The following is a 57,671-nucleotide window of genomic DNA, read 5'->3' on the forward strand; positions in this document are numbered from 1 at the left end:
AATGTAAATTTACACCAACTCAACATCTAAATATTAAAATATAGCTATCAAAAAAGAGTCAACCTATATCAGTATAACACAAAAATGACGAAAAACATACTTTTATTATTCCTTTTAATTACAATCAAATCGTATTGTCAAAAAGTCAATATTTCGGAATTGAATGGAGATTGGATAAAATATAAGATTGAGATGAAAGACGGCAGTAGTTTAATTGACCGTTTCTTGACTGACTCTTCTTACGTTAATTACACTTTCAAAAAATTGGAAATGTGTACTAATGGAAATCCAACTCATAGAGTAAATGAGATTTGTTTTCCATTCTCATTAAATCAGAACTTTATCATAACATCTTCAACTTCTGGCTACGAAATAGAAAGAGTAAAAAATGACACACTGATTCTCTGTGAAAGAATAAACGGAATGGAAAACGATAAATTAAAGAGATTCTATTTTGTTAAACAACAAAAATTATTCAATGAAATTAAAGAGGAAAAAGGAGAAAGTAAAAATCAAGTTGCAAATGAATTTTATACACCAACTTTAAAGTCGAGTTTAATGCTTGAACTGAACAAAGCTTTTAAGAAAAAACACAGCAATTTTAAAACTAAAGGAATTATAAAAATAGATTTAAAAAATAAAAATATAAGTACTTCAATAAATTATACTAACACAAATGACTCAAGTAAAATTGAGAGAATTAAAAAAGTGATAAACAAATCATATAGACTTTGGAATTTAAGTAAATTCAAACACCTTGATACGCTAGAAATGCCATTCGTATTAAAAGACGAAAAAACAAAAACATTTCGTGGAATTTCAATGAAATTTTTTACCGATTCTTTCTATCAATTAGACCATTTTTATGGTGGAGACACAAGAGTAATTCAAAAAGCTGGAGATTATTTCAATAAAGGAATAAGGTCTTATCAAAATAAAGATTATGAGAGTTCTATTAAAAACTTTACTAAAAGTTATGAGTTAGACCCAAAAAACATAGATGCGCTTTATAACAGAGCTGCTATTTACTATGAAACTGGAAAACTGGAATTAGCCTGTAAAGATTGGAATGAATTATCAGAACTTGGACAGAAAAGAGGAATTGAATTATTAAAAAATAACTGTAAAAAAACTACCTACAACAATGGCTATAAGTAATTGCTTGTTCTCGCCTACTTCTGAAAATCCTCGCGGATTTTCAGTTAGGTGTGTACTTGCAAAAGTTAGTGCTAAACCACGCAACTACTCATAGCCGAGACCGTTGGCAACAATTAAACAGGACTATGAAAAAATCAACATTAACTAATCTAATTGTACTTTTACTGTGTTGTTTATCAACTCAATTAAAAGGTCAAGAATCTTGGATTGACACTTCTATTCATAGTGGATTAATTGAACTGAAAACTGATTACACTTTTAAAATTTTGGTTTCAAATGATTCAATTAAAACCACAACAGAGACTCTTAACAACCTTAACAAGGCTAAACTATATTTTGACAAAATTTTTCAGACTGATTTAAATTTTGTTGTCTTATTTATAGAAAATAGAGAGTGGAGTAAATACGCTTATTTTCCACCACCTGGTTTACCTCAAGCTGGAAAAGGAAATATAATACTTGGACTGGATAAATCAATAATTTCAATGGAAGTGGAAAAAATGATTTCCAAATTACCTGAACAATATCTGGCTTCATTAAAACTTGTTTATGGAGCAAATATTAATTTAGACCTATTTTATCGAGAGACCTTATCAATTCACGAATTAGCTCATCTTTATCATTTTAAAGAAGGAACTAAACCTCAAAGAAAATGGTTGCAAGAATTATTTGCGACATTGAGTATGTATTCTTTCATAAAAGAAAAATTGAATTCATCTTACCCGTTGATGAACACGTATCCTGAATTCGTAATACAATCTGGAGATAGAATGGTCGAATTTAAAACTCTCAATGATTTTGAAGAAAAATATGTCCAAAAGCTAACGCCTCAAAACTATGAATGGTTTCAAATGCAACTTTATCAAAACGCAAAATCAATATTAGATTCAAATAAAACTGATATTTTAATAAAACTTCGAGAGTTTTTAATAAATACAGACTTAAGTAAAACAAAAGTTCTTACTGACTCGGAATTATCAACTCGATTAGAAAAAGAAGTTGGAAAAGAAATAGCTGATATTTTAACTAACTGGAAATATAAATAACTGGTAACAACAAAGAACTGAATTAAAAAGCAAGCAATTCTAAGCTAATTTTGAAACAAAGTTTTCATCGTATGGTAATCCAGATTTTGCAATAGCAAAAGCTTGTTTAAGTAACTTGTTTGACACTGCTATTAAAGCTAATTTTTTGCTCTTCCCTTTGGCAACATTCGTTCATAAGTCTCTCTACAAGCCTTGTTATGTTTACAGGCCGAGAAGGCACATAAAAACAAAAGATTTCTTAACTTTTTGTTTCCTACTTTACTTATCCTGCTTCTACCTCTTACACTACTTCCAGACTCTCTAATTGTTGGGGTTATCCCTACATAGCTGCAAAGTTGTGATGCGTTTTCAAACTTCTTAAAACCATCAGTTACAACGATTAAAAACAAAGCGGTTTTTACGCCCATTCCAGGAATGCTCTTTAACAAGGTCAATTGCTGTTGCTGATCTTGTTTCACAAGTTCCAATAACCTTGATTCTATGCCTTTCACCTCTTTATCCAAATGTTTTAAATCTCGTTGCAATGACTTGTAAACATACTTTGATGGAACTCCCAATGCCATTTCTCCATGAAGCTTGTTCTTGGTCTGTGTACGTTTCTTTAAATAGTTGTCCAACAATCTAAAGAGTTGCAAGCATTCAGTTTGGACATCTGTCAAAGCACTATACATCGGCAATTCGTTCATCGTGCCATAGGCACAAATAGCTTTTGCATCACTCTTGTCTGTTTTTACCTTGCCCAGTTTCATCTGTATAAAACGTTTAACCGACAAGGGATTGACTACAGATACTGCTACATCGTTGTTATATAAAAACTGTGCTAACCTGTAATGATAATATCCTGTAGCTTCCATAACTACCAAGGCATCTTTTGGCAATAATTTCAATAAACCTTTAAACCCTTTTTCATCATTCTTTAATTGAAGGTGACCGGTAGTTTGGTAGTACACATCAAAGACATCCTTACTAATGTCAATACCATAAATTTTTATATCTTTATTCATAATAACTGTATTTGGAAAGAATAGTTTACTTTACTTTCAACAACTTAAAATCGAGATCTAGGTCTCACAGAACTGAACGAAATTTAGGTAGATAAAGAGAGGGATTATCAATGTTGTCGAAGTCTAACGCTTCACCGTATATCATAACCTTAATCCTCTCTTTGTTCTTTCTGATTTAGATTATAAATTTAATAAGAATCAAACTTAAGACGTATATCGCAAATTGCTTCGGTTTTCCCAAGCGGACAATCCTTCCGTCAACCAAATGTTTTAGCTTTTTACTATCTTAGTCCAAGTTCCAACGCAACTTGGACTGATATATAAAACCGTTGTGCGTAAGCTGTGAAAAATAACCCTCAAAAAATGAAATACAGTAAAGACGATATATTACAGATGCTGATTTCTCAATATCAATTTCAAATTGAATTTGACCCAGTTGTTGTTAAAGGAATGGATTTTGATTTCGAAAGCTCAATCTTTGAATGGATAGATGCTTGTGATTTGGTTGACCCAATAACATTGGCAAAAATCTACCACAAAGAATTTAGAATTGATAGACCACTTTCTGAATTAGAAAGTATTTTAAAAGACGAGAATAACAGAACTGTATCAGACTTTTGTGAATACATTTCTAAACACGCTAAAAGAGAAAATATTGAACCAATAAAATTATTGGGACAGAATTGCCAAACCGCATCAATATTCAGAACATTAAAACAAAATCTGACTGAAAAAGGAGCTGACACGACTGAATTAAAGCCAAGTTCTGAAATCAAACCATTTTTTCTAAAATATGGTAGTATTTTAATTGATGAAGTCAATAGAATTGCGCCAGGGACAATATCTGAATTTGAATATAAATCGCATAAATTTTCTCGGATTGGACGAAATATAATGTTCATCGGATTCTTTGCTATGATTGGAATATGGTGGGTTTGGAATTTTAATTGGTGGCTGATTTCACCAATAATTCTTGGAATTATAATATTCCAAACTGGAGACAGAAAACAACCAGAAAAATTAAATCTTGGTGGATTTCAAAACTTCCGAGAATTGATTTTTGGAATGGAGAATAAATTAAAAAAAGCCAGCACATAACAATGGTTATAAGTAACTGCTTGTTCTCGACTTCTTCTGAAAATCCGCGAAGATTTTGCTTGCGCCAGTTCGCTGCGCTCGTGTCAGTTTGGTGCGTACTGGCTAAGTTAAGTGCTGACCCACACAACTACTCATAGCCGAGACCGTTGGCAGTAATGTAACAAAACCACGAATCTATATGATAAACCGATTTTTACAAGCCAAACATTGGCAATTATTCATTTTAATGTTCGGACTTCCAATTATTTTTCAAATATTCATTATGACTTCAATGTTTGCTGATGTTGACGCGAATGGAAATCCAAACCCAGAAACATTTTTTAATTTCTTTAAATTGTTTCCTATAATTATGTTTTTATATACGGGCCTATTTTATGGATGGTTTTGGTCAATTGCTAATGGGTTACAGAAATTTATACCAGCTGAAAATCGTTTGAAATTGAAAAAATTTAGAATATTCTTCTTTATACCGCTGATTTATATACTATTCTTTGTTGTGATTATTGGAACCACTTTTTACGGTATTTCTACTGGAGATAATGCTGTTGGTGGAATTGTAGGAAAAATGCTTTTTGTTATTTTGCCTTTGCATTTATTTTCAATGTTTTGTATGTTCTATCAATTATACTTTACCTCAAAAACAATCAAAACTGCTGAATTGAAACGAAAAGTCACCTTTAGTGATCATATGGGAGAATTTTTTATGATTTGGTTTTTTCCAATTGGAATTTGGGTAATACAGCCAAAAATAAATCGAATAGTAAATGGAGAAAACACTACTGACAAGAATGTATAACTGCAATTGCGGCTTTGTGTCCTGCGGACACAACCGCGCAAGCATAAAAGTCAGGATTTTTAGCTATCTTAGTCCCAACTCGACCGCAACTTGGATCGATATACAAAACCGTTGTGCGTAATTTTACACCGTCCTAAAAACAGGCTACACAAAATGATAAAATTGATTAACCTAATACTCATGTTGACCTTAAACTTTTCCTGCGTTGAAAATAAATCAACAGAAGGAGAAACTAATAAATCGGAAATTGTGAGCACCTCAAAAACTGACACTCTTAAATTTACCTCAGGGATTCGCTCCATTTTTCAAGACAGCAAAGGAAACTATTGGTTTGGAAGTATTAAAGAAGGAGTTGCGGTTTACAATGGTGAAGCATTCAGCTACTTCACTACTAATGATGGGTTAACGGACAATCAAATCCTTTCCATTCAAGAAGACAAAGAAAGGATTATTTGGTTTAATACTCAACAAGGAGTAAGCAGTTATGATGGAGCAAAAATCAAAAATCACACCAAAACTGACTTAGAAAAGCCAAAAAATATTTTTCCAGATCAAGGTAATGAAGTATTCCAAAGCCAATGGATGAAATTAGATAATGACCTTTGGTTTGGAGCATGGATTAATGAGGGAGTTTATAGATTTGATGGGCAAAACTTAAATTATTTGGCATTTCCTCTTCATAAAGTCCTTAACCTTTATGATAATTTATTTGCGGTAACAAGTATATCAAAAGGAAAAAACAATATGATATGGTTTGGTACTTACGCTGGTGTTTTTGGCTATAATGGAAACGAATTTGAAATTATCAATGATGAAACTTTAAGTTTTGATAGGAATATCGCACCTCTTCATATAAGAAGTATTCTTGAAGACTCTAAGGGTAGACTTTGGATTGGGAACAATGGAATAGGTGTATTGCTAAAAGAAGGTGATTCAATTATTAATTTTTCTGAAAAAAAACAATTAATTCATCCTACAAGCGGAAGAAAAGGCGATAAATCAATGCCTGGTACTCTTGAACACGTCTTCACAATTGCAGAAGATAGTAAAGGAAATATATGGTTTGGAGACAGAGATGCAGGAATTTGGAAATATGATGGTGCAAAAATGACTAATTACACAAAGAAAGATGGACTAACAAATGATAATGCTTTATCCATTTTTGAAGATAATAATGGAAAATTGTGGTTTGGTATGGCAGACGGAAATGTATATCAGTTCAATGGAAAAACATTTGAAAAGCAGTTTTAAAATAAAATACGAACGCAGAACAATGTATGTGACGTAATGCTCCCTTAACGGTCGCACTACGCATATACTTACCGTTGTGCGTCATTTGAAAAAAATCGAAAATGAAAATTGAATCAACTTCAGCTAATGGAAATTTTGAAATTAAAAACAATGGAAAAAAACTATTGGAATTAATATATTCTAATTGGTTTGCCAGCAATGCCCAAACTTCCTTTAATTCTATTAATATAGAAATTAAACCCAAAAGCATTTGGCAAAACAAATTTGACATTTTAAAAAATGGAATTAACAAAGGAGATATTTCATTTAATTGGAAAGGAAATGTTATTATCAAATTGGAAAACGAAAATAAAGTTCAAAACCAATATTTACTCAAAGCTATTGGTTTTTGGAAACTTGGATTTGAACTAATTGACGAAAAGGAAAATAAAATTCTGTTTCTAAAACCAAATTTTAACTGGAAAAAAGTCAACTATAATTATGAAGTTGAACTTAACGACCAAGAAGAAAACAAAGAATTAATAGAATTATTAATATATTCAGGCTTTGGAGCAAATCTCTATATGACTATGATGATGGCGGGATAAAATGCTAATAAAAACTACACACAACAATGGCTATAAGTAATTGCTTGTTCTCGCCTACTTCTGAAAATCCTCGAGGATTTTCAGCTTGACCGCCCGGTAAGCGTTTGAGGTATGTTTTTTAATGGAAGTGTCAAATGTTGTAACAAAACCATAGGCAAAACCGTCGCCTATATATAAAGCCACTCCATGAACAGAATTTTAACATCCATCACGCTATTGTTTTTTATAAATTTCGGATTTGCCCAGAACGGAAAACTAATCTCGAAAAATTTAGTTGATATTGCTAACACAGCTATTTGGGATAGAATTACGCAAGACAACAAATTACAAGCTGATTTTGAGCATCTCAAAAAATTGAATTTTTATATTATTACCTATAAAAGTGACCACCAGGAAATTAGAGGCTTATTGGTCGAACCAAAAAAAGACGGAAAATATCCCGTTGTAATTTTCAATCGTGGCGGGAATAGGGATTTTGCTCCATTAACACTTGCCACTATGGTAATGTACACCTCCAAATTGGCAGAACAGGGCTATGTAATCATCGGTAGCAACTATCGAGAAAAAGATGAATTTGGAGGAGTAGAAATTAATGATGTGCTGAATTTAACAGAAACCGTCAAGGAAATTGAAAAAGCCGACCCGAATTGTATAGGAATGTTCGGTTGGTCAAGAGGCGGCATGATGACCTATTTGGCGTTACAAAAATCGGACAAGATCAAGACAGCTATTGTTGGAAATGGAGCCTCCGACTTGTTTGACACGGTCAAGTTTAGACCGATAATGGAAACTAATGTGTTTGCTCAATGTATTCCTGATTACTGGAACAATAAAGATTCAGAATTAAAAAAGAGGTCAGTTATTTATTGGGCAGACGAATTGGCTAAAAATAGTAGTCTTTTAATTTTGTGCGGAACAAACGATAAAAGAGTAAACCCAAAACAAGCGGATAAAATTGCAGAAAAACTATCTGAAATCAATTATGATTTTGAATTAAGAAAATATGAAACAGACCATTTCTTTTCAGGGTATAAAACAGAACTGAACGCACTGGTAATGGAATGGTTTGACAAACGATTAAAAAAATAAAAGCTGTGGACCTATAGCTACTTGTCCGTCTGGTAGGCGTTTGAAGTATTTTTTAATAGAAGAGCTACATGCTCTAATAAAATCATTCTTAAAAACCCTGTCCACCAACACAAAAAAGAAATCGTGACAAGACCAAAATCCTATTTGAAATGACCAAAATGGATTGCCCTTCGGAAGAAAACCTTATCCGGATGAAATTGGATGCGTGAATTTAGATTGAAAAAAGAGTGGTCTTTTTCTATTCAATGGTTTTCATTTTACGACCAATTTCCCCACCTCTATAGGTATTGGCTACAATCAGCACCATATACCTTCTAAAAACTCAAAAGTATTCCCTCAGGGAAAACCCTGAAATCGAATTTCCGTGATTGCCCCGAAACAAGCTTTTCTATAAGGGGCTAATTTTGTTCTCTAAACTTTAATAAAATACATAACACTTAGAGACGATGAATTTAAAACCGACATTTCTTGGCATTTTAATAAGTTTTGGGATTGCCTTTTCTGCCCAAGCACAAAAAGAGACCCATATTGGAGCAATGCTCGCTTACGGAAGCGAAATTGAAAACATCGGTATTGGGGTCAATGCCGAATTTCCAATGATGGAAAACCTGAGCATTTCCCCGTCCTTTATTTATTATTTCCCAAAAGAAGAATACGGCCTGAAAGTAAACTGGTTTGAAGTAAACGCCAATGCCAATTATTATTTTGTCAACCAAGAAAACATGGGGGTTTATGCCCTCGGAGGCTTAAATTACAGTAGTGTAAAAGTGTCTTATGACGATGCTTGGCTGGGTAACTATTCTGCTTCAGACGGACGCTTTGGGCTAAATCTTGGAGGTGGGGTCAACTTCAAAATTGGTGGAAAAATCACTCCTTTTGCCGAGCTTAAATATGTCATTATAGAAGAAGGGCAATTGGTGGCCGGTGCTGGAGTAAAATTCAGCCTATAATCTTTTATCTGCAAAAATTTAATATAAATCAAAAATCATAACAAAATGAAATTACCTATTAAACCCATAACATTTTTAAGCCTGTTTTTTTTCAGCTTCATTTTTTTGACTGCTTGTAGTACTGATGACGATAGTTTAGACGAACCTATTGAGGAAATACTACCTCCTATCGTCTTAGATTGCAGCTATTTTAGCGAAGACCGTGTATTGGAAAATGACCTAGAAAGACCTGTAGATTATATTGTTCCTTGCTGGGCCAACGTACAGGGAAGCTTGAAAATAGAACCCGGCGTAGTCATCGAATTTGAAAACCACGCAGGACTACGTATAAACCTCGAAAGCAATATTTTTGAAATAAAAGGAACGGCAACCGACCCTGTTATATTAACAGGAACTTCTAAACAGAAAGGTTACTGGCGGGGGATTTTCTTAACGGAAGCATACAACCTCAATAATATCATAGAACATACCGTGATAGAATATGCCGGTTCGCAAGACCTCACAGGTTCTTCTCCTGTGTACGAAGGTAGTTTGGCCATTAGAGGCGTTTCGAGCACAACCCCACAAGCCATAACCTTAAACCATGTAGAAATAAGCAATGGGGGTAGCCTTGGATTGGATTTTCACAGAATCGAAAAAAATGCCACGGTAACAACTTCCCACCTCACCATTACAGGAAATGAAGGTGTACCCGTAAAAGTTTCGGCAGAGATGGCCCATGTGTTTGACAATACCTCTTCGTATAGTGGAAATGATTTAGATTTTTTCAATATTACAACGGATCATTATGAAATAGAAGACCAAACTGTTACCTGGCAAAAGTTAGACGTACCTTATTTGGTAGATGGTCGGGTACACGGTAAGAAAAACGGTCATTTAACCATTGAAGCGGGAGTAGAAATGCAGTTTAAAGCCGGAGCATATTTACAATTTTCCCCTCTGATGCCCAGTGAAAGCACGAGTTTTAAAATTCAAGGAACAGCCTCAGAACCGGTACACTTAAAACCTTATAACGGTACGAATTGGGGTGGAATATATTGGGGCTATACAAACGAAATGAGCAGTATTGACTATGCGATTATTGAAAAAGCTAAAGGCGATTTTCCAGTAGGAAATATTGAAAACACTGGAGCAATATATTTGTGGGCAAATCCTCACTTAACAGTTACCAATACCATATTTAAAGATTTACAGAATTGTGCTTTCTATGAAGGAACAGGTTATGATTTTGAAAACCTCTCCATAACCAATATTACATATGAAAACGTAGGTGGAGAATTTTGTACTCCCTAATCTTCCAATTTAAAGTAAACGGCAAGCTTGTTTTATGAGTTAGTCAGTGGCTTGCCGTTTATTTTTTAATCCCTTTTGATAAATTTTAAAAACCATGCAGAATTTTAAACAAATACACATTTTTAGCCTATGGCTTTTAGCATCACTTGCGCTATTTTCTTGTAGTAAAGACGACGATGAAAATGAAACTCCTGGCACTACAGTAAACATTGAAGATGGCCGCATTGCCTTTGAGGTTTCAGGCTTTGAGAATACCTTTATGGAAGGTGATGTCGTTTATTACCTCAACAATCAGTACGATATTAAATACTTTCAAATAGCTGACAATGAAGCCATCACTCATAATGATGCAATGTGGCACATCACTTTTGAGCAGAACTCTAACAATGAGATAGCCTTGCCGGAACCTGGGGAGTACCCCATTGTTCAAGGTTTGACAGATACCTATGACCAAACCTCCTTTAACGCGACCATCTCAGCATGGACGAATGTCATGACAGAAACGGGAACCACATTTGGAGGGAATAACGGAGCGGTAACTGGTACACTTACCATAGTAAGCAATACAGACGAAATCGTAAAAGGCACTTTCAGTTTTGAAGCTTTTTCTTCTGAAGGTGAAAAAATAACCGTAACCAACGGTCAATTTGCGGCACCAAAAAACACTTGGTAAATTTTATTTAAACCTAAAAAAAATGAAAACAAACCTATTACATACCGTTCTACTGCTTATTACCTGCATTTGGTTAAGCAATCATAAGGTTTGTGCTCAACATATAGACAAAGAAGCCCTTATAGGTACTTGGGAAATAGAGGGCACGATGATGGGCGATAATGGAGAAGGTTGGGTCATGCCCCATCAACAATCTGCTCCCGATTGCGGAAAAGACCATAGTGTATTTTCTTCAGATGGAAACGCTAAAGAAGTAAAGTACACATCAACTTGTGAGCCTAAAGAGCAAATCCTTCAATGGGAATTAGAAGGCTCTAAATTGATCCTTTCAAAAGGAGAAAGAAGGATCACCTGGCATTTATTAAGTTTAGAGGACGGTCAACTAAAAGTTGGCATACAAATGCGACCAGATTCTGAACGGAAAATGTACGTAGCTTATAAAAAACAAAATTAATATTACCTAAAAACCTTATAACAATGAGACATATACAATTATTCCTGTTTGCCCTATCCGTAATGAGTTTAGGTGTTTTTTCTGCTTGCTCAGACGATGACACCAACGGGTCAGGTGCTATGATCGACGAAAACGAACACACTTATAACATCGAGATAGCCGGAGGTGAAACCTTTTCAGGGAGTGTTCCCAAAAATACAGGCGGTTTGTACTATCCAGTTTCCTATATTGAATACAACGAAGAGGTAGGCAGTAAAATATTAACAGGCTTGCTGCAAGACGCTGGAAAATTTCAATTTGGGATAGGTTTGGCGCTGGATAATAATAACAACCCCAGCATTCAAGGTAGTGGACCAGGATTAACATTCGGTGAGTGGGGTGTTGAAGATAAATATCGACCGGTAGGTAATATTAATATGGACCTAGAAAATTATCAAGAGCACAGCATTTCTTTATATGGAGAAGAAGCTACTGTGGCATCATATACCTTAAGCTTTAGCGGAAAGTTTAAATTAGGAGCCGAAGGCGATGAGGTAAACGTAACCGGAAAAATAGGGGTTGCCGCTCCCTAAAGAAAAATTATATCACATATTAAAACTTAATCAAGTGAAAAATAAAACAAACAGACCAGTAAAGACTTTAATTTGTACAGCATTAGCTATGATGGTAGCCCTAAGCATAAGTTGTTCGGCTGAAGATGGACAAGACGCTATGGATGGTGCGACTGAACCACAAGGACCCGCGGGAGAAGATGGCCAACACGGACAAGACGGCAATGCCAATGTGGTTGCTTCCGATTGGTTTCAAGTACAGTATGACGAAATGAGTGGTGCCAATCCACCCACTTGGGGAGTGATGAGTTTTCAAAACGATGATATTCCGGAGGTAGATTTAGAGGAATTTGTAGAGACTGGCGGCGCGCTCCTTGTCTATGCAAAATTGTATGAAGGGAGTGATGAAACTGATTACATGATTTTATCTACACCAACCACTTACGGAAACTTAACTTTTATCAGCGGTTTTCGTAATACAGCAAATGGGGTAACCCTGGCAATTCAAATCGAAAGCGCTGATGTGGCTTCTCTTGAAAACATTCCTAATTTAACTTTTAGGTATGTATTGGTTCCGGCAACTACCACACAAGCCTTCGGCCTTGATAGCGATAAGTTGCCCAAAACGTTTAACGAGGCTGTCACGCTTTATGGATTGGACCGATAAATAGCCTTTTGATTACCGAAAGATTATCAATTATAGATCAACTGTATCTGTTTAAAAAGAACTAACTTTATCATTCGTTATGATCATAAAATGAGTATGATGAAGATTTTGCTTGCAGACGACCACTTTTTGGTGTTAGAAGGATTGGAAGTTTTATTGTCCACTTTTGAATTTGTGGAAAAAACATACAGCGTATTGAATTATATGGAGCTGAAAAATAGTTTAGGTAAAGAAAACTTTGATGTTTTATTGCTCGATATTCATTTTGGCAAACACGATGGCAGGGAAATAATTGGAGCATTAAAACAGAGAGCCCCTCAGATGAAAATTATTGCCCTAACCAGTCATTCTGATTCGGCAACCATTAAATCATCTGTAAACGCTGGTTTTGACGGATATCTATTAAAAATTGACAGTAGAGAAGCTATAGAAAAAGCACTTAAGGCTGTAACCCATGGCGAGCACTATTTTAGTCCTAAAACACAGCAAACCTTTTTTGAAATGAACACCTCCAAAAACAATACCGCCTTAACGGAAAGGGAAAAACAGGTCCTGGAACTGATTGTAAAGGAAAAAACCACCAAAGAAATAGCCGAACAACTTTGTCTGGCAGAAAAAACAATAGAAACACACCGGGCAAATATTATGCTAAAACTAGATGTGAAAAACATTGCTGGAATGGTTAAAAAAGCTATTATGCAGGGTCTGGTTAGTGTTTAAAACAGAATTAAACCATGAGGAGAATAGTGTTAATTTTTTCGTTTGTCTTTTCATTTACCTTTGTTCATTCGCAGAATCGGGTAGAGAATGTTTCTGTAGGGCCAGCGTTTTTAAACTTAATAGACGAATTAGATAGTTGTATCACTTCCGAAGGATTAAATTGTATTGAAATAGCCGATAAAATCATTGAAAAAGGAAAGCGGGAGCGTGTTGATTTTATGGATTATCTATACGCTAAAAAAGCTTATTACTTTTTGACTCGAAATGAGTGGGATTCTGTCATAACCTATGGGAGATTAGCCCTTGAAAATCCGCATCCGGTAGAAGAAGAACGATCAGATATATGGACTTATGGCCATTTAGTTAATGCTTATTATTATAAGGGAGATTTAGATACTGCTATAGATTGTTGTCTTAAAATGGCAAAGATACTCGAAGACGGAGGCGATCCAATAGAACTAGGGCGTGTATATTCAAACATTGCCATTTTATTAGCACAATCCAATAACACGGAAAAACAAATAGAGTATTTGCAGAAATCGTTTAAGTTGTTAGAGGAAAATGAAGATAAGGGGTTTATTGCTACTGCTGCCAGTAACTTAGGACTTGCGTATTTACATAAAAAAGATACGATAAACACAAAAAAATGGTTAGAAACGTCTTTAGAGCTAGCAGAACTGTCAAATGATTTGGTAGCAAAAACACAATCAAATTACATTTTATCTACCATCGAAAAAGACTTAAATAAGTCTTTACAATATTCGGAACTATCCGTCAAATATGCTGACGAACTCAAAGACAAGACCAGTCAGTCTAACGCCTATTACATTCACGCAGATAATTTGTATAAACTCGGAAAATCAGATGAAGCTATATACTATGCCGAACGGGCCGTAAATCTTGCTCAGGAAATAGGTAATAAACCCTCTTTGCTCCAAGCTTACAAAACCGCAGCCGGAATTAATTATGAGTTTGGTAAAAAAGTAAAAGCGGCAGATTATTTTAACTCTTATGTGATTTTGAATGATTCTATTTCTTCGGCAGAAAAAGCAAGGGAAATTAACGAAATCAACACCAAATACGAAACCGAAAAGAAAGAGAAACAACTTGTCGAACAGGAATTGAAAATCCAGCAACAACGAGCCAACCTATTCTATGCCATTTTAGGGGGAGCATTATTTGTTGTTGTTTTTGGTGGAATCTTTATCTATACTCGAAAAGCACAAAAACTAAAACTAAAGCAATTACAACAAGAAAAAGAGAACGCTATTTTAAACTCCTTTATTTTGGGTGAAGAACGGGAGCGAAAACGTATCTCACAAGAATTACACGATGGTGTTGCGGCAATGATTGGTGCAGCTAAAATGAGCCTTGAGTCCATCCCGCACCTAGCACAAGAAAAACAGCAGGAACAACTTTCAAAAGTGCGAAGAATTTTAGAAAACACCCACGCCGATGTGCGGTATATTGCTCACAACCTTCTCCCAACCGTACTGGAAAAAGAAGGCTTGATAAAAGCGACCTCCCATTTTGCATTTGAAATAAATGAAACCAAACTGGTCAATATTTCCGTAACCGACAACAACAGTAATGCCCAAGAGCTTTCTCCTCAATTACAGCTGATGCTGTTTAGGGTCATTCAAGAGTTGGTCAATAATATCATCAAACACTCACAGGCACAAAAAGCGGAAATTATATTTAGTAACAGCCCAAATGGTTTGCAAATTGAAATCTCAGACGACGGTATAGGTTATGATGACACCGAGGGTACAGGAAATCAAGGCTTATACAGTATTACCAAGCGATTAAAATCTATAGGGGGTAACTTTAAAATAACTAAAGGGAAGTCCGGTGGTACACAAGCCAAAGTAGTGGTTACGGTATAGAAGTAAATAGAAAACTTGGGTTGAAGCTAGCTTAGCTTCTATTACTAATGGTTTTCGTCTTAGCTTGCAATGGGCTTAAGCTTCTTTTTAAAATCATGAGATACGAAAAGGAAGTTAAGAAAACCCTGGAGGATCTATATTAAATACAGCAAATCGTTTTCTTATATATCAAAAGAGAGAAGTTAAAGAGATGTTTTTGTACACTATAAACATTCATGCGGCTTTGTGAGCGAAGAGGCATTATACACAACCCTACTTCAACAAAAAAGACGAAAACTATTTAATTTTCGTCTTCAGGTTTACGGAATTCGAAGAGGTGCTTTTCTAAAAATTTCCGCTGCCTTTCCACCATTTTTTGTCTGAGTTGATCAATGGCCATAAAATCGTTTCCAAAATCACTTTCGAAAAAACGATCATTAAAAAAGCGCCTACTAAAGAGTGAATCTTGAGTGAAGCCTTCATACCCTTCATTTTCATATTCCGAAAAAAGCTTGAAGAAGGTAGATTTAAAATGTTGGATCAAACTATCGGTGTCTGTCGAAGATAGATCGTCGATCGTGTGGTGGGAAGACCAGGAATAAATACTGTCATACCTTATTAAATTTCCGTTTTCATCAAATTCCTTATCCACTTTCCATGTTCCTTTAGGTTGTTTCATGACTTTTCCCTTAGTTTCTTTTATCTCCAATGGTTTTTCATTTTTTTGTCCGTTGCAGCTGATGCTCAACAAACCAACCATACCTAATAAAACATACTTTTTCATCACTTTGGTTTTTAAGTTAAACTTCTCTTGGATGTAGGCAAAAATGTGTTGAAGAGTCCACCTGCTTCTATGGTTTTTATCAATTTATGCTGATGGAATATGTCATGTTTTCGCTTACCTCTTTTATACCAAACACATTCCAGGTAAGCATCATTATCCACCATACCAAATAGGAAGTCTTTCTTTGGAACATATTTAAGCACTTGCATTTTGGGAGCACTAGGCTTTCCTTTAACTTTTACCCAATCTCCCGCTTTAAATTTTCTTGACATAACTATAGGGTTTTAAAGAATTCAACGAGATGAGTAAGAGAATGCTGAAAACATCAGCATTCTCTTTGCTTTTTACACTAACATGTAGAGAAGCAATTATGAAATTTTAATGCTTCTGGCAGGTTTTTGTTTTGCTTCTTCTTTTTTTGGTAAAAGAAGGTTTAAGATACCATGATCATAACGGGCATTAATTTGATCATCATCTACACTTTCAGGCAGATTAAAGGTTCTTTTGAAAGAGGAATAACCAAATTCTCTACGAATATAATTTTCTTCTTTATGTTCAGTTTCTGCCTTGGCCTCTGTAGAAATAGAAAGGACTTGGTTGTCAAGGGTCACACAGAAGTCGGACTTCTTTAGACCTGGAACTGCCATTTCTACGATAAAGGCATCAGCTGTTTCTTTAATATTCACTTTAGGTAAGGTAATGCCCGTATTAAAGTTGGAGGCAAATACTGATGGTAAATCTCTGTTAAAGAGATCATCAAACCAATTAGACAATGATGGGAAGTTTTGATTTGAATTAGTGTTTACTAAACTTCCATTCTTAGGAACATTAACTAAATTGCTCATAACAATAAAATTTTAAATTAAACATTATTTCAAACTTGAAATCTTTCTCGATTTCGAGAGTTAAGGAACAAAAAAAATACCAAAAACGAATAACATATAGTTTATGATAATATTTCATTATCATGGGGTGTAATTTTGTCATAAATATGAATGATTGTCAGATTTAATCTAAATTAATTGTCATATTCTAATTAGTGCTATGGCAGTAATCTATAGCTCTAAATTTACAATATCAAGTAAACTAAACCTGTAGGGTTAATTCGATTAGTATTCTACGCTTGCTGCCGCACAAATCAGCTTTACGCTCTTATGTTTCCCTGATAATTCCGCTAAATGATTACATTACCTATTTCAGGATGACACCATTTTTATTTCCTAAAAAAGAAGGTATTATTTATATTTAGTCATTCAAAGAAAACAACCCTAAACACCACGAATGTTTCACAGACTTGTTGACTTTTTTCATAAGCAAATTCCTTTTGTCGCATCCTTCCAAAAGAAAGTATTAGTAGGTTTTATCATAGGTGCCGTTTTAGCTTTTGTAATCCTGTTTTTGGAACCTTTTAACACCAACGAATACGAAGCAAATCATAGAACGCTCCTGCTTTTAGGTTTTGGAGCGGTTTGGTTTTTGGTTTACCTAGTTTACAGTAGCCTGGAAAACATATGGTACGCCAAAACCAATAAAGTTTGGAAAGTCGCTGATGAGGTGATCTCCTTATTGGTGTTTTTGCTCATCTCAGGAACGGTGATTTACCTTTACAATGCTAAAATCATCAATGGGTTGGATTATTCCATCACTGCCCATGGGCAGTATTATAAAAATATTGTCAGCGTATTTATCCCTATATTTTCTCCTTTGCTCTTCTACCTGCGAAATCAGTGGGGTGAGCGTCTTGTGCCCATTTGTAGTAGTGCCGCCGTGATTACAGGGGCCAATAAAAACGAGGTCCTTCAACTAGAGAAAAAAGACTTGCTCTATATCAAGGCGGTTCAAAATTATATTGAAATATACTTTTTGGATAGCGATAAAAACAGTGCCACAAAGACATTCAGGCAAACACTTACCGGAGCACAACAGCAATTACCTTTTCTAAAAAAATGCCACCGGTCTTTTTTGGTAAATGAGCAGCAGATCAAAGCGGTTCAAGGAAATTCCCAAAAGGCAAAAATTATATTTGAGCATTCGCAAGAAGAAATACCCCTTTCCAAAACCTACTACAAAAAATTTTAAAAAGCATCTGATTTTTCCATCAACTTATCATATTTCTTTTATGAGTTATCGGTTGGTCAAAAAAGCAGGTCGTTTCATCACTTTTTGTTGTTCCTATTGGCATAGCTGCTTTTCTTTGGTCAATCAATGATCATCAAGCTTGTACAACTTTCAAGAAAGAAGTACACTTTATTCCTTAAAACAAATTAACCATGCGAAAGAAATATTACCTTCCTTTGATACTGGCCTTTATTTTTACCACCATTGCGACAGGGCAAGAAAAGTGGCTCATCAAGCACCCGAATGCTTTTGAATATTACCTTACGACCGATATACAAAACGGAAAAATCATTGGTCAGACCCGAAACAATGCTTTAAAGGATATCGTGGGTAGCTTTAAATTTCTGATGGCCAAAATGGCAACGACAGTCAAATACCCAGAAATTATTCATTTTGAAGGTTCTCTCTCCGGCAATACCTTTCAAGGGAATTTACAGATGGTTTTTAACCAAACCCCTTTTCAAGGGGAAATAAAAAGCGATTCCATCGTGATTAGTATTCCGCAGGAAAATGGTACAATGACTACCATCTCTGGAATTAAGGTCGAAAGGATCAAGCCTATGAGGAACTATAAAAAGACCTTCGAGAAAATTTTTGAACTGACCGAAGCGCACCTATACCATCAAGCATTTTTACAAACCAAGGACTGGAAGAAGTTTAAAAATAAAATGATAGCCTTGAGTGATAAAATAAACGACGATTTAGAATTGCAAATTGCGCTGGCTGCCTTTGCACGGGATTTTCCTTTTACCCATTATTACATACATAAGACAAGCGAAAACACACAGCAAGCGGCGACTTCAGATTTTGCCACCCTCAAAAAGATAGACAATCATACGGGAATGCTCAACATAAAAGGTTTTTACGGAACAAAAAAAGAGATGGATAGTTTGATTAACCTCATAGCACAAGAAAATTTTAAAAATCTAATCATTGATTTGCGCAATAACCCAGGAGGGCATTTAGAGGCTGCTTTTCCTTTAGCGGAATACCTCATCGATCAACCCATCGTGGCAGGGGTATTTCCGAATAAAAACTGGTACGCTGCATTTAATCGGGTGCCTACCCAAACGGATTATTCAAAATTTACGGAGTTCACAGGAGGAACTTTAGAGGAATGGTATAAAAAAGCGGCAGAAAATTATGGGGCATACTATAAAGTGATTCCTTCTAAAAGACACTTTACGGGAAAGGTTTATATTTTGACCAATACCCATACAGCAAGTACCTGCGAACCCTTGGTTTTTGGGCTACAATATCACCGAGATGCTATTATAGTTGGGGAGCGTACGGCAGGCGCTATGCTTTCAGCCAAAGCTTTTGAAGTGGAAGCGGGTGTTTCCCTGATGATTCCGCTAAATGATTACATTACCTATTCAGGCAAGCGAATTGACAAAAGTGGTATCCAACCGGATATAGAAATTGAAAGTGATCAAGCAGCGGCCTATGTGCTAAAACAACTAAATATAAGGCATACCGAAGACTAGTAAAAAACTACGGCTGCTCATTTATACTTCCCCTACATAGACACTTACGGAAGCTCTTTTTTCTTCCGTACGGGCATAGCCCACCCAAAGATGTAAGTTTGAAAAATTAGCCCATTTTTGATGAAGCTTTAGAGTTCCTGTACCGTCTACCCGTCCAGCAACCTTGGGTATGAAATAAAATAGGTGGGCAGCCTCATGGTAAAGTACTGCAAATAAGGGATCGTTTGATTGGGCGAGCGCTTGCCCGAGTTGTGGTTCCCAAGTCAGTACTATGGTATCGGTCACTGGTCGTTGTGCAGTTACTTGTTCGGGTGGGCGAAGCTCCCCATAACTCATCAAACATTTAGCGTAGTCGATGGCATAAGCTTTTTCCATGGGTTTTAAGGCATGCCGTAGGTAATAGGATTTGATCTGGTGAAAAGCAAGGGAATTTTGCCGCAACGGGAAATAGGTTTTGGACAAAATATTTTGTAATGGCTTTAAAAAATGCATGACCACTTTCATCTTGTTCTGCTGTAGTTGCTGTAGTTGTGAAACTTTTTTGTGGGAAAAATTAGGAAGACTACTAAGGTAGATGCCATACTTAGTCTTTTTAAATACCAAACCACCTGCTTTTCCAGAAATCTCCCCTAAAGGACTTTTAATTAATCTTGCCATCATATCATGTTTTAAAGTGATGCGATAAAGCTATAGGGAAAATACGTAAACCAAGTAGGGTTTTTCCCTACCATAAGTAAGGATAAAGCATACCTGAACCGTTGCTTCTTCGATGCTAAGCCGTAGTTCCCCCGTAAACAGGGACTTTTTACGGGCTAGCATCGAACCAGTATCGCGTTAGCATCGGGTTAGCTATAGGGTTGGTAGGGCTAAGACTAAGCTCTTTCCTAAGGATGAATAAAGGGAGGGTAGTGACTAATACCTTATTGGTGAAGGATTATGGTTTGATTAATTTTTAGGAAGGAAGCCCATTATTGGTCATTGAAATATTCAACAAGCGTATCTGTATTTGAGTGAACCCGATTTTAAGATCATTCTTGTATAAATTAGTCATAGAAAATTCAAGAAAATGGGCTGAAGGGAGCGTGATTTAAAATCAATAGACAAACCCAGAAGGTAAAAAAGCAGATTTCTTATCATAAAGTAACAAGTGTTACAGAGAAAGCACAAATTTTAAATTAATTTAGGGGAAAATTGATGTTTTGAAAAAATCATACCTGTATAGTTTGCTGTTTTTGAAATGCCCACAGTGTAGGCATGGAAATTTATTGATGGCACATCCTTACAAACTCTCGTATACGAATAAAGTAAGAAAAAAATGTCCTAAGTGCTCTTTAAACTATCATATTGAACCCGCATTTTACACCGGGTCAATGTATGTGTCTTATGCCGTTGGTGTGGCTATTGCTGTGGTGATTTTTGTAATGAGTTACGCCATGGGTTTAGCTAAAAAACCGTTAACCCTATTTGTATATATTTTGCTAGGCTTATTTTTATTAATGCCTTATATTGGGGCAGTATCAAAATCTATATGGGCGCATTTTTTTTTAAAATATAAACCGGAAGTCGCCAAGCGAGTTGACCATGATTCCAGAACTTAAAGCACATTACGGAAGCTTTTTTGAGCCAGCGCTCCTAGAAGAGATCAATCAGGTAGGGACTTTTACAGAAGTTCCAGGAGGTAAAGATTTATTAAAACCGGGACAGTATATCCGGTCTATGCCCCTTCTACTTTCTGGAAGTATAAAAATTTTACGACCAGATGGTAATGGAGACGAATTGTTACTCTATCATCTTGAACGGGGCGATACTTGTGCAATGACCATGACGTGCTGTTTGGGCGATACCAAAAGTGAGATTCACGCCATAGCAGAAACACCTGCAAAACTCTTAATGATTCCTATCCATAAAATGGAAGAATGGTCCAGTAAATATAAAAGCTGGAGGAATTTTGTTTTTTCAAGTTACCATAGCCGCATGATGGAGTTACTGGAAAGCCTAGATAATATTGCCTTCAATAATATGGATGAGAGACTGGATAACTATATCCAAGAAAAGATAAAAATATTGAATAGCAAGCATATCTATACCACCCACAAAGAGATTTCTCAGGACTTACATACCAGTCGTGTGGTCATTTCCAGACTACTGAAGAGGATGGAGAACGATAAAAAAATTAAATTACACCGTAGTTTTATTGAAGTGCTGTAACATCGGTTACAAAAACTTAGGTGATAGACCAATACATTTGCCCCAAAGAAATTGACAGATGGATTTTTTTGAAATTTTAGGCTTCTTAGGGGCTTTGGTCATTGGTATTGTACTGGGTTTAATAGGTGGGGGTGGTTCTATTCTTACCGTGCCGGTCTTGGTTTATGCACTCGCTCTTAATCCAGTAATCTCAACGGCTTATTCTTTATTTGTTGTGGGTTCAACTGCTTTGGTGGGTGCCCTCAGAAATATGGCCAAAGGAATGGTTGATTTTAAAACGGCTATCGTTTTTGCCATTCCAGCATTTATTGCTGTTTATCTTACGCGTGCTTTTTTGATTCCGGCTATTCCCGAAGAATTATTTGAAATTGGGGGCTTAATGATTACCAAGGAGCTGGGAATCATGCTCTTTTTTGCGGTCATTATGCTATTGGCCTCCCTTTCAATGATACGAAATAAAAGCGCAAACCATCTGGAAGAAAAAGAAGTCCAATACAATTATCCGGTGATCGTAATTGAGGGCGTTGTCGTGGGAGCCATTACAGGAATAGTAGGTGCTGGCGGTGGTTTTTTGATTATTCCAGCTTTGGTATTGTTGGCAAAATTACCTATGAAGAAGGCTGTCGCCACCTCATTATTAATCATAGCGGTTAAATCACTCATAGGTTTTGTAGGGGACATTCAAAATCTTGAAATCGATTGGCCATTTCTGCTACTATTTACAGGTATTTCTATCATAGGGATCTTCATAGGAGTATGGCTTAATAAATTTGTAGATGGTAAAAAACTGAAGAAGGCATTTGGGTGGTTTGTGTTGGTAATGGGTATTTTTATTATTTACAAAGAGTTGAGTAAATAGCAAACATGCTGAAATAGTAGCTCGATAGCATCGCATATTCATTTTGAGGATGCTGGAGATACTTGGTCAAACAATAATTTCTATGGGTGGGTAATGCTTTCGTTACATGTATATGTCTTGTAAAACACCATGTTGAAGCGAGAAACAACGGGGCTTCATAAAGGACTTGTAGAGGGTATTTTAACATACTTCTCAATTTATTTTTCTTTTAGTACATTGCTTTCAATTCAAGTAATAGCTGAGGTGCTTTTGCCACGGGCAATTATTTTACTTTTAACCAGCTGAGTAATCGCACTACTAAACCATACTGAAAAATTGTAGTTCTGTATCTAAGGTTACAAGCATGGGGTATAAAGTTTTTTATTTTTACAAAAAATTTAATTAAGATGAACATCAAACAATTCGAATACAAACCATTGGCTCACTATTCCTATGCCATCGAAAGTAAAGGAAAAGTTGCAGTTATAGACCCAGAGCGCAATCCCGAACAGTATTACGCTTTTGCCAAAGCTAACAATGCAGAAATTGTAGCAATAATAGAGACCCACCCGCACGCAGATTTTGTGAGCTCCCATTTAGAGATTCACAAGAAAACGGGTGCCACCATTTACAATAGTGAAAAATTGGGTGCAGACTATCCACACACTACGTTTGATGAAGGAGATAACATCCAATTGGGAAATGTGATTCTCAAGGCAATCAATACCCCAGGTCACTCGCCAGACAGTATTACCATAGTAGCTACCGAAGGAAATGAAACGGCGCTCTTTACAGGAGATACGCTTTTTATTGGCGATGTGGGACGTCCCGATTTACGAGAAAAGGCAGGTAATATGAAAGCAAAAAGGGAGGAACTGGCTGCAATGATGTATCATACAATTCAAAACAAGTTTACGGACTTGCCGGATGACGCTTTGGTATATCCCGCCCATGGTGCAGGTTCACTCTGCGGAAAGAATTTAAGTGAAGCCAATAGTAGCACACTCGGAAATGAACGTATGGGTAACTGGGCCTTCAAAAAGCAATCGAAGGAGGAATTCATGAATACAATTCTTGATGGGCAACCCTTCATTCCGCATTATTTTGGTTTTGATGTCGATACTAATAAGACGGGTGCTGATGATTTAAAACCCTCCATTAATAAAATCCCATTTTCTGAAAATTCACAGGCTGAAGGTTTAATAGTAGATATGCGTGATGAAGCTACCTTCAAAAAAGGGCATTTAAAAGGAAGTTTCAACATACAAGCCGTTTCTGAAAACGCGAAATTTGAAACCTGGTTGGGTTCCATTGTTAAACCTGAGGAAACTTTCACCTTGGTTATCGACGACAAAAAAAACAAAGAGGCATTGTTGCACCGTGTGGCAAAAATTGGTTACGAAAAATTGCTTAATAAAGTGATTACTCTTTCTGATGAGTATTTGGTTAAAACTGAAAAATTAGATTTAGCAGACTTCAAACAAAATCCAGATAAATACACCATTGTAGATATCCGAAATACAAGCGAAGTAGAAGAAGGCAAATTTTTTGATAGTGCTATTTCGCATCCGCTCAATGAACTTCGGGAAACAGCAAACAAAATCCCAACCGACAAGCCAATTGTTGTGCATTGCGCCGGTGGGTATAGAAGTGCCGCCGGAAGCAGTATCCTTCAGAAAGAACTGAATGGTGCCACCGTTTATGATTTAAGTGATGAAGTAGAACAATTTAAGGATTAATGAAATACACGATATTTAAATCTAATGTATTATTGCTTCTATTGGTTGTTTCGAGCTGTAAAAATTCAGAAAATACGAAAGAATCAGTACAAACGTATGCAGACGTTCAAATTGTAGGTGCGATGAAAGATGCAATGTGGAAAGGAGAATTAGATAGCAAGATTGACCTGGATACCCTTTCTGATAGAAAAGGGCTGTATGGTTTAGGACCGCAAACCCAGCTCACAGGCGAACTCCTCATTATAGATGGAACGAATTATGTGTCAAAAGTAACATCCGACTCGACTATGACCGTCCAGGAAACCTATGAAACAAGTGCACCTTTTTTCGTATATGCCAATGTAGAAGAATGGAAAGCAGTAGAAGTTCCTATAACGATAAATGATTTAAAAGCCCTGGAAAACTTTATAGACGAACAGTCAAAATCGATGAAAAGGCCTTTTGCCTTTAAAGTTTCAGGTTCAGTAAGCGAGGCCACCATCCATATCCAAAACCTTCCGCCGGGTTCTAAAGTAACTTCGCCCCAAGAAGCACACGTTGGGCAAATAAACTATATGCTAAAGGATGAACCTGTGGATATTGTAGGTTTCTTTTCAACAGAGCATCAAAGCGTTTTTACCCATCACGATACGTTTATGCACCTGCATTTAATTACTAAAGACAGGTCAAAAATGGGACATTTGGACAGCTCGGTATTGCAAAAGGCAACTTTATATTTACCTGTGGAATAGTGAGTGGCAGTACACTTAAATACAAGGATTATCTTTATGTAGGTGTTCAATTGGTGCTTTTTGTGGCTTACTTTTTTCGAGTAGAAAATTTTAAAATGAACTTGCCCGAATGGTTACGCTATTTGGGTTTGGTAGTTTTAGTCGTAGGTGCGGTTTTGGGTTTAATAGCCTTGCTACAATTCAACACAAAACTCTCGCCATTTCCCACGCCTGTTTTCAGAGGCAAACTTATCACAAACGGTGCTTTTGCAATTGCAAGACATTCCATCTATACCACTTTAATCTCGTCTGTTCTAGGTTATGTACTATATATGGAATCATTATATAAACTGTTAATTGTGTTAATTTTAAGCACCCTTTTCTATTTTAAATCGAGGTATGAAGAACGCTTGCTTTCGCAATTATTTCCTGAATACAAACTATATCAAAAGTAAACAAGAAGATTTTTATGAAAGAATATCCCACATCATTTTGGGACCAACGCTTCAGCAACGAGAAATATATTTATGGTATATAGCCAAATGATTTTTTTAAAGTACAATTTGGAAATGCTTCTGGTGGTCCAAAGTGAAGCGATGTTATTTTCCATTGAGGAAATAAAACAGAATTCCCACAACTCGACTTTAAATTATTAAAAGAAGAAACATTGAGCTTTCCGAAGGCAATCATCATCAGGGAAAAGCCGAAGTCATTCGATTTGTGGCAATAAAATAGGGATTATAACTTTTTAAAGACAAAAACCGCATTGTATGAATTAAACAGTGCGGTTTTTTCTTTCAAAATAAAAGTTTACTTTAAACTATTAAGAAAGTTTTTGAATTCTGGGTCACTATAATCTGCCATCCCTTGATGTGTCAAGGCAAGATTTCCTTTCGCATCAATTATATAAGTTGTAGGTAGGGCATTTGAATCATACATATCAGGAATATTACTAGCCACAGAATATAGGGGCAAATCAAATTCTTTACGCTTAACATAATCTTTAGCGGTATCAAAGTTATTGTCAAAAGAGAGCATTACAAAAGCAACCTCATTGCCCATTTCTTCGTGTAATTTTTCTATGCTTGGCATTTCGGCTAAGCAAGGTGGACACCAAGTTGCCCAAAAGTTTAGAAATATGACTTTTCCCTTGAATTTTTTGAGAGATACAGCATTACCGTCCTTGTCTATTAAATCCAAATTGTAATCTGCTTTTGCTATATTTTTATTTTCAACACCAGTATTCTGGGCAATCTCTTCGACATCAGGGTTCATTAATCCAGTTGCCAATAAACCACGCTGTGCTAAACCAATAACTTCGCTATGTACTCCGGTTGCATAAAAGAAAATTACCACCACAGCAAAAATACCATACTGAAATAAAGTTTTCTTTTTCTTATTTTCCATATTCTTATTTTTTATTGAAATTTATAATCGGTTTGGGGAACAGTTGAAAAGGAATATTCGCCAAGATATTCGCAATAGGCCCTTCCTTCTAATGTTGGCGATACTGGCGAGTTTTCTTTTAAATATTCTTCCACCACATCGTGAATGGTGTAATCCTTTACTTCAACATCCTTCACATTGGGCATCCTGCACAAATTATCAAGTGGGTCACCTGGACGCACACAAGCAGAGATGCTGTAATATTTTTCATCTTGCATCGGCTCGCCGTTTACGGTTATGCTATGGACTCGTTTGCCCTTTTCATTTTGGCTATTGAAGTCGACCTTCATTCCTGAAAATCGCACTAACCAACCGCCAAAACGTTCAGTTGGGTTTTGGGCAAAGGCATTATGCATTTCTTTTTCCAACCAGCTCTTTATTTGTTTGCCTGTTGCTTTTCCTGTCTTTACTTTTTCGTTTACAGGAAGCAAGTTCCACAGATTGGCTCTAGTAATAGGTGCAGGTTTTCCATCTTGAGGTACAATTGGGTTGCCAAACCGAAAACCGTTTGAAATGGAAATATCTGCACCCGTCTTCCAGCGAGTGGCATCGGTAATCATATTGTCCATTGGGTTTTCTACAGTTAGGTAGCGATAAAGCGGTGTCTCGGTATAACCAATCACGGTTTCCAAATGGTTTTTATAAGGTGCTTTTGCCTTATCCACAAGCGCCTGTATTTTTTCATTGGCTGGAAAAACTTCTGGGTCAACATCAATGAGTTCATAATCATCGTCAACCAGTTTTCCATCAACTAAATGGAGAGTCAATTTACCTACAAAAGAACCAAAAGCCCCAGGTTCAGTAACCTTTGCGTATTTGCCTTGTATGGGTTTGCGCACACGTTCGTGCGTGTCATTACCCAATATATAATCTGCGTGTTCTGCTATAGAATTATTGGCAAGCTCAACTTGCTTGAAAATTCCAAGATGAGTTACTAAAAACAAGACATCTATTTTTTTCTTGATCTTAAAATCGTCCACCATTGTCTTGAGATTATCGTCTACTCCACTAAAACTTATTCCCTTACTAAAAATGGGGTTTTGTCTAATGGGAACATCTGGGTCATTAATGCCTATAAATCCTATGCGAATTCCTTCGATTTCCTTAACCCAAGACGCTGGAAATAAAGGTTCTTCATTATCATCGTGATACATATTCTGGACAATAACCTGTGTGTCGTACCCTTTCATTACATCCATCATTATATCTTTACCGTAAACCACTTCCCAATTGCCGGGAATGATGACATCATAGCCCATATTTTTGATGATATCAGTCATCACTTTTCCTTTTGATAAAGCAGTGTAACCGCTACCTTGAATAAGGTCGCCACCATCCACGATAATCGTTCTATTTGGGTTTTTCTTTCGTTCCCGTTCAAAAAGGGTTTTGATATTGGCGAGACCACCACGGTTTTTAAATACTACCTTTTCATTTTCCCAAAATAATTCAGGATGGGTGTCCAATTGTCCGTGTATATCGGCTGTCTGTAATATCGTAATACGCAAAGTATCTTTAGCTGAATCATTATTTTCCATTGCATTTGATTTTTCCGTTTTACAGGAAATAATTCCGAAGACTATTCCCATTACTAAAAAAGTCTTTACAAGATATTTTTTAAATGATATCATAGTTATAAACTTATACTTTTATAGCCTTTTTTCTGGAGCTGAAAGTTGTAAAGAATTCCGTTCTCAACAATCTCAATTTCCTTAGGGACTTTGGTCTTGTCTACTTTAAACTTATTGAGGGAAAAACCACAGGCGATTATTTTCACACCTGCTTTTTCAGCTTTTGTGATGAAGTCACTTATTTTTTCGGTATCGGTGATGTCGCCTATTTCCTTGCCACAGATGATGACTTGAAAATCGCCAAAGGCATCGCCTTCTTCATCCTTAAGGGCTTCAGCCGTAAGAATTATGGGCTGTAATTGAGGCACTTTTTTGGTCAGTACCACATAATTGTTTTTGCTGTGGTCAATTTGTTGCGCCTGGATATCAGCTGTACTAAAAAGGGTTAATATTAAAATTACTGAACTAAAGATGTATGTTTTCATTTGTATTTATTTTAAAAGTTTACGGGTGTCGTTCAATGCAAAAAAAAGAAGTCCACCGAAAATTGCTATGTTTTTAAATAGTGGTCCAAGTGTAGTTATCTGGCCCACTTGAATAGTTAATGTGATGGGGATTAATACCGCCATTAATACAATTGCCGCCCATTTGGTCTTATAACCTATTAGGAAAAGAAAGCCAGCTACAAGCATTGCAATTCCCGATAGAATTATAAGCCATTCAGGTTCGCCAAAGAAAAGTGCGATGCCCTTAAAGCTTGCCTCCTCTATACGCTGGGCAGTTTTCTCTACATTGAGTAGATGGTTAAAACCTGCTACGAGAAATATGCCGCTAACCAATACGCGTAAAAGCTGTATGGAACGACGGCTTATTAAAATTTTCGTCTCCATTGAATTAAATTTAATATGGTAATTAATGTTGAGTGGTGCTTCTATTTGTATAGTTTGTCGACCTATATCATTTTGTTACAGGTATTATTTGTATATACACCGACTCTAAAATTTGTTCGAAGAATTATGCCAACCGTGGAGGTGGAGAATCCTTCTCTAGATAACGATAATTAAGTGTTGTAGTAATGAAAGAATTATAAATGGAAGTGAGTTTATAAATTCCAGTTTCCCATCCAAAGATTTTTAATTGTAACTGTGGATTACAAAAACTATTTAACACCAATTTTTGCGAAAATGAATGGTCTATTTGTGAAAATAAAAAATCTTTTGTGCCACTAATTATTTTAGGGGTATTTTTCTTTTTGCAAAATGGCTTTACAAAGGTTATGCCACTGTTACTTAGAAAATTTAGTCCATTAGCATCTACGGCTAAAAATTTTACCGAAAAAATAAACGCAAGCGTCAATGCTATGTAAGTCTTATATGTCATATAGGGGTCAAAAGTAGACCTTTAGTGAGGTTTATAAGGTAACCTTTGTTACAATACTCTTATTTTTCCAATATAAAGAAATAATTATATATTCATAAAAAAGCCAAAACCAATTCAATAAATTTTTATGAATTGTAAGTAATACAAATAATATAAAAAAATAGTTTTTCTATAAACCATTATAACAATTACTACAAAGGCTTTAGAAACTAAAGTTCTTGACCGAATACAGGCTACTTTTACCATAACTTTCGATGAACCTCAAGGATTAGTATATGTTTTCCTTCCTTACAGAACCATTGTTGTTGTAAGGAAAGGGGTGACAATAATTCATAAAATTTCAAATATGTAACACTTGTTACCGTGTTGCTTTTGGAAAAGTGTCATTTTTGCAATTAAAATATTAACTATGAATTGGATATATGAGCCATGGCCTTGGTATGTTTCTGGACCACTGATTGCCCTCATCATGTTTGTTTTGTTACTTATAGGAAAACAATTTGGGATGTCATCAAATTTACGTACGGCTTGTGCCGCAATGGGTGCAGGAAAAGCCTCAGATTTTTTTAAATTTGATTGGAGGTCAGAACGTTGGAATCTTATGGTGGTCTTAGGAGCAGTAATTGGCGGTTTTATCGCTGCAAATTACCTGAGCGACAATACCGTAGAAATCAACCCTCAGGTAGCAAAGCAATTGGCTAGCGATTATAACCTGAAGAGTGCAGGAGATACTTATTTACCACCTGAAATTTTTAGCTCAGAAGCACTTGGTGACCCGCAGATCTTGGGTGTGCTATTACTTGGGGGTTTATTGGTGGGTTTTGGTGCGCGCTATGCGGGGGGGTGTACCTCGGGTCATGCTATATCTGGACTGAGTAATCTCCAGTTGCCTTCATTGATAGCGGTGTTGGGCTTTTTTGTGGGTGGCCTTATTATGATTCATTTTTTGTATCCTTTAATCTTTTAGACCATGCGTTATATCACATATTTAGTCATTGGAGTTTTCTTCGGAATAATAATGTATAAGTCAGAAGCTGCATCTTGGTTTCGTATATATGAAATGTTTCAGTTTGGCAGTTTTCATATGTACGGGATCATAGGTTCTGCTTTAGTCATTGGAATGATTGGAGTTCAAATCTTAAAAAGAGCGTCTATTAAGCCTTTGGATGGTAGTGAGATGAGCTTGAATCCCAAAGATAAAGGCTGGAAACGATACCTTTTTGGCGGCATTCTTTTCGGCTTGGGCTGGGCGTTAACAGGGGCTTGTCCAGGACCGATGTATGTGCTTGCAGGGTCAGGCTATTTCTCTATACTAATTGTGATTGTTGGAGCAATAGTTGGGACATTTTTATATGGTTTGATAAAGGATAAATTACCTCACTAGAATTATGTACACTTTAACTTTTATACCCTTTCTGTGCTCTTTATGATCATTAAGTTATGGTTAAAAACAAGCTCCTCAATAGAGGTCTTCAGGACTTTTTACGGGCTAGCATCGAACCAGTATCGCGTTAGCAGTGGGTAAGCTATAGGGTTGATAGAGGCGAACGATACTTTTGCTATAGCGTAAAATGCGGTGCAATACTAAGAAGCAAGAGGTATAGTATAATTGCTAATTATAGGAAGTAACAACCTTACGACTTTTCCTAACAAAATGTTAATAAGTATTGTTTTTTAATTAACATATATCATGTACTTTTGGCGTAAATAAATGTATTTCGTCGATAAAGTATTGAATTGAAAAATTACCCTTTTCTATGTTGGATGTTCCTACTACTAGTGCTTGGGTTGAAGGCTCAAGCACAGCAAGTCGTTTATTTTAATGACTTTGAGGCCAATAGTTTTCCGACCAATGGGTATACGGGAAGTCCAACCACACACCCTTATATTAGTTCTTCGAGTTGGACCAACTCTAGCAATACCAATTTCACCGATGAAGTAGGCTACAATAACTCGGTAGGGATGGGCTTAAATCTCAACGGTTCTTTTTCTTATTTTTTAACCTTAACAATTGCACCGGGTTATGAAATCCAAATCGATGCCTATAATTTTTGGAGGGAAAAAAACCAAGCCAATGCAGGATGGGAAATGAAAATTAATGGAAATTCTGTAGATTCTGGAGATACGCAACCAGATGGGGATTTTATCAGCACGACTCCAAAATTAGCCAACCCGCCATTACCTCCGTTCTCAGGAACGGTGACCATAGAGATTAAAATCAACGGAAACGGAAATGGACTGTATATCATAGATGATTTTAGCCTATATGCTGTCATTACACCCGAATGTCCGGAGGCAGTATCCTTTCCAGATAAAACTTTATGTGAAGGAAATGCTTGGACTATCGCGATTGAAAACCCTGCGGTTGGCTCGACATTTCAATGGCAAGTAAATGTTGGCGGTTTTGGAACCTGGACAAACTTAAGCAACGATTTCAATTATAGTGGTGTCGATACAGCAATCCTACAAATTCAAGATATTCCGACAAATTTTAATAACAACCTCTACCGTTGTGTCATCACCAAAACGGCTTGTGCAACGGTAGAAACCATACCCGTAGCATTAACGGTCATACCTTTACCCCAAACCCCTAACATCAATTACAATTAAGACAAATAAAAACCTCTAAAAATATCCAAAATGAAAAAAGCTTTACTTATTCCTTTTCTCTTGCTGATGACCCTTTTTTGCCCTTTAAACGGAGCAGCACAAACTCCAGATCAACAATTATGTGAAGGGGTAACCGAGCAATATTCGGTCACTAATAACCCCGGAAATACCTACGATTGGCAAATCCTAGAGCCTGGTTTTGCAGGAACAATTACCGGTAATCCTACCCACCAAATTGTTATCGATTGGGGTAACACGCCTGTGGGAACTTACACCTTGCAAGTGATCGAAACCAATGCCGACGGTTGTGAAGGTTTGCCTGTAGACATTACGATAGAAATATTAGAAGCGCCAGCACCTCCAATATTAAGTGTTACCCAACCCGCCTGTGGGGACAATGGAGGAACCATTACAGTGACCAATACCGATACGGGTCTGGAATACAGTATCGATGGAGGTGCTACATGGCAAACGACAGGGGCATTTACAGATATGGCTCCTGGAGATTACACGATCATGGTACAAAATGCCAATGGCTGTGATACAGAAAGTGCACAAGTAACCGTAAACCCATTACTGGTGACTCCAGATGCACCTGTTATTGTCAATACGGTACACCCAGGATGTGGTGAAACCACCGGTTCCTTTGAAGTACAAGATGAAAACGATCCCGATTTAACTTATAGCCTAGACGGTGGTGCTTACACCACCAACCTAAATTACACCCATCTAGCTCCGGGCGATTACGATTTAACGGTACAAAACGCCGATGGCTGTGAAACCACGATTACGGTAACCATCAATCCTGCGCCTATCGTACCTGCAGATGCAGTAAGTACGGTCATACAACCTGATTGTGGTGAAACCACGGGAAGTATTACTGTGAATACACCCACTGGAGCAAATATAGAATACAGTATCGATGGAGGAGTTACTTGGCAATCGTCTCCACTGTTTACAGGCTTAACTCCAGGAAACTATGATGTCATTGTAAGAGACACCAGCGCCAATTGTGAGTCGACTCCGATAGCGGAAACCATCAACGCGTCACCAACCGCTCCAGTAACTTCACCGATTAGTTTTAATTAAAAAACAACTAGGTGAACTTCCATAAAAAATACATGCTTCTTCAGCATTTAAAGCCCAACTTATGTTTGATGGGGTGTGTATTTTTTATTTTTTTTAGTCATCTAAATTGGGCACAACAAACCCAATCGATTCAGCATATTTGTGGTCAAGCCATAAAAAATTATGCAGTAGATACTCACGAAAACAATGGGTTAGGATCCACCAATTCGTATTATGAATGGAGTGTTTTAGAGCCAGGGTTTCAAGGAACCATCACGGAGGAAACCCCCTCGGGAAACCAGGTCACCGTAGATTGGGCAGCTACTCCGGCAGGTTTTTATACCCTGTTGGTACAGGAATACGACACCACCACCTCATGCGTGGCCGCACCGCAGGTATTACAGGTGGAACTAAAAGGCCTACAGGTACAATTGGAAAGTCCTCCGGAAATATGCGCGGGATCATCGGTTGCCTTTTCAGCTTCTGTTCCGGGAGGGACGTGGACGGTCGAAGCAAATGGGTTGGGCGCCACGATTTCTTCCCAAGGTGTTTTTACGGCCCAAGCCCAAGGGACTGTTGCCGTATATTACCAGGTAGAAGTGGAGCAGTGCGAATATACCTTTTCCAGGATGATCGAAGTGCTCCCGCTTCCCGAACCCGAACTGGCCGATGCCTTTATCTGTTTTGATGCGGATGGAGCTATACTTCAACCTGCATTCTTGGATACAGGCTATTCCGACCAAACCCATACAGCGGTTTGGTGGCATAATGGGACTTTGTTAGGGCAAACTTCCAATCAGATAAGCCTAAGTGAGTTGGGAATGTATAGGGTAGAGGTAACAGAGATAGCCACAGGATGCACTTCCTTGCCCGTAGAAGCTGAGGTAAGCCAAGGAAGTACGATCATAGATGCCTATGCCACGGTAAGCGAAGATTTCCATGACCAACAAACCATCACGGTACACGTAGAGGGCAATGGCGATTATCAATACCGCATGCAGGGAGGTGTTTTTCAAGACAGTCCTATATTCACGGTCATTGGTAAAAGTGCTACGTACATGATAGAGATCAGAACGCTTGACGGTTGTGGTGTCAAAAGCATTGAAGCGACGGTGATCAACTATCCAAAATTCTTTACGCCCAATACCGATGGAACCAATGATCTGTGGAACATCAAGAGTTTAAGGGAAGATCCTTCGGCAACGGTCCTGATATTCGACCGTTATGGAAAGTTCCTGGTAGAGATCCGGCCTTTCAAATCGGGTTGGGATGGCACGTACAACGGCAAACAGATGCCTTCGAACGATTATTGGTTTGTGGTGAAGTACAAAGACCGCAACAATGGGCGGTTGAGGGAGTTCCGTTCACACTTTACGCTGAAGAGGTAAACAGAAGGCAATGTGGATGGGTGACCGAGGCAGTCGAAGTCACCGATGGAAGGAAGCTTTATAAAGGGAGTTAACTATTTTTCAAGATATCTTCTAAGGGAATCAAGTCTTCTTGTATGGCATAAATAATAAGACCTACGGTATTTTTGGATCCCGTTTTTTGTAATAAATTATTGCGATGGCCTTCTACGGTTCTATGGTTGATAAAAAGCCTTTCTGCAATTTCTTTGGTACTGTATTGCTGACAGATCAGTAGCAACACTTCTTTTTCACGATGAGTTAAAGGTTCTTTGAAGGAAATTAGTCTGTTTTTTCGCGAAAGGCTTGATTTTTCCTGTAGTACACTTAACACTTTAGGGGAATAATAAAATCCGTTGGAAGCTACTTGTTTAATGATGTTGATAAGCGCTTTAGAGGTCGTATTTTTAACCACATAAGCTGCAACACCAATCGCGAGCATATGTTTGATAAATACTTGGGAATCGTAGCTGGTCAAGGCGATGATTTTAATGGAAGGATAGTTTTCTACCACCGCTTTAGTGGCCTCAACACCATTTATTTCTTCCATGTTCAGGTCCATTAAAATGACTTCGGGAAGAAGCGTTGTCTTTTTTAAATATTGGAGGATTTCTTTTCCACTTTCTGCTTCATAAACGACTTTTAAATCGGCTTCTTTCTCTATAAGAGCGGCAATCCCTTTACGGAATAAATCTTCGTCATCGGCCAAAGCTATTCTGATTTTTTCTTTCATAGTTAAAAAGTGAATATTACGGTCGTTCCTTTGCCAAGTTCAGAATGAATAAAGAGACTTCCTTGAAGGAATTGAATTCTGCTGTCTATGTTTTTCATCCCTAAACCCTTATGGTTTTGCTTGTCTTCTATTTGAAATCCTTTCCCGTTGTCTTGATAATGAAAGTATTTTTTGTCTTTTCTGTCTTCTATATGCAATTGGATATGACTAGCGCTTCCATGTTTAATCGAGTTGTGGATCAACTCTTGTAAAATCCGAAAAACATGTAAATTTTTGGACTTTTGGGTTTCATCAAAAAGGCTTTGGTTGTGGTAGCTTATTTGTGTGCCATGCCCGCTGAATTCACTACACAATTCTTCTATGGCGGCATCCAATCCAAATTTTTCCAACACGGGCGGAAAAAGATCGTGTGCAATATGGCGTGAATTTTCAAGGGCTTTTCCCGAGAGGCTTAAGATAGTTTCCAGGGCTTCTTTTTGTTCGCTTTCAGCTAAATTGCCTGTTAAAAGCAAATCGGAATGCAAGGAAACCATATTTAGTTTGGAACTGATATCATCATGCAAATCGCGAGCGATACGTTGACGTTCTTTTTCCTGGGTTTCGAGGGTGGCTTCCAACAAGTTCTTCTGATGGGTAAGTTCTAGGTTTTTTTTCTCCAGTTCTTTTTGTACGATTTTCTTTTTGGAGAAGTAAAAAAAGAGCAGCAAGAGCATCCCTACAAGAAACATAAAGGATATGCCGCCTAAAACCACTAGACTTATCCCGTTTTCTTCTGAAAGAAACTCTGTTTCCATTCCCATAAAATTAAAAGTTGATAGACCATAAACAGCAAAGCATTGATATCCCAAATTAAAGTGTTGATTTTATTATTTAACGCAATAAGTGAAGTAGCTGAGACAAAAATCAACGAACTGCTTATCAAATAAATAAACAATCCGATACAAACCACATAAAAAGGTAGTTTTTGGGAGAGCATTTCGTATAAATACAAAACGGTATAAGTGATGAGTACCACCGTAGTCACTAAAAAACCAAGACTGTTAAAAGTATAGTACTGTTCGGGGTGAATGAGGTATTGAATCAATAAACCTAAAACGACAGCCAAGGAAAGATAAGAGACTAGTCTACTGATTTTTCTTTTGATGGGAACAAAAAGGTCATAGAAAAAAGCGCTGAGCAGCCCAAACTGTAAGAAAAGATAATAAGTAGATAAAAAATGGTTATTGATGCTTTGCGAGGAATAGGCCTTCATGACCAATTGCAGACAAAAAATAGCCAACAAGTAGCTCCAAAAAAACCGGTAAGCTTTCCCTTTTCCTGAAAGTCGTGCTCCGTAAAGTACAACATTTACCAACAAGAGGAATTGCCCAATGTAATACAGCATGTATTTTAGAAAATAAAATTGATTTTAGTCGAGGTTATTTAACGAACTTTCAGGGTCGCATTGTGGCGGGCATGGTTCGGTAAAATCATAAATGTTTCCAGAAGGAGTACTATCGGGTAACATGTCTTCGTATACCCCTGATTCTTCATTTAGACGGGTGCCTACTAGCATTAGTTTTTCTACCTCATGACTGTCTACCCCGATGTAGGCGCGCACCGCATCAACCTCTTCTTCTAATAATCTTATCAAATCAGCTTTGGGAATTAAAAAAGCTTTTAGCTCATGATGAGCATTATACGTTCCTTCTACTTTTCTCCATTTTTCAGCCCAAGCTTGAGCGGTTGATAGACTGATGGTGTTCGTGTTTTGTGCCATGGTTATTTGGTTTTATATGATACGTAATGCGAAATGATTTAGGTAATTCATCGAAAAAACAGGTATTTTTACGGGTATTTTTACCGATAGTATTTTTTACTTTTGATATAAAGTCGCACCACGCGAAGTTAAAACATAACGACTATATAACCAATGCGATGTAAGAATTTTTTTTGCGGTATAAAAAAATGTTTGAAGTTTTTAGAAGAGGTGCACCGTCAAAAAAACATACGGTATAAAACCCTAGTCATTGGGTGGTTGTTAGGTATAGGGATTTCTTTGATTTCGTGTAGAGATGAGTCGGCTTATACGTATACGGTGTTCTCAAGAGATTCGGTAACTCCAATCGATGCTGCTGAAGAAACATGCGTAGGAAGAAATGAATAGGTTAAAATTACAAAAAAATAAAACCATGCATCTACTACCTTTAAAATTTGAAGCTGCTTTACTACAAAGAGATTTCAATAACATTGTAAGAAATTGGGGAAATTATTTTAATATGTATGCTTATGGGAAGTGGAGTCAGCTTCCTTTGCGGGCTATGATTTCTAAATTTCACTTTCTAGCCACAGGCGATGATGGTGCTTTATACCGTAATACAAAACTACTTGCTCAATCTCCTTATTTTCAAAAAGTATTGGAAAGTTTAGATTGTGAGATAAGTGAGGTACGCTTGCTGCGATGGGAACCTTTTAGCGATAAGAAGGAGCTAAGCTTGGCAGAAGCTACTTTCTTTACAGGAAACGCAAGGCTGTATGTGCCTATCATCACCAATTCTCTCACAAAAATAAGTGCGTTTAATAAAACCGGCCGTATGGTAGCAGGGGAATGTTGGTTAACTAAATGCACTCCCGAAATCATCAATCAAGGAAGTACGAACGCTGTGTTTCTTACCGTAGATGTAAAAGTTTCTTCTGCTTTAAATATTCTTTTTGACAAAGAAGAGGTGGAGAAGCCTTTGAATAAAGCACCATTTAATTCGATTGCTCGTTCTTAAGTCAATTCCCTGAAATGTAAAATTTTTTGCGATAGAGGTTAATGACTGGTTACATCTAAACCTGAGAAATGATTGGAAGTGAGATACAGTAAATATTAAAGGGGTGACATTAAATAGATCAGTCAAAATTCCACTCCCAGACTTTACTATTATTAATCATGTAGCCAACGGTGTCAATCACCCATGTTTCATCAGCATCTTTTAAATGAAACTTCAGGTACCTATCATTTAACATTGGATTGTATTTTTCATTTTCTAGAACTACATGATCTTCAAAAATTCGCGATATGCGATTTATAAAAAATCCCTTTTTCCGACTTATAAAAACGACTAAGGCATTTTCATATAGCTTTTCGGGGGCAATATATTGGCATGCGACAAAGGCATTTTGGTGTATCAAGGGCTCCATATTGTTGCTGGGCACTTGAAATATTCGGGTAGGCGTATCTACTTTTGTAAAATAAACGCAAGGAAATACAGAGAGATCGCTAATTAACCCTATGGTGTATTGATGGATGTATGGTGCTGAAATAAAAGGGGTTGCCAGCTTGTTTTTGTTTTTATCATCATAGAAATTATCGGTAAAGATAGCATCCAGGTTGATGTTGTACTTGATAGCGGTGTCCATGAGAAGTTTATAATCTACACTGTCTCTTTGTTTCCAAGAAGAGATCGTGTTTGGTTTTACACCCAGCTTTTCAGCCAATTGTTTATTGGATGTCACTTTTAATGCGGTTTTCATTTTTTTAACAATGTCATTCGCATTTAGTAACATATTATTTTTTTTGTTCGCATTTTGTGTCATATATTTGTTATGCAATGATAAAGTGTTAATTGTTTCGATAAACGGAATTTTAATTATTCGTTGATATTAATTATAGGTGTAAGCCTAATTGTGTTATAAATTTTTCAAATGCAAAAATAACTTTTTCAAGCCCTTTAAGATTGAGGGTCTTTTGAAAAAATGAATTTTTTTATTCAAGTATTAATTTACGGCAGATTTTGGCTATAAACAAGTGCCTACCTATAGTTTTATGATTTTATTATTGAAATTTAACATTGTTTGGGAGTTAATCTTATGTTAAGGTATTACATCTGATAATTAAACGGTTAACCCTATAGTAACAATCCCTAACTGAAAAATTATGAAAAACTATTACTTTAAAACACTTACGCAAAAATGGGTGCAATTGGTTTTCTGTCTTCCCTTTTTGTTTGGTTACGCTACTGGTAACGCCCAGATCACAAAAAACCATGTCACTTCGGTCACCTTACAATCGCATGTGAGTAATGCTTCTGATGCGTTAACGCCTGCAGGCTATGCGACTTTAGAGTCTTATGGAGGTGTCATGTTGGGTATCGGGGATTATACTGGGGAATTAGAACTTACCTATCCTGCAGCCTTGCCAGCAGGGACTACAACTTATGTAAAAATAGACTTTGATCAAGATTTATTGAGTGCACTTATTGGTGGGAATCTTGGAGGAGAACTAGCGGATGTATTGGGCAGTCTTGTTTTAGGTAATCATTATTTTAATGTGGAGGCTAGACTGGGCGCTGTAACTGTGTTGTCAGATTCAAGCAGTTCAGGGTTTGAAGATGATGATTTGCGACTTATCGTAAACGATAATGGCGAATATTTACTGGCAATCACTCCAAATGTGAGTTATGATCGTATCTATATAGAAGATGTGACCAATGCCTTACTGTTGGGGGTCACTAATAGTATGGAGGTGTATGAAGCCTATTACTTCTCTGGTACAGATACTTGTGAAAACGCTTTTGCTACTTCTTTTACGGGAACAGGTGGAACGATTGATGCTTTGGGACTAGGTGCGGCAGGTGTCGACAATCCTGAACATGTGATCGACAATGATGCGAACAGTTATTCTGAGATTAGTCTAGGTTTATTGACGGTTGCTGGTACGATAAGTCAAACAGTATATTTTAAGGATGCGTCCTTGCCCACCGATCAGTTTCATATCAAGATGCAGCTTACCGACCCAGCTTTATTGAATCTGGGTTTAGCAGATGGAATACGCATTCAAGCTTTATTAGATGATCAAGTGGTTTATACTGCAGGGGATTTGTCATTATTAAATTTAGACCTATTAGGTTTGTTGCAAAGTGGTCAAGTTGTAGATGTTCCTTTTACACCCAATACTTCTTTTGACAGGGTAAGGATAACCTTGTCTTCTTTGGTGCAACTCAATTTGACCAAACAAGTGCGTGTGTACGGAGTGAGAAAATCACCAGCTGCTCCGGAAGTTACCGCAGACGATATTAGTATTTGTGAAAACGATACGGCTAGCTTAACGGCCCAAACCGATAGTGCTAATGAATTGCATTGGTTTGATGCGGCGGTAGGCGGTAACCTTTTAGCCACAACAGCTTACAATGTAGGTTATACGACTGCTGCATTAAGCTCGGATGCCACTTTCTATGTAGCGGCAACGACCATTGGCTGTACCAACTATTCCGAAAGAATTCCTGTCGAGGTGCATGTCTACCCCGAACCTAGTGCTCCGGCAGTAGTGGAAAGTACCGTTCAGGTAAATAGTGGCGGAACGGCGACTTTAGAAGTTCAAAATCCGGAAAGCCATATCGATTACCGTTGGTATGATGCAAGTAACAACTTGGTAGATACTACACCGGTATTAATCATCAACAATGTGACAGTAGCTCAAGCCTATACCGTAGAAGCAGCAATTGGCGCAGCGTGTGTCAGTCCAACTGCAACTAGCGTCAATGTAGTGCTTACCACTTCTATATTGCCACCGGATGTCTCTCCAACAGACATCACCATTACAGAAGGTGAGAGTGCACAAATCAATGCGACAACAACCGATCCTAACCTGGATATTGTATGGTATGACCAAGGAGGAAATGAGGTGTTTATAGGGAATCAATTCAATTCCCCTACCACCTTGACACCGGGCACTTATACCTATACCGTGGTAACACGTGACCCCATGAGTTTACAAGAATCGACACCGGTTACGGTGACCATAACCGTCGTGCCTCCCACACCAGGGTTAGACTGTGATGAGGCCAATGCGCAAACCATAGGAACGACTCCTATTTGTATATTGTGTGGGGTAGACAATCCGAACCAAGCGGTAGATGGCGATGAAAATACCTATTCCCGATTTATCGCTCCAGTATCGGTGACTGGAAGTGTGTGGCAAGAACTTATTTTCCAACAACAAGGACTCGCAGGGGATATCGTGCATGTAAAAGTAGGGACGGCAGGTTCGCTCATTGACGTAGACCTTATCTCGGGCTTATCATTTGAAACTTATGCTGGAAATACAGCCAATAATGATGGAGGTGTGGTTGACGGAAACCTTATCCAGCTTAAATTATTGAGTGGGGGTGATGAGGCGATCGTCACTTTTGAAGCAGGAGCCAATTTTGATCGTGTGCGATTGACTTACCAGCCTTTGTTAGGAGTGCTCAATAGTGGCTGGAGGGTTTATGGGGCGTCAATCATGTTTGAACCTCCTGTTATTGTCACTCCAGATGAAGAAATTTGTAAAGGGGAAGTAGTAAGCTTAGAGGTTACTCCGGCAACAGGAATAAGTATTAATTGGTATGATTCGGAAACGAGTACCACGAGTTTGTCTACTCAAAATACCTACACCACACCAGTTCAGACAGTACCAGGCGAAGTAACTTATTATATTTCACAAACCAGAAATGGTTGTGAAAACACCCATCGTATTCCCATCACCTTTACGGTATTGGAAGCTCCATTGGCTTTAGATATTGATGTGGCACAAAGTAGTGATCCTATATGTGAAGGAAGTGATGTTATTTTAACGCCTTCCATAGCCGTAACCAGTACCTTACAAAATACACCAGGTATCTTCAATTGGTATATCGATAACAATAAAACCCAAGCCATTACTGATGGAGCGGTCATCAATGGGAAGAGCTACGCCATAAATGCAGCGGGAGAACTTACCGTGAGTGGGTTGACCGTGGCTGATAGTCCTTTTGCTGTTTTTGTAAGCACAATTGCAGAAAATGGGTGTGAGAATAGAGCAGGCGAATTAAAAGAAGTGATGTTGACTGTCGTGGATACGCCTACACCTACTACTTCTGATACGAACCAAGAGTTTTGTATGGTAGACAATCCTACCGTAGCAGATATTCAGGTGAATGAAGCCAATGTCATTTGGTATGACGCGGCAACTGGAGGATCGACTTATTTGGCTACAGATGCGTTACAGGATGCGACTACTTATTATGGTGTGCTGACCGACGCGGTAACAGGTTGCGAAAGTTCCGTAAGATTGGCCGTAACTATAACGCTAAATGATGCACCCACACCTACAGCTAGTGATACCACACAGGAGTTTTGTAGTGTTACCAACCCCACTGTCGCAGACCTTCAAGTAAATGAAACCAACATCACATGGTATGATGCCTTGACTGCGGGAACTGCTTATGCTTCTACCGATTTGCTTCAAGACGGCGTGACTTATTATGCGAGTTTCACAGACCCTACTACAGGCTGTGAAAGCTCAGTGCGCTTAGCGATTCAGGTATTGTTCAACAATTCGTTGCCTCCTACTACAAACGATACAACACCATCTTTCTGTACAGCAGAAAATGCAACTTTAGCAGACATACAAGTCAATGAAGCTGACATCACATGGTATGATGCGGCAACTGGTGGGAATGTCCTTCCTGGAACAACCGTATTGCAGGATGCTACTACCTATTATGCAGCCCATACCAATCCGGCAAATAGTTGCGAAAGTAATGGAAGACTTGCCATTTTAGTAACTATAGAAGATGCAGCCACACCTACGACCACCGATGCGAGTCAGGAATTTTGTTTGGCCAATAGTCCTACGATTGCCGATTTACAGGTAAACGAAAGTAGTGTAACTTGGTATGATGCAGCAACCGGAGGGACGGCTTATGCGGCAACAGATGCTTTACAGGACGCTACCACTTATTACGCGAGTTTGACCGATGCTACTACAGGTTGTGAGAGTGCTACCCGATTGACCGTAAGCGTAACGCTCCTTGATGTTGCTACGCCTACTACCATCAGTCAAATACAAAATTTCTATAGCGGAGATAATCCAACGGTAGCAGATATACAAGTCAACGAAACCAATGTAGTTTGGTACGATGCCCTTACGGGCGGAAGTATAGTTGCTTCGGGCGCACCATTACAGGACGGAAATACTTATTTTGCGGTATTGGTAGATGCGACCACAGGTTGCGAGAGTTCGGTGCGATTAGCCATACAAGTCAATATATTTCCAATCAATCCACCTTCATCCACCCAAACTTTCTGTGCTGTGGACACGCCAACAGTAGGTGATTTATCTACCTTGGATCCTAATTTTGAGATGATTTGGTATGCCAATGCAACAGGAGGAACTCCCTTGGCAGATACAGCACCTTTACAACATGGGGTCATTTACCATGCGGCTTATTATGACACGTCTACCCATACAGAGAGCACCAGCCGTTATCCGGTGCTTGTAATTGTAAATGACGCAGCCACACCAACTACCTCTAGTAACAACCAGGAGTTTTGTGCGGCCGATGCACCTACGGTGGCAGCTATTCAGGTGAACGAACCAAATATTGTATGGTATAATGCCGCATCTAACGGAAATATAGTATTGCCAGGAACAGCTTTGCAAAATGGGAGTACGTATTACGCAAGTATGATTGACCCGGCAAGTGGCTGTGAAAGTTCAGTACGATTACAAGTGACCGTACAAATAAATGACACACCAACTCCGACGACACTTACAAATATGCAGGAATTCTGCGAAGTAGATCATCCTACCATTGCTGACATTCAGGTCAACGAAACCAATGTGGTGTGGTATGCCTCAGCTACAGGGACAACGATGGTGTCACCAAGTACCATGCTACAAGATGGCTTTACCTATTATGCCGTTTTGGTAGACGCCACAACAGGATGCGAAAGTACTACCCGTTTGGCTGTTCAGGTAGAAATATTTGATGCAGCTACCCCAACAACCAATGATTCTACTCAAGAGTTTTGTGCGGCAGATGACCCTACCATTTCCGATATTCAGGTAAATGAAGCCAATGTGATTTGGTACGATGCTATGCTCAATGGAAACATTTTAACTTCTTCCACGGCGTTACAGGACAACGAGACTTATTATGCCGCCTTGGTAGATGCTACCAATGGCTGTGAGAGTTCGGTAAAGTTGGCTGTACAGATAAATGTAAATGATGCCGCAACCCCTACTACCAATCATATGGTACAGAACTTTTGTTTGGTGGATGCGCCCACAGTAGCAAATATTCAAGTTAACGAACCGAACGTAACTTGGTACAATGCTCCCACTAATGGAAATATAGTAGCTATGAATACAAGCTTACAAAATGGGGCGACCTATTATGCGAGTATAACCGATTTAGCCAATGGCTGTGAGAGTTCGGTAAGGTTAGCTGTACAAGTAAATGTAAATGATGCAGCATCCCCTACCACCAACACTATGGTGCAGGAGTTTTGTGCTGTAGATACACCTATCATTTCAGATATACAAGTGAACGAAACGAATGTAGTGTGGTACAATAGCCCAACGGGAGGAGGTATGTTAGGAGCGAGTACCATGCTTCAGGATGGAACGACTTACTATGCAGCATTGGTAGACGCTACTACGGGTTGCGAAAGTTCAGTGAGACTTGCCGTGCAAGTAGAGGTAAACGATGCAGCAACCCCTACGACCAATAGTGTGATGCAGAGCTTCTGCGAAATAGATCATCCATTAATTTCCAATATACAAGTTAACGAAACCGGAGTGGTTTGGTACAGCGCACCTACAGGAGGTTCGGTTTTACCTGCAGGTACGCCACTTTTAAACGGAATAACCTATTACGCTAGTTTAACCGATCCGGCAAGTGGTTGTGAGAGTTCGGTACGTTTGGCAGTAACGGTAAATATCAATGATGCGGCCACGCCTACCACCAACGATGTAACCCAAGATTTCTGCGCAGCAGATAACCCCACCGTCGCCAATATTTTTGTCAATGAAGTAGGGGTGACTTGGTATGATGCCGCTATGGGCGGAAACGTGATCGCATCCACCACCTTGTTACAAGACGGTATGATGTATTACGGAAGTTTGACCCATCCTACAACAGGTTGCGAAAGCACTATCCGCTTGGCGATACAAGTAAATGTAGATGATGTGGCAACCCCTACTACAACACAAACTTCGCAGGAGTTTTGTACCTCCGATAATGCAACTGTATCAGACATTCAAGTAAATGAGTCGAACGTGGTTTGGTATGTTCAAGCATCAGGCGGAACAATACTTCCTTCCAACACACCTTTGCAAAACGCAACGACTTACTATGCGAGTTTAACCAATCCGGCAACTGGCTGTGAGAGTTCTACCCGTTTGGCGGTAAACATTACCTTGATAGATGTGGCAACACCAACTACCAATAACGCCATTCAAGATTTCTGTGCGTCAGATAACCCTGTGATTTCCAATCTTCAAGTAAATGAAACAAATGTTGTTTTTTACGATGTGCCTACTGGAGGTACAGCCTTATCGGGAAATACTGCACTACAGGATGGAGCCACCTATTACGCTTCACTGATCGATGCAGCAACAGGCTGTGAAAGCTCGGTGAGATTGGCAATTACCGTAAATGTAAATACGGCCTCCCAGCCTATCATAAATGGTCCTGTTGATGATGTTTGTGTCCAGGATCAAATGACCTACACTACTGAAGCTGGAATGAGCCAATACAATTGGACAGTCGTAGGCGGTACCATTGTAAGCGGGGGTGGAGCCAATGATGATTTTGTCACGGTGATATGGGATGTCATTGGGCAAAATACGATTAGTGTTGATTACCTAAACACCAACGGTTGTGCGATGCAGAATCAGACACAACTTACAGTGACTACGATTAGCTGTTACGATTTAAGCATTGAAAAAACAGTAGATAACGAAACTCCAATTATCGATGAAAATGTCGTCTTTACGATTACGGTGACCAACCATAGTAATGCTTCGTTCAATACTATTGTGGTAGATGAAAAATTACCTTCAGGTTATGAGTTTGTTACTTATACCGCAAGCACCGGTACTTACAATGATATTGTAGGCGAGTGGTCGATACCTGTTTTATTAGGAAATGAAACGGCTACCTTGGAGTTGACGGCAAAAGTTTTGTTTGAAGGTGAGTACCTCAACCAAGCCAGTATTCTTACCTCGACACCTATAGATGTAGACGCCAATAACAATTTAGCAGAAGCAGAAGTAGAACCCATGTGTCTGGTAGTTTACAACGAGTTTTCACCAAATGGTGATGGCGCCAACGAAACCTTTAGGGTAGATTGTATTACTTACTACAGCAACAATACCTTAGAAATATACAATCGTTACGGTAATATGGTCTACAGTACCAACAATTACCAAAACGATTGGCGAGGTATAGCTAACAACTCTTCTGTTGGGAATGATGAGTTGCCGCCAGGAACCTACTTCTACGTCATCAAGTTACACGATGAAAATAAAGAGATGAAAGGATGGGTACAATTGATCCGATAACTAACTATTCAGTCTAAATATTTAAAAATGCTTCTCATGAATAACACCCAAATAAATAATTTTCTAAAGATATGTGTATGCTCCTTTGTGATGTTTACGGGCATGACCTCTTTAGCACAGCAAGACCCGCATTACACGCAATACATATACAATATGATGGCTTTTAACCCTGCTTATGCGGGTTCTACAGGAAATATTGAAGCAAGCTTATTGCACCGTAGCCAATGGGCAGGTATCGATGGAGCTCCCAAAACACAATCCTTCAACCTACACTCGCCGTTAATCAACGACAAAATGGGCTTGGGGTTGAATATTGTCAATGATGAAATCGGACCTTCTTCAGAGCTATACCTCAACGGTAATTTTTCTTATACCTTACAGCTGAATGCCAATATGCAATTGGCTTTGGGAGCTAAAGCGGGAATGAATGTGATTAACATCGACTGGACCAAAGGACGCTATTACGATACTAACGACGTACTGTTAAACAGTAACATCAACGATCGGATTACGGCCAATTTTGGTGCCGGGGGGTTCTTGTACAGTCAGCATTGGTATTTGGGTTTTTCAGTACCTAACTTTGTAAAGTCAGATTACTATGACGATATACAAGAAGCTGTTTTAGCAGATCGTTTACATTATTTTATTACGGGGGGTTATGTATTTGATATTTCCGAAAACCTAAAATTTAAACCTGCTTTTTTAACCAAAATTGTAAGTGGCTCTCCGTTATCGGTAGATGTTTCTGCCAATTTCCTTATCGGTGAAATCGTTACCTTGGGAGCTTCCTACCGCTGGGACGATTCGGTAAGCGCGATAGCCGGTTTGAATTTTCTGGAAACCTTCTTTGTAGGTTATGCCTTTGATTATACCACTTCCAGTTTCAATAAGTATAATGATGGCTCTCATGAGATCATTTTAAGGTACCGTCCGAAGAGCAAGTCTAATCGAGTGAAATCTCCAAGATTCTTCTAAAAAATCTATGTTATGAAAAGTACCATTACACTAGTTATATATTTCTTTACCGTTCTTTGTTATGCTCAACAAAGTTACCTCAACAAAGCAGATCAACTCTTTGAGAATACTGCTTACATGGATGCGATAGTATACTATGAAAAATACATGAAAAAGGCAGAAGACCCATCGCTTGATGTCCATAAAAATTTAGGAGATGCCTATTATTTTACACAGGATTTTCAAAAAGCATTGCCTCATTATAAAAATGTCTATGCTGCATTGGGCGATAATATTTCAGACAAGTATTACTTCAGGTATATCCAATGTTTACGAAGCAATAGGGATTATACAGAAGCAGATAAACACAGTAAAAAATACTACCAGCGTAAAGCAGACGATTACCAGATCAAAAGATACATCAAACAAAAAAGTTATGTAGATAGTTTGGAAACTGCAACGTCTTTATATAGTGTGACCAATATCGAGGGCAATAATGAGTTTGCGGACTTTGGGGCAGTATTTTATAAAAATAAGGTGGTGTATTCGGCGAGTAAAAAAGCATCGAGTTTCGACAAGACCTATTCTTGGAACAACCAACCTTATCTCGATCTGTATATTGCAGATAGAAATGGCTCTACAGGAGATCTGATGAATGAAAAGCCTTTCTTGGAAGGAAAATTAAATTCTGCTTACCACGAAGCGGCCATCTCTTTTAGTAAAAATTATGACACCATATACTTCACCAAAAACCTATTGAACGATAAAGACCGTTTAATCAATAAACAAGGGGTCAATAACTTTCACATGTATAGGGGAGTGATCAAAGACGAAAAACTGCAAAATGTAAAAGAGCTTGACTTTAGTAGTTATGAGTATTCGGTAGGGCATCCCGCCATTTCCAGTAACGGTAAGTGGTTGTTTTTTGCTTCAGATATGCCGGGTGGTTTAGGAGAATCGGATATTTATATGGTAAAGGTTTTTCCTGATGGTACATATAATACACCCGAAAATATCGGTAAGCAAATCAATACCGAAGGAAAGGAAATGTTCCCTTTTGTCATAAAAGATAAACTCTATTTTGCTTCCAACGGACATTATGGTTACGGAGGTTTGGATATCTATGTGAGCACCATTGATACCGTGAATATGAAATTCAGTATTCCTAAAAACTTAGGAAAACCCATCAATAGTAATCGTGATGATTTTTCTTTTGTTATCGATTCTACCACATCCTACGGCTACATTGCTTCTAACCGCAAAGGCCCTGCAACCAAAGGGGATGATGATATCTTTTATTTTAGGAAATCCAAACCTATTTGTAATCAAATGATCACAGGGACTGTCATCGATTCGATTACCACCATGCCCATACGAGCGGTAAGAATTGCGGCCCATGACGAGTTTGACGATGCCATCGCTGAGGTGCAAACCAAAGAAGACGGCACCTATATCATCGAACTTCCTTGTGATAAAACCTATACTTTGAGAGCCTCAAAACAAGGGTATACAGAAGATAGTGCAGAAGTCGTCACGCAAAATAAGCATGAGGATACCATTGCAGGGATCGATTTTATGCTGACCAATTATGACGATTTAATCAAAAAAGAAGACGATAAGGAGATGATCAATGTCAACCCGATTTACTTTGAATACGATAAATCGAACATTACTCCGCAGGCAGAAGAGGAATTGGCAAAAGTATTATTCGTATTGCGTGAATTTCCAAAGATAAAAATAAAAATAGAGGCCCACACCGATTCCCGAGGGAAAGACAGTTACAACTTGAATTTATCGCAAGCACGTGCCACCTCTACCAAGGACTATATTCTATCGAAAGGAATAGATGCCAGCCGCCTTGAAAGTGCTATTGGATACGGTGAGACGCAACTTAAAAATGAATGTGCCAACGGAGTAGAGTGTTCTGAAGAACAGCACCAACTCAATCGCCGTTCTGACTTTATCATTATAGAAAAATAATAGGAGCTACATCAAATCAACCATAGAACAAAAGTACATGCCAAATACGATCACGTATACAAGTTACGCCTGTGCCCAATATCAACAGATATGGGGTAAAGGCTTGCGTTATGCCTGTGGGGTGTTGCTCTTGTTTGGCATGCATATAGGGTATGGACAAGTTGTAAAAAATTATCCCGCTTCCCCTGCTACCAATTTTAGTAATGTAACTAATCCAGGAGGAGTTTTTCAGGAGTCAGGACATACTGTTTTAAAATCTTCTTGGGGTATAGGTGGTCTTGGAGCATATACAGGCGAACTGGAAGTAGCGTATACTACGCCAATATCAGGAGGGACGAGTACTTATATCCACGTAGGAGGAGCAAGCACAACCTTGTTGGAATCACTTTTAGGAGGTACGGTAGGAAGTTTTTTGACAGGTCTTTTGGGAGGGCATTATTTTGAGGTAGAAGCTAGACTAAATGGTACTATGGTTGCCTCAGGAACAAGCAGTAACAGCTTTACGGATCCAGAAGTTAATTTTAAAATTAATGAATTAGGGGAGTACTTGATCGAAATCACTCCTGCCTCTTCTTATGATGAAATATACATAAAGAATGTCACGACAGGTTTATTGGGAGGGACGAACACCTTAGACATTCATGAGATATACTACTTTTCAGGAGCAGAACCTTGTGATGAGTTGTTATCTACTTCTTATGATGGTGCTGGTCTCTTGAGTGTATCGGATGTAAATGTAGAAAACCCTCATTTTTTAATAGATGGAGATGATACCTCATCTTCAGAAATGAGTTTAGCCTTGATAAGTGCGGGTCTTAGTGTTACTCAGAGTGTTTATATAAACTCTCCTGCACAAGCCGAAGATCAATTCAACATTACTATGGATTTTGCTGGTTCTGGGATTATAGATCTTGATTTAATAAATTCAGTTCAGGTAGCAGCTTATTTGAACGGGAGTCAAGTGTATACTCAATCAATTTCATCTATACTAGATGTGAGCTTATTGAATTTATTGATTATAGGGAATAAAGTTGAGGTGTCATTTACTCCAAATACAGCCTTTGATGAAGTGCAAATCACCTTATCTTCAGTAGTTGGCGTCGCTACACCCGTTCTAAATTTATATGAATTTAAAATATTGCCTCAACCTCCAACTCCTCAAGTAAGTGCTACCCAAATTTGCTACAACAAGACTTATACTTTAAGCGCTACCGCTGATAGTGCCTACCAATTGTTATGGTATGACGATAACGACAACCTTTTGGCCACTACGGCTTATAACGGCACCTATCATACAGGCAACTTACAAACAGATACGACAATATACGTAGCTGTTAAAAAACCAGCTTGTACCGAAACATCAGCAAAAGTACCTATCGAGATTGAAGTGCTGCCAGATATAAAACACCCCGATATTACCATTTCTTCTTTAAGTGATTGAAAATTTAAACCATAAACAAAACCATTTAAATAACCACAAAAATCAATTATTATGACAACTAAAAAAATCATCTTATCCGTTTTCGTGCTAGCGATTATGCTGCTAGGGCTAAACAAAATGACTGCACAAGTAGCTCCAGGAGCACCTACAACACCCATCAATACTGTAGATGATCTTGATGTAGGTACAATTACCAACAACACTTTACCGGTGACTACAGCGGCTAACGGAGTAATGTTCTATAACCCAGCTACCAATGGACCTACCATTGAACTTACCGCAAGTATAGCTGATGGTGACGGGAATAACTTTGACAGTTATGTTTGGTATAACATTACCAATGCCTCGGGAACAGAGACCGAAAATTTGATTGGGGGGCAAACCACACAAACCTATACTCCTTCAAGCTTGGCACGTGGTTATCATAAATTTAGGGTGTATGGTGTAATCACAGATGGAACTACATGTCAGTCTGACGAGTATGAAGATATCATCTTGTTTGTACTACCTACGATAGACGTAGAGGCAGAACATACATTAAACGGTAGTGCAAGCCTTGACTATTGTGAAGACAATGTACCCACTGGTGCAGATACGATTGAATTATCGATCGCTTCATTAACAGCAGATTACACAGGAAATACGAATGGTTATACACATCCTGTGGGAAGTGACTTTGAGTTTGCCTATCAATGGTATTACTCTGATGATGGGGGTGTTACAAAATCTCCTATGGGTACGGGTAGTACTCAAACAGTAAATGATGCTACTACAGGTATTCCCACTACTCCAGGAACCTATACATTTTATGTGGATTTAGAGTATACCATCAAAGCTAAAGGTGTAAGAGATTATGTAACTTATCAAGGTGAAGTGGAAAGTGCTGGAACCACTGTAGAAGTAAATGTAATTGCAGTTCCTGGAGCTCCAGCTATTACTATTGGTACGGTAACAGATTAAAAGAAACGGAAGGTTTAGTATACAAGCTATTAAGTAAGCATAGAGAGCTCTTTTAATTGTTTAATCATTCATAAAAGATAGAGCCTTAGTAATAGTGTTTCATGGCAATGATCAACTCCTTTTCATAAGAAATAGAGAAGTCTTAGTAAATATTTAAAATAGTACCAAAGCCGAAACTTATTGCTAGAGCTATAAAACCTTGTATAGAAAAAAGACAGGCAAGTCCCAATGCCTTATATAATTTATAGTGCCTGTGGGTGATGTAAAATAAATGAATATGAAGAAATTATTTTTTATTGGTTCATTTCTGCTTTTAAGTCTAAGTAAGCTTTTTGCACAAACCGCCGATCAACAACTATGTGAAGGGGTGTCTTCACAGTATGATGTCACCCATAACCCTGGGAACACCTACGATTGGCAGATCCTGGAGGTTGGTTTTGCAGGAACGATCACGGGCAACCCTACCCATCAGGTAACCATCGATTGGGGCACGACGCCTGTGGGGACCTACACCTTGCAAGTGACCGAGACCAATGCCGAGAATTGTGAGGGTTTGCCTGTAGACATTACGATAGAAGTATTAGAGGCGCCAGAAGCTCCAACCCTGAATGTTACCCAACCCGCTTGTGGGGACACTGGGGGAACCATTACGGTGACCAATACCGCTACGGACCTGGAATACAGTATCGATGGAGGTACCACATGGCAGACCACAGGTGTGTTTACGGACGTTGCCCCGGGAGATTATACGGTCATGGTCCAAAACGCCAACGGCTGTGACACCGAAAGCGCACAAGTAACCGTAGACCCCTTGCTGGTGGTCCCGGACGCACCGGTCATTGTGGATACGACACACCCGGGATGTGGCGAGACCACCGGTTCCTTTGAGGTACAAGATGAAAACGATCCCGACCTGACCTATAGTTTGGACGGCGGTCCTTACACCACCAACCTAAGCTACACCCATCTAGCCCCGGGCGCTTACGACCTGACCGTACAAAACGCCGATGGCTGTGAGACCACGATCACCGTGACCATCAACCCTGCGCCTACCGTACCGGCAGATGCGGTAAGTACGGTGGTACATCCCGATTGCGGTGAAACCACGGGGAGCATTACGGTAAGTACGCCAACGGGAGCAAATATAGAGTACAGTATCGATGGAGGGGCTACCTGGCAATCGTCTCCAGTGTTCACAGGCCTGGCTCCAGGAAACCATGATGTCATCGTAAGGGACACCAGTGCCAATTGTGAATCGGCTCCCGTAACGGAAACCATCAACACTGCGCCGGCCGTTCCGGTAACCTCCCCGATCAATTTCAATTAAGCACTCCCATGGAACCCTATACAAAACACACAGCTTCAACAAAGCCCTTTCTGGGCTGGATCGGTTGTGTGCTTTTTATGGGTTTGCTTGCGAAGGGGTATGCCCAACAAACGCAAATCATCCAGGAGATCTGTGGGCAATCAGTAAAAAGCTATGGGGTGGATCTTCAGGATAACAATGGGTTGGGCTCCACCAATTCGTCTTATGATTGGAGTGTTTTAGAGCCAGGGTTTCAAGGAACCATCACGGAGGAAACCCCCTCGGGAAACCAGGTCACCGTAGATTGGGCAGTTACTCCGGCAGGTTTTTACACCCTGTTGGTGCAGGAATACGACACCACCACCTCATGCGTGGCCGCACCGCAGGTATTACAGGTGGAACTAAAAGGCCTACAGGTACAATTGGAAAGTCCTCCGGAAATATGCGCGGGAGCATCGGTTGCCTTTTCAGCTTCTGTTCCGGGAGGGACGTGGACGGTCGAAGCAAATGGGTTGGGCGCCGCGATTTCTTCCCAAGGTGTTTTTACGGCCCAAGCCCAAGGGACTGTTGCCGTATATTACCAGGTAGAAGAGGAGCAGTGCGAATATACCTTTTCCAGGATGATCGAAGTGCTCCCGCTTCCCGAACCCGAACTGGCCGATGCCTTTATCTGTTTTGATGCGGATGGAGCTATACTTCAACCCGCATTCTTGGATACAGGCTATTCCGACCAGACCCACACGGCGGTCTGGTGGCATAATGGGGATTTGTTGGCGGAGACTTCCAATCAGATAAGTGTAAGTGGGCTGGGGGTTTATACGGTGGAGGTAACGGAAATGGGCACGGGGTGCACTTCCTTGCCGGTAGAAGTTGTGGTGACCGAGGGAAGTACGATCATAGATGCCCATGCCACGGTAAGCGAAGATTTTGATGACCAACAGACCATCACGGTGCATGTAGAGGGCACCGGGGATTATCAGTACCGCATGCAAGGGGGCGTTTTCCAGGATAGTCCCGTGTTTACGGTAGTCGGTAAGAGTACCACCTATGCCATCGAAATCAGAACGCTGGACGGTTGTGGTACAAAAGTGATAGCGGCAACGGTGATCAACTACCCAAAATTCTTTACGCCCAATGGCGATGGAACCAATGACCTGTGGAACATCAAGAGCTTAAGAGAGGACCCTTCGGCAACGGTCCTGATCTTCGACCGTTATGGAAAGTTCCTGGTAGAGATCCGGCCTTTCAGGTCGGGCTGGGACGGTACGTACAACGGGAGGCAGATGCCTTCGAACGATTATTGGTTTTTGGTGAGGTACAAAGACCGCAACAATGGGCGGTTGAGGGAGTTCCGTTCGCACTTTACGCTGAAGAGGTAAACAGAAGGCAATGTGGATGGGTGACCGAGGCTGTCGAAGTCACCGATTGAAGAAATTTTTTGATGGAACTTTGCATAAGTTTGGAATAGTGTCTCTAAATTTGAGGAGATTAATCCTATGATTAACTGCTTATTCTTGACTCCTTAAAAAAAAGTTAATCTTTGTGGTACTATCACTTTAACCAATAGTTTTGTTCAAAATACTTGAAGATTCATAACAATGAAAAAAACAATTGTATTAAGCGTAGTTCTTTTATTATCGGTCAATATCTTTGCGCAAACGAAAGATTATAATCAATTTTCATTAGAATTGAACTATGGAGGTTCCGTGCCTATAAGTCCAAGTAACACCGATCGCTCAGAAGCCATTGGTTTTTCACACGCAAAAGCGGCTATGAGGTATATGTGGAATAAAAAAGCAGGAATGAGAGGCTTTTACGCCTACGATAGGTTTGGTAGTGCCGATGCTGGTCTATCAATACACAGATTAGGCTCAGAACTTGTTTTAAATATAGATGAGTTACTTAATTTTCCGTATTACATCAAAGAAAACTTTGGTTTTCAAACCCATATAGGTTTAGGTTTAGGCATGGCAGGACCTAGGCATCAAGTGCAAAACACTAGTAATGATTTTATCGGTTTCTTGATTGTTGGAGGTGGACCGCAACTAAAACTCTCTAAAAGGTTTTCACTCTATGGGGATTTAAGTTTTAACCAGTTATTCCAACTGAATTATGGTTATGATGGCGCTGCTATTTCAGAAAATTCAGGTAATTATGCCAATATCAGTTTAGGATTGATGTTGTATTTGGGACGAGAACGACACCATGCGGATTGGCATTAGTATTTTTTTATGAAAATAATAAGTTAAAATGAATAAAAAGTATGGAAAGAAGAGGATTATAAATTAAAATATTGTTAAATAAAGCCTTTAGTTTTCAAGGGTTTTTGCGAATACCATATCTTTGACCAAGAAAACTAATAAAAGTGAATGAAAATACTTTTAATAATTTAAGATAACTATGAAAAAATTAACACTAGCACTATCATTATTTTTTGTGGCGTTTGCAACGCAAGCACAAGAAACTGATTCAGAACTACAAAATTATGATCACTGGTCGATTGATATCGGTGGTGGTTTTAACAAAGCAACTCATTATTTTTCAAGTGGTGCGTTTACGGACACGCCATCGGTATGGAATGCGGACTTAGGAGTACGTTACATGATCAACAACAAATTTGGTATCAAAGCCAATGTTGGTATTAGTGAGTTAAACGAAAAAGATGAGAGTATTCCTTTCCAAAACCGTTTCTTCAGAACTACCTTAGAAGGGGTTATCAATGCTGGAGAAATTTTAGGTTTTAGAGAGTGGACACAGACCTTTAATTTATTAGTACACGGTGGTATAGGTATTGGTCAGTTGAGAATCAATGAAGAATCTCCATTAGCCGATGAAAAGGACAAAATGGGTATTCTTACCGTTGGTTTTACACCTCAAGTAAGATTAGGTAACTCTATTGCATTAAATCTTGATGTAAGTGCTTTAGCGCTAGCTGGACAAGATATCGCATGGGATGGATATACCACACAACCTGTAAATAGAGGTTTTGACGGTATGATGTTTAACGTTGGATTGGGTCTTAATATCTATTTAGGAGCGAATGAAAAGCATGCAGACTGGTACGGTGATGATATGGCAGAAGACAATGCTTTAGAAGAATTAGAAGGTAGAGTAGCAGCTATTGAAACAGGAATGTTGGATACCGATAAAGATGGTGTGCCAGATTACTTAGACAGAGAGCCAAATACCATGAACGGTGTGGCGGTAGATACCAAAGGTGTCGCGGTAGATAAAAACGGTAACGGTATTCCAGATGAGTTAGAATCTTCTTTAGACGAGCGTTATGCTGCGGCTTCTTCAGAAACAACAACTGGTGGAGGTTCAGGTGCTATCAGAACTTTAATCAACGATGGTTACGTAAACGTTTACTTTAAGTTTAACAGCGACGAGCCAGAAGTATACTCTTTAGACGCCATTAATTACTTAGTAAAGTATATGAATGCTAACCCATCAGCTAACGCAGAATTGGTAGGATATGCAGATGAGATTGGTGACGAAGAGTACAATAGAAACCTTTCTGAAAGAAGAGCTAAGAAAGTTTACGATATCTTAGTAGCTTCTGGAGTAGAAGAAGGTAGATTAGAATACAGAGCAGAAGGTGAAGATGATTCAGTAGATAAGAATTCTTCAGCCGCAAGACAATTAGTAAGAAGAGTTACTTTCAAATTAAAGTAATCCATTCTTAATAAATAAATCTAAACCCGCTCATCGAGCGGGTTTTTTGTTTTTAGAATAATCATCCTATGAGCGCTAAGTCCTTGAATTGTCCTAACAGAGTTTTAATTTATGGCGTTGCTAAGTCAAAATGAGAGCTAAATTACGTCACTGCGACTCAGAGAAGCAGTCTCGATTATTGAAAATACTTCGTCACCCTGAATTTATTTCAGGGTCTCATCTAATATTTGAGATGCTGAAACAAGTTCAGCATGACTTTTAATATAAGTTTATAAAAGCGGTCTGAATCTTGAGAATACTTCGTCATTCAACAAGTTGAACTCCTCGTATTGACGAGTTGATATACAAATTTAGAGTATACTTCATTCAGGTTCTCATCAAAATTAGAATGCTTTTTGGTAAATGATTTCATAACCTCATAAATCCAATTAATTACAAATTAATCATAAAAAAAATCCGCTTTAAGCGGATTTTTTTATCGTATAAAAAAGAAATAATTAATCTCTTAATAGCCCTCTGGAGATTACAATTTTCTGAATCTCTGAAGTGCCCTCATAAATCTGAGTGATTTTTGCATCACGCATGAGTCGCTCTACGTGGTATTCTTTTACATAACCGTTTCCTCCGTGAACTTGTACAGCTTCAACCGTAGTTTCCATAGCAACTTTAGAAGCGTATAATTTGGCCATTGCGCCACTCATATCATAATTTTCTTTGTGG

General features: G+C 38.4%; 53 protein-coding genes and 1 pseudogene (1 of these 54 running past the window's edge). 39 read left to right on the plus strand and 15 right to left on the minus strand.

What is annotated here, in order from left to right; genetic code table 11:
- The first annotated feature begins 159 nt into the window (after positions 1 to 159).
- Entirely contained in the window at positions 160 to 1,158 is a 999-nt protein-coding gene (locus DNG35_RS09620; protein ID WP_158524888.1) for a tetratricopeptide repeat protein, read from the plus strand.
- A 125-nt stretch (positions 1,159 to 1,283) separates the two neighbouring features.
- Positions 1,284 to 2,204, plus strand: coding sequence for a hypothetical protein (locus tag DNG35_RS09625; protein ID WP_111128526.1), 921 nt, complete (start codon positions 1,284 to 1,286; stop codon positions 2,202 to 2,204).
- Positions 2,205 to 2,243: 39 nt separating this feature from the next.
- On the opposite strand, the pseudogene DNG35_RS09630 reads toward DNG35_RS09625, so the two are convergent.
- Positions 2,244 to 3,208, minus strand: a pseudogene (locus DNG35_RS09630) (IS110 family transposase).
- 363 nt (positions 3,209 to 3,571) lie between these two features.
- Between DNG35_RS09630 and DNG35_RS09635 the strand changes: the two are divergent.
- From DNG35_RS09635 to DNG35_RS09695, 13 genes are all read left to right on the plus strand, one after another.
- Positions 3,572 to 4,306 carry a hypothetical protein gene (locus DNG35_RS09635; RefSeq protein ID WP_111128528.1) on the plus strand — a complete coding sequence of 245 codons (735 nt, stop codon included), beginning with the start codon at positions 3,572 to 3,574 and terminating at the stop codon, positions 4,304 to 4,306.
- Between the two features lie 178 nt (positions 4,307 to 4,484).
- A complete protein-coding gene (locus DNG35_RS09640) occupies positions 4,485 to 5,102 on the plus strand; it encodes a hypothetical protein (protein WP_146228856.1) in 618 nt (205 codons plus the stop codon).
- Between the two features lie 180 nt (positions 5,103 to 5,282).
- Positions 5,283 to 6,353 (plus strand): two-component regulator propeller domain-containing protein, encoded by a 1,071-nt coding sequence (locus DNG35_RS09645; RefSeq protein ID WP_233494478.1) that lies wholly within the window; start codon positions 5,283 to 5,285, stop codon positions 6,351 to 6,353.
- Positions 6,354 to 6,454: 101 nt separating this feature from the next.
- On the plus strand, positions 6,455 to 6,940 hold the full coding sequence (locus DNG35_RS09650; protein WP_111128538.1) for an aminotransferase: 486 nt from the start codon (positions 6,455 to 6,457) through the stop codon (positions 6,938 to 6,940).
- Positions 6,941 to 7,126: 186 nt separating this feature from the next.
- Positions 7,127 to 8,029 (plus strand): S9 family peptidase, encoded by a 903-nt coding sequence (locus DNG35_RS09655; RefSeq protein WP_111128540.1) that lies wholly within the window; start codon positions 7,127 to 7,129, stop codon positions 8,027 to 8,029.
- 446 nt (positions 8,030 to 8,475) lie between these two features.
- Positions 8,476 to 8,979, plus strand: coding sequence for an outer membrane protein (locus DNG35_RS09660; RefSeq protein ID WP_111128543.1), 504 nt, complete (start codon positions 8,476 to 8,478; stop codon positions 8,977 to 8,979).
- A 45-nt stretch (positions 8,980 to 9,024) separates the two neighbouring features.
- The gene (locus DNG35_RS09665; RefSeq protein ID WP_111128545.1) at positions 9,025 to 10,272 is read left to right on the plus strand and encodes a hypothetical protein; all 1,248 of its coding nucleotides are present in this window, start codon (positions 9,025 to 9,027) and stop codon (positions 10,270 to 10,272) included.
- 94 nt (positions 10,273 to 10,366) lie between these two features.
- On the plus strand, positions 10,367 to 10,945 hold the full coding sequence (locus tag DNG35_RS09670) for a hypothetical protein (protein ID WP_111128548.1): 579 nt from the start codon (positions 10,367 to 10,369) through the stop codon (positions 10,943 to 10,945).
- Positions 10,946 to 10,967: 22 nt separating this feature from the next.
- Complete coding sequence (locus DNG35_RS09675; protein WP_111128551.1) at positions 10,968 to 11,399, plus strand: lipocalin family protein; 432 nt, start codon at positions 10,968 to 10,970, stop codon at positions 11,397 to 11,399.
- Positions 11,400 to 11,422: 23 nt separating this feature from the next.
- Positions 11,423 to 11,971, plus strand: coding sequence for a hypothetical protein (locus tag DNG35_RS09680; RefSeq protein WP_146228857.1), 549 nt, complete (start codon positions 11,423 to 11,425; stop codon positions 11,969 to 11,971).
- Between the two features lie 34 nt (positions 11,972 to 12,005).
- Positions 12,006 to 12,617: a hypothetical protein gene (locus tag DNG35_RS09685; RefSeq protein WP_146228858.1), complete on the plus strand. Its 612-nt coding sequence runs from the start codon at positions 12,006 to 12,008 to the stop codon at positions 12,615 to 12,617.
- A 99-nt stretch (positions 12,618 to 12,716) separates the two neighbouring features.
- Positions 12,717 to 13,337, plus strand: coding sequence for a response regulator transcription factor (locus tag DNG35_RS09690; RefSeq protein ID WP_233494479.1), 621 nt, complete (start codon positions 12,717 to 12,719; stop codon positions 13,335 to 13,337).
- A gap of 14 nt (positions 13,338 to 13,351) precedes the next feature.
- Entirely contained in the window at positions 13,352 to 15,223 is a 1,872-nt protein-coding gene (locus DNG35_RS09695; RefSeq protein ID WP_111128560.1) for a tetratricopeptide repeat protein, read from the plus strand.
- A 280-nt stretch (positions 15,224 to 15,503) separates the two neighbouring features.
- Here DNG35_RS09695 and DNG35_RS09700 read toward each other — a convergent pair whose 3' ends face one another.
- From DNG35_RS09700 to DNG35_RS09710, 3 genes are all read right to left on the minus strand, one after another.
- Positions 15,504 to 15,986 carry a hypothetical protein gene (locus DNG35_RS09700; RefSeq protein WP_111128696.1) on the minus strand — a complete coding sequence of 161 codons (483 nt, stop codon included), beginning with the start codon at positions 15,984 to 15,986 and terminating at the stop codon, positions 15,504 to 15,506.
- 11 nt (positions 15,987 to 15,997) lie between these two features.
- Positions 15,998 to 16,258 (minus strand): hypothetical protein, encoded by a 261-nt coding sequence (locus DNG35_RS09705; RefSeq protein WP_111128563.1) that lies wholly within the window; start codon positions 16,256 to 16,258, stop codon positions 15,998 to 16,000.
- 96 nt (positions 16,259 to 16,354) lie between these two features.
- On the minus strand, positions 16,355 to 16,831 hold the full coding sequence (locus DNG35_RS09710) for an Hsp20/alpha crystallin family protein (protein ID WP_111128565.1): 477 nt from the start codon (positions 16,829 to 16,831) through the stop codon (positions 16,355 to 16,357).
- A gap of 436 nt (positions 16,832 to 17,267) precedes the next feature.
- On the opposite strand from DNG35_RS09710, the gene DNG35_RS09715 reads away from it, so the two are divergent.
- Together DNG35_RS09715 and DNG35_RS09720 are read left to right on the plus strand one after the other, a co-directional pair.
- Positions 17,268 to 18,065: a LytTR family DNA-binding domain-containing protein gene (locus DNG35_RS09715; RefSeq protein WP_111128568.1), complete on the plus strand. Its 798-nt coding sequence runs from the start codon at positions 17,268 to 17,270 to the stop codon at positions 18,063 to 18,065.
- Positions 18,066 to 18,256: 191 nt separating this feature from the next.
- Complete coding sequence (locus DNG35_RS09720) at positions 18,257 to 19,591, plus strand: S41 family peptidase (protein ID WP_111128571.1); 1,335 nt, start codon at positions 18,257 to 18,259, stop codon at positions 19,589 to 19,591.
- Positions 19,592 to 19,612: 21 nt separating this feature from the next.
- Here DNG35_RS09720 and DNG35_RS09725 read toward each other — a convergent pair whose 3' ends face one another.
- Positions 19,613 to 20,248 carry a DUF6266 family protein gene (locus tag DNG35_RS09725; protein WP_146228859.1) on the minus strand — a complete coding sequence of 212 codons (636 nt, stop codon included), beginning with the start codon at positions 20,246 to 20,248 and terminating at the stop codon, positions 19,613 to 19,615.
- 611 nt (positions 20,249 to 20,859) lie between these two features.
- On the opposite strand from DNG35_RS09725, the gene DNG35_RS09730 reads away from it, so the two are divergent.
- From DNG35_RS09730 to DNG35_RS09755, 6 genes are all read left to right on the plus strand, one after another.
- Positions 20,860 to 21,189, plus strand: a complete 330-nt coding sequence (locus DNG35_RS09730) for a DUF983 domain-containing protein (RefSeq protein ID WP_111128575.1) — start codon at positions 20,860 to 20,862, stop codon at positions 21,187 to 21,189.
- Positions 21,173 to 21,799 carry a Crp/Fnr family transcriptional regulator gene (locus DNG35_RS09735; protein WP_111128577.1) on the plus strand — a complete coding sequence of 209 codons (627 nt, stop codon included), beginning with the start codon at positions 21,173 to 21,175 and terminating at the stop codon, positions 21,797 to 21,799. Before DNG35_RS09730 ends, DNG35_RS09735 begins: the two co-directional genes overlap by 17 nt.
- Positions 21,800 to 21,857: 58 nt before the next feature.
- Positions 21,858 to 22,658, plus strand: a complete 801-nt coding sequence (locus tag DNG35_RS09740) for a sulfite exporter TauE/SafE family protein (RefSeq protein ID WP_111128579.1) — start codon at positions 21,858 to 21,860, stop codon at positions 22,656 to 22,658.
- A gap of 386 nt (positions 22,659 to 23,044) precedes the next feature.
- Positions 23,045 to 24,376, plus strand: coding sequence for a rhodanese-like domain-containing protein (locus tag DNG35_RS09745; protein ID WP_111128581.1), 1,332 nt, complete (start codon positions 23,045 to 23,047; stop codon positions 24,374 to 24,376).
- Positions 24,376 to 25,107 carry an acetolactate decarboxylase gene (locus DNG35_RS09750; RefSeq protein ID WP_233494480.1) on the plus strand — a complete coding sequence of 244 codons (732 nt, stop codon included), beginning with the start codon at positions 24,376 to 24,378 and terminating at the stop codon, positions 25,105 to 25,107. The genes DNG35_RS09745 and DNG35_RS09750 overlap by 1 nt, the downstream gene beginning before the upstream one ends.
- Positions 25,107 to 25,541 (plus strand): isoprenylcysteine carboxylmethyltransferase family protein, encoded by a 435-nt coding sequence (locus DNG35_RS09755; protein ID WP_111128583.1) that lies wholly within the window; start codon positions 25,107 to 25,109, stop codon positions 25,539 to 25,541. The genes DNG35_RS09750 and DNG35_RS09755 overlap by 1 nt, the downstream gene beginning before the upstream one ends.
- A 355-nt stretch (positions 25,542 to 25,896) precedes the next feature.
- On the opposite strand, the gene DNG35_RS09760 is transcribed toward DNG35_RS09755, so the two are convergent.
- From DNG35_RS09760 to DNG35_RS09775, 4 genes are read right to left on the minus strand one after another with little or no spacing between them, the layout of a single operon-like run.
- Entirely contained in the window at positions 25,897 to 26,493 is a 597-nt protein-coding gene (locus DNG35_RS09760; protein ID WP_111128585.1) for a TlpA disulfide reductase family protein, read from the minus strand.
- 11 nt (positions 26,494 to 26,504) lie between these two features.
- Positions 26,505 to 28,121 (minus strand): bifunctional UDP-sugar hydrolase/5'-nucleotidase, encoded by a 1,617-nt coding sequence (locus DNG35_RS09765; protein WP_369908087.1) that lies wholly within the window; start codon positions 28,119 to 28,121, stop codon positions 26,505 to 26,507.
- A 44-nt stretch (positions 28,122 to 28,165) separates the two neighbouring features.
- Complete coding sequence (locus DNG35_RS09770; RefSeq protein WP_111128589.1) at positions 28,166 to 28,588, minus strand: sulfur reduction protein DsrE; 423 nt, start codon at positions 28,586 to 28,588, stop codon at positions 28,166 to 28,168.
- 6 nt (positions 28,589 to 28,594) lie between these two features.
- A complete protein-coding gene (locus tag DNG35_RS09775) occupies positions 28,595 to 28,993 on the minus strand; it encodes a DoxX family protein (protein ID WP_111128592.1) in 399 nt (132 codons plus the stop codon).
- A gap of 899 nt (positions 28,994 to 29,892) precedes the next feature.
- Here DNG35_RS09775 and DNG35_RS09785 point away from each other — a divergent pair.
- The 5 genes from DNG35_RS09785 (at position 29,893) to DNG35_RS12195 (ending at position 34,549) form a co-directional block, all read left to right on the plus strand.
- On the plus strand, positions 29,893 to 30,450 hold the full coding sequence (locus tag DNG35_RS09785; RefSeq protein ID WP_111128598.1) for a YeeE/YedE family protein: 558 nt from the start codon (positions 29,893 to 29,895) through the stop codon (positions 30,448 to 30,450).
- A gap of 3 nt (positions 30,451 to 30,453) precedes the next feature.
- Positions 30,454 to 30,867 carry a DUF6691 family protein gene (locus DNG35_RS09790; RefSeq protein WP_111128600.1) on the plus strand — a complete coding sequence of 138 codons (414 nt, stop codon included), beginning with the start codon at positions 30,454 to 30,456 and terminating at the stop codon, positions 30,865 to 30,867.
- 353 nt (positions 30,868 to 31,220) lie between these two features.
- Positions 31,221 to 32,093: a hypothetical protein gene (locus DNG35_RS09795; RefSeq protein ID WP_233494481.1), complete on the plus strand. Its 873-nt coding sequence runs from the start codon at positions 31,221 to 31,223 to the stop codon at positions 32,091 to 32,093.
- A 30-nt stretch (positions 32,094 to 32,123) separates the two neighbouring features.
- Entirely contained in the window at positions 32,124 to 33,182 is a 1,059-nt protein-coding gene (locus tag DNG35_RS09800) for a hypothetical protein (RefSeq protein ID WP_111128604.1), read from the plus strand.
- A gap of 617 nt (positions 33,183 to 33,799) precedes the next feature.
- Entirely contained in the window at positions 33,800 to 34,549 is a 750-nt protein-coding gene (locus DNG35_RS12195) for a T9SS type B sorting domain-containing protein (RefSeq protein WP_158524889.1), read from the plus strand.
- 70 nt (positions 34,550 to 34,619) lie between these two features.
- On the opposite strand, the gene DNG35_RS09810 is transcribed toward DNG35_RS12195, so the two are convergent.
- Genes DNG35_RS09810 through DNG35_RS09825 form a run of 4 tightly spaced genes read right to left on the minus strand, consistent with a single transcriptional unit; the run spans position 34,620 to position 37,059 of the window.
- On the minus strand, positions 34,620 to 35,300 hold the full coding sequence (locus tag DNG35_RS09810; protein ID WP_111128608.1) for a response regulator transcription factor: 681 nt from the start codon (positions 35,298 to 35,300) through the stop codon (positions 34,620 to 34,622).
- 2 nt (positions 35,301 to 35,302) lie between these two features.
- A complete protein-coding gene (locus tag DNG35_RS09815; RefSeq protein WP_111128610.1) occupies positions 35,303 to 36,094 on the minus strand; it encodes a sensor histidine kinase in 792 nt (263 codons plus the stop codon).
- Positions 36,058 to 36,684 carry a hypothetical protein gene (locus DNG35_RS09820; protein ID WP_111128613.1) on the minus strand — a complete coding sequence of 209 codons (627 nt, stop codon included), beginning with the start codon at positions 36,682 to 36,684 and terminating at the stop codon, positions 36,058 to 36,060. Before DNG35_RS09820 ends, DNG35_RS09815 begins: the two co-directional genes overlap by 37 nt.
- A 24-nt stretch (positions 36,685 to 36,708) precedes the next feature.
- On the minus strand, positions 36,709 to 37,059 hold the full coding sequence (locus DNG35_RS09825) for a hypothetical protein (protein ID WP_111128616.1): 351 nt from the start codon (positions 37,057 to 37,059) through the stop codon (positions 36,709 to 36,711).
- Between the two features lie 192 nt (positions 37,060 to 37,251).
- On the opposite strand from DNG35_RS09825, the gene DNG35_RS09830 reads away from it, so the two are divergent.
- Both DNG35_RS09830 and DNG35_RS09835 read left to right on the plus strand, forming a co-directional pair.
- Complete coding sequence (locus tag DNG35_RS09830; protein ID WP_111128619.1) at positions 37,252 to 37,446, plus strand: hypothetical protein; 195 nt, start codon at positions 37,252 to 37,254, stop codon at positions 37,444 to 37,446.
- A gap of 25 nt (positions 37,447 to 37,471) precedes the next feature.
- The gene (locus DNG35_RS09835) at positions 37,472 to 38,056 is read left to right on the plus strand and encodes a hypothetical protein (RefSeq protein WP_146228862.1); all 585 of its coding nucleotides are present in this window, start codon (positions 37,472 to 37,474) and stop codon (positions 38,054 to 38,056) included.
- A 118-nt stretch (positions 38,057 to 38,174) separates the two neighbouring features.
- Here the strand turns inward: DNG35_RS09835 and DNG35_RS09840 are convergent, their stop codons facing one another.
- Positions 38,175 to 38,861 (minus strand): helix-turn-helix domain-containing protein, encoded by a 687-nt coding sequence (locus DNG35_RS09840; RefSeq protein WP_111128626.1) that lies wholly within the window; start codon positions 38,859 to 38,861, stop codon positions 38,175 to 38,177.
- A gap of 340 nt (positions 38,862 to 39,201) precedes the next feature.
- Here DNG35_RS09840 and DNG35_RS09845 point away from each other — a divergent pair, with 340 nt between their 5' ends.
- From DNG35_RS09845 to DNG35_RS09885, 9 genes are all read left to right on the plus strand, one after another.
- On the plus strand, positions 39,202 to 46,635 hold the full coding sequence (locus DNG35_RS09845; RefSeq protein WP_111128629.1) for a gliding motility-associated C-terminal domain-containing protein: 7,434 nt from the start codon (positions 39,202 to 39,204) through the stop codon (positions 46,633 to 46,635).
- Positions 46,636 to 46,671: 36 nt separating this feature from the next.
- Positions 46,672 to 47,610, plus strand: a complete 939-nt coding sequence (locus DNG35_RS09850; protein ID WP_111128632.1) for a type IX secretion system membrane protein PorP/SprF — start codon at positions 46,672 to 46,674, stop codon at positions 47,608 to 47,610.
- A gap of 12 nt (positions 47,611 to 47,622) precedes the next feature.
- Complete coding sequence (locus DNG35_RS09855; RefSeq protein ID WP_111128635.1) at positions 47,623 to 49,569, plus strand: OmpA family protein; 1,947 nt, start codon at positions 47,623 to 47,625, stop codon at positions 49,567 to 49,569.
- Positions 49,570 to 49,606: 37 nt separating this feature from the next.
- Positions 49,607 to 51,010: a hypothetical protein gene (locus DNG35_RS09860; protein ID WP_146228863.1), complete on the plus strand. Its 1,404-nt coding sequence runs from the start codon at positions 49,607 to 49,609 to the stop codon at positions 51,008 to 51,010.
- Positions 51,011 to 51,061: 51 nt separating this feature from the next.
- Positions 51,062 to 51,970, plus strand: a complete 909-nt coding sequence (locus tag DNG35_RS09865; RefSeq protein ID WP_111128638.1) for a hypothetical protein — start codon at positions 51,062 to 51,064, stop codon at positions 51,968 to 51,970.
- A 277-nt stretch (positions 51,971 to 52,247) separates the two neighbouring features.
- Positions 52,248 to 53,297 carry a hypothetical protein gene (locus DNG35_RS09870; RefSeq protein WP_111128640.1) on the plus strand — a complete coding sequence of 350 codons (1,050 nt, stop codon included), beginning with the start codon at positions 52,248 to 52,250 and terminating at the stop codon, positions 53,295 to 53,297.
- A gap of 8 nt (positions 53,298 to 53,305) precedes the next feature.
- Positions 53,306 to 54,655: a T9SS type B sorting domain-containing protein gene (locus tag DNG35_RS09875; RefSeq protein WP_111128642.1), complete on the plus strand. Its 1,350-nt coding sequence runs from the start codon at positions 53,306 to 53,308 to the stop codon at positions 54,653 to 54,655.
- Positions 54,656 to 54,874: 219 nt separating this feature from the next.
- The gene (locus DNG35_RS09880) at positions 54,875 to 55,498 is read left to right on the plus strand and encodes a hypothetical protein (RefSeq protein ID WP_111128644.1); all 624 of its coding nucleotides are present in this window, start codon (positions 54,875 to 54,877) and stop codon (positions 55,496 to 55,498) included.
- Positions 55,499 to 55,676: 178 nt separating this feature from the next.
- Positions 55,677 to 56,951 carry an OmpA family protein gene (locus tag DNG35_RS09885; RefSeq protein ID WP_111128646.1) on the plus strand — a complete coding sequence of 425 codons (1,275 nt, stop codon included), beginning with the start codon at positions 55,677 to 55,679 and terminating at the stop codon, positions 56,949 to 56,951.
- A 497-nt stretch (positions 56,952 to 57,448) separates the two neighbouring features.
- Here DNG35_RS09885 and DNG35_RS09890 read toward each other — a convergent pair whose 3' ends face one another.
- Positions 57,449 to 57,671, minus strand: partial view of an acyl-CoA dehydrogenase gene (locus tag DNG35_RS09890; RefSeq protein ID WP_111128648.1) — the final stretch only. Its footprint extends 920 nt past the window's final position; only the last 223 of its 1,143 coding nucleotides appear in the window; its start codon lies beyond the right edge, outside the window; it ends in the stop codon at positions 57,449 to 57,451.

The sequence above is a fragment of the Mesonia sp. K7 genome, assembly GCF_003233725.1.
In the GTDB taxonomy this organism is placed as follows: Bacteria; Bacteroidota; Bacteroidia; order Flavobacteriales; family Flavobacteriaceae; genus Mesonia.

Coding starts and splice junctions, on each gene's coding strand:
- DNG35_RS09625 (WP_111128526.1), top strand. CDS start 1,284: ATGAAAAAATCAACATTAACTAATCTAATTGTACTTTTACTGTGTTGT.
- DNG35_RS09635 (WP_111128528.1), top strand. CDS start 3,572: ATGAAATACAGTAAAGACGATATATTACAGATGCTGATTTCTCAATAT.
- DNG35_RS09640 (WP_146228856.1), top strand. CDS start 4,485: ATGATAAACCGATTTTTACAAGCCAAACATTGGCAATTATTCATTTTA.
- DNG35_RS09645 (WP_233494478.1), top strand. CDS start 5,283: ATGTTGACCTTAAACTTTTCCTGCGTTGAAAATAAATCAACAGAAGGA.
- DNG35_RS09650 (WP_111128538.1), top strand. CDS start 6,455: ATGAAAATTGAATCAACTTCAGCTAATGGAAATTTTGAAATTAAAAAC.
- DNG35_RS09655 (WP_111128540.1), top strand. CDS start 7,127: ATGAACAGAATTTTAACATCCATCACGCTATTGTTTTTTATAAATTTC.
- DNG35_RS09660 (WP_111128543.1), top strand. CDS start 8,476: ATGAATTTAAAACCGACATTTCTTGGCATTTTAATAAGTTTTGGGATT.
- DNG35_RS09665 (WP_111128545.1), top strand. CDS start 9,025: ATGAAATTACCTATTAAACCCATAACATTTTTAAGCCTGTTTTTTTTC.
- DNG35_RS09670 (WP_111128548.1), top strand. CDS start 10,367: ATGCAGAATTTTAAACAAATACACATTTTTAGCCTATGGCTTTTAGCA.
- DNG35_RS09675 (WP_111128551.1), top strand. CDS start 10,968: ATGAAAACAAACCTATTACATACCGTTCTACTGCTTATTACCTGCATT.
- DNG35_RS09680 (WP_146228857.1), top strand. CDS start 11,423: ATGAGACATATACAATTATTCCTGTTTGCCCTATCCGTAATGAGTTTA.
- DNG35_RS09690 (WP_233494479.1), top strand. CDS start 12,717: ATGAAGATTTTGCTTGCAGACGACCACTTTTTGGTGTTAGAAGGATTG.
- DNG35_RS09695 (WP_111128560.1), top strand. CDS start 13,352: ATGAGGAGAATAGTGTTAATTTTTTCGTTTGTCTTTTCATTTACCTTT.
- DNG35_RS09700 (WP_111128696.1), bottom strand. CDS start 15,986: ATGAAAAAGTATGTTTTATTAGGTATGGTTGGTTTGTTGAGCATCAGC.
- DNG35_RS09705 (WP_111128563.1), bottom strand. CDS start 16,258: ATGTCAAGAAAATTTAAAGCGGGAGATTGGGTAAAAGTTAAAGGAAAG.
- DNG35_RS09710 (WP_111128565.1), bottom strand. CDS start 16,831: ATGAGCAATTTAGTTAATGTTCCTAAGAATGGAAGTTTAGTAAACACT.
- DNG35_RS09715 (WP_111128568.1), top strand. CDS start 17,268: ATGTTTCACAGACTTGTTGACTTTTTTCATAAGCAAATTCCTTTTGTC.
- DNG35_RS09720 (WP_111128571.1), top strand. CDS start 18,257: ATGCGAAAGAAATATTACCTTCCTTTGATACTGGCCTTTATTTTTACC.
- DNG35_RS09725 (WP_146228859.1), bottom strand. CDS start 20,248: ATGGCAAGATTAATTAAAAGTCCTTTAGGGGAGATTTCTGGAAAAGCA.
- DNG35_RS09730 (WP_111128575.1), top strand. CDS start 20,860: ATGGCACATCCTTACAAACTCTCGTATACGAATAAAGTAAGAAAAAAA.
- DNG35_RS09735 (WP_111128577.1), top strand. CDS start 21,173: ATGATTCCAGAACTTAAAGCACATTACGGAAGCTTTTTTGAGCCAGCG.
- DNG35_RS09740 (WP_111128579.1), top strand. CDS start 21,858: ATGGATTTTTTTGAAATTTTAGGCTTCTTAGGGGCTTTGGTCATTGGT.
- DNG35_RS09745 (WP_111128581.1), top strand. CDS start 23,045: ATGAACATCAAACAATTCGAATACAAACCATTGGCTCACTATTCCTAT.
- DNG35_RS09750 (WP_233494480.1), top strand. CDS start 24,376: ATGAAATACACGATATTTAAATCTAATGTATTATTGCTTCTATTGGTT.
- DNG35_RS09760 (WP_111128585.1), bottom strand. CDS start 26,493: ATGGAAAATAAGAAAAAGAAAACTTTATTTCAGTATGGTATTTTTGCT.
- DNG35_RS09765 (WP_369908087.1), bottom strand. CDS start 28,121: ATGGGAATAGTCTTCGGAATTATTTCCTGTAAAACGGAAAAATCAAAT.
- DNG35_RS09770 (WP_111128589.1), bottom strand. CDS start 28,588: ATGAAAACATACATCTTTAGTTCAGTAATTTTAATATTAACCCTTTTT.
- DNG35_RS09775 (WP_111128592.1), bottom strand. CDS start 28,993: ATGGAGACGAAAATTTTAATAAGCCGTCGTTCCATACAGCTTTTACGC.
- DNG35_RS09785 (WP_111128598.1), top strand. CDS start 29,893: ATGAATTGGATATATGAGCCATGGCCTTGGTATGTTTCTGGACCACTG.
- DNG35_RS09790 (WP_111128600.1), top strand. CDS start 30,454: ATGCGTTATATCACATATTTAGTCATTGGAGTTTTCTTCGGAATAATA.
- DNG35_RS09800 (WP_111128604.1), top strand. CDS start 32,124: ATGAAAAAAGCTTTACTTATTCCTTTTCTCTTGCTGATGACCCTTTTT.
- DNG35_RS09810 (WP_111128608.1), bottom strand. CDS start 35,300: ATGAAAGAAAAAATCAGAATAGCTTTGGCCGATGACGAAGATTTATTC.
- DNG35_RS09815 (WP_111128610.1), bottom strand. CDS start 36,094: ATGGAAACAGAGTTTCTTTCAGAAGAAAACGGGATAAGTCTAGTGGTT.
- DNG35_RS09820 (WP_111128613.1), bottom strand. CDS start 36,684: ATGCTGTATTACATTGGGCAATTCCTCTTGTTGGTAAATGTTGTACTT.
- DNG35_RS09825 (WP_111128616.1), bottom strand. CDS start 37,059: ATGGCACAAAACACGAACACCATCAGTCTATCAACCGCTCAAGCTTGG.
- DNG35_RS09835 (WP_146228862.1), top strand. CDS start 37,472: ATGCATCTACTACCTTTAAAATTTGAAGCTGCTTTACTACAAAGAGAT.
- DNG35_RS09840 (WP_111128626.1), bottom strand. CDS start 38,861: ATGACACAAAATGCGAACAAAAAAAATAATATGTTACTAAATGCGAAT.
- DNG35_RS09845 (WP_111128629.1), top strand. CDS start 39,202: ATGAAAAACTATTACTTTAAAACACTTACGCAAAAATGGGTGCAATTG.
- DNG35_RS09850 (WP_111128632.1), top strand. CDS start 46,672: ATGAATAACACCCAAATAAATAATTTTCTAAAGATATGTGTATGCTCC.
- DNG35_RS09855 (WP_111128635.1), top strand. CDS start 47,623: ATGAAAAGTACCATTACACTAGTTATATATTTCTTTACCGTTCTTTGT.
- DNG35_RS09860 (WP_146228863.1), top strand. CDS start 49,607: ATGCCAAATACGATCACGTATACAAGTTACGCCTGTGCCCAATATCAA.
- DNG35_RS09865 (WP_111128638.1), top strand. CDS start 51,062: ATGACAACTAAAAAAATCATCTTATCCGTTTTCGTGCTAGCGATTATG.
- DNG35_RS09870 (WP_111128640.1), top strand. CDS start 52,248: ATGAAGAAATTATTTTTTATTGGTTCATTTCTGCTTTTAAGTCTAAGT.
- DNG35_RS09875 (WP_111128642.1), top strand. CDS start 53,306: ATGGAACCCTATACAAAACACACAGCTTCAACAAAGCCCTTTCTGGGC.
- DNG35_RS09880 (WP_111128644.1), top strand. CDS start 54,875: ATGAAAAAAACAATTGTATTAAGCGTAGTTCTTTTATTATCGGTCAAT.
- DNG35_RS09885 (WP_111128646.1), top strand. CDS start 55,677: ATGAAAAAATTAACACTAGCACTATCATTATTTTTTGTGGCGTTTGCA.